Source organism: Variovorax pasteuri, assembly GCF_051216435.1.
Lineage (GTDB): Bacteria > Pseudomonadota > Gammaproteobacteria > Burkholderiales > Burkholderiaceae_C > Variovorax.
On record NZ_JBPJZS010000001.1, the window covers coordinates 282,576 to 337,644 of the forward strand.

The following is a 55,069-nucleotide window of genomic DNA, read 5'->3' on the forward strand; positions in this document are numbered from 1 at the left end:
TGGCCGAGCTCATCAAGAAGGTCGAGCCGCAGGGCAACGCCAAGTTCGTCGAGTTCGTGACGCTGGCCGACCCCAAGACCATGCCCTTCGTGGGCTCGCGCGTGCTCGACTGGCCCTACACCGAGGGCCTGCGCATGGACGAGGCGATGCACCCCCTCACGCTGCTGTCCTTCGGCATGTACGGCGAGGTGCTGCCCAACCAGAACGGCGCGCCGGTGCGCCTGGTGGTGCCATGGAAGTACGGCTTCAAGTCGGCCAAGTCGATCGTGAAGATCCGCTTCGTCGAGAAGGAGCCGAGCACCGCATGGAACAAGGCGGCGGCCAACGAGTACGGCTTCTATTCGAACGTGAACCCCAACGTGGACCATCCGCGCTGGAGCCAGGCCACCGAGCGGCGCATCGGCGACGGCGGCGGCCTGTTCGCCAAGCGGCGCAAGACCGAGATGTTCAACGGCTACGAAGCCCAGGTCGGCCAGCTGTATGCGGGCATGGACCTGAAGAAGAACTTCTGAACCCGCGCGCCACGCGCTCGCCGCTCCCATGAACAAGCTGCTCATGCATCCGGCGACCAAGCCGGTCATCTTCCTGCTGTGCCTGCTGCCGTTCGCACGGCTGGCCTACGGCGCGTTCACCGACGGGCTCGGCGCCAACCCGGCCGAGTTCCTGATTCGCGCCACCGGTGACTGGACGCTGCGCTTCATCTGCATCGTGCTGGCGGTGACGCCGCTGCGCGTGATGAGCAAATGGAACGCGCTCGCGCGCTACCGCCGCATGCTGGGCCTGTTCGCGTACTTCTACGTGGTGCTGCACCTGCTGTGCTACAGCTGGTTCGACATGGGTTTCGAGTGGGGCGACATCGCCAAGGACATCGCGAAGCGGCCGTTCATCCTGGTGGGCTTCTCGGCCTTCCTGCTGCTGACGCCGCTGGCCGCCACGTCGTTCAATCGCGCGATCAAGGCGATGGGCGCCAGGCGCTGGCAGATGCTGCACAAGCTTGTCTACGTGATCGCGGGGCTCGGCCTGCTGCATTTCTTCTGGATGCGTGCGGGCAAGAACAACTTCGCGGAAGTTTTCATCTACGCCGGGATCATCGGGGTGCTGCTGGCCTGGCGCGTGTGGAATTTCGCGAGCAAGCGCAGCAAGGCCAGGCAGTCTGCGGCCGGCGTGGCGCGCAGCAGCGAGAAGCCGCTGCGCACCGGCTGACGGCGCTCAGCCGTCGATTTCTGCGCGCAGCTGGTCTTCCATCGTCTCGCGACGGCGGATCAGCGTGGCGGTGGCGCCGCTCACCAGCACCTCGGCGGCACGGCCGCGCGTGTTGTAGTTGCTGGACATGCTCATGCAGTACGCGCCTGCCGACAGCACGGCCAGCATGTCGCCGGCCACCACATTGAGCGCGCGGTCGCGGCCGATCCAGTCGCCGCTTTCGCAGACCGGGCCGACCACGTCGTAGGTCGGTGCATCGCCGGCGCGCGTGCGCAGCGGCACGATGCGCTGGAAGGCCTGGTACATCGCGGGGCGCGGCAGGTCGTTCATGGCCGCATCGACGATGCAGAAGTTCTTGTCTTCGCCCGGCTTGGTGTACAGCACCTCGGTCACGCACACGCCGGCGTTGCCGACCAGCGAACGGCCGGGCTCGATGACGAGCTTGCGCTGGCCGAAGCCGCGCGCGTCGAGCTTGGCGAGCAGTTGCAGCCAGAGGTCATCGGCCTTGGGCGGCACTTCGCCGTTGTAGTCGATGCCCAGGCCGCCGCCGAAGTCCAGGTGATGGATCGGCACACCGGCCGCTTCAATGGCCTCGACCAGGTCCAGCATCCGGTCGCAGGTGTCGAGGTAGGGCGACGCTTCGGTGATCTGCGAGCCGATGTGGCAGTCGATGCCGACCACTTCCAGGCCGGGCAGCTTCGCGGCGTGGCGGTACGCCTCGACCGCGCGGTCGTGCGCAATGCCGAACTTGTTGCCTTTCAGGCCGGTGGAGATGTACGGGTGCGTCTTCGGATCGACGTTCGGGTTGATGCGAATGCTGATGGGCGCGCGGCGGCCTTCAGCCAGCGCCACTTCGTTGAGCACGTCGAGCTCGGCTTCGCTCTCGACGTTGAAGCAGGCGATGCCGGCCGCGAGGGCCTGGCGCATTTCTGCGCGGGTCTTGCCGACGCCGGAGAAGATGATCTTCTTCGGATCGGCGCCCACGGCCAGCACGCGCGACAGTTCACCGCCCGAGACGATGTCGAAGCCGCAGCCGGCCTGCGCAAACACGCGCAGCACGCCGAGCGACGAGTTGGCCTTCATCGCATAGCAGATGAGTGCGTCTCGGCCTTCGAAGCCGCGCTGATAGGCCGCCAGGGCGTCCAGCATCCATTGCTTGGAGTAGACGAAAAGAGGGGTGCCGTGCTCGCGGGCCAGTGCGTCGAGCGCAAGACCCTCGATGTGCAGCGCGCCGTCGCGCTGGGCGATGTGCGGGTGACCGGGGAGGGCGGCAGAGGTGACGGTGCCGGTCATTTCCGGGTCCCCGTGTTGCTGCTGCTGCCGGCCGGCGCGCTGGCACCGGCGGCCGGTGCACTGGCGGCTGCAGCCGGTGCGGGCGCCGCCTCGGTGGAGGACGAGGACCTCAGGCTCTCGGGCGTCATGAGCTGCGGCAAGGTGGCCCGCTGGGCGGCCGCGGGATCGGTCGGCAGGTACAGCGCACCGCGCTGTCCGCAGGCGACCAGCCCGGTGGCGGCTGCGACGAGGCAGACCATGAGCGCAGCGCGGGGGCGGGTGCTCACTAGAATTTGGCGAACATTCAACATAGCGAAATTGTAATGACCGACATTGAGTACATGGACCGCGCCGAAGCTGCGCTCGCCGCCATCGAGCGCGGTTGCGACAGCATCAACGACGCGAGCGACGTCGACCTCGACAACCAGCGGGTCGGCGGGATGATCACGATTTCATTCCAGAACGGCAGCCAGCTGATCGTGAACCTGCAGAAACCCCTGCAGGAAATCTGGCTGGCCGCGCGTTCGGGCGGCTACCACTATCGCCATGACGGCCAGGCCTGGGTCGACACCAAGACCGGCGAGGAGTTCTTCGGCAACCTGTCGCGCGAAGCGACCCTGCAAGCCGGACAGCCGCTGGTGTTCGCGGCTGCCTGATTCATCCTCATCAGTTCCTGAACAGGTCGAGGATGCGGTTGCGCTCCTCGGGCGGAGGCTGCGGGCTTAACGGCGCGCCCGTGAGGCTCTCTACCGGCGCCACAGGCGCAGAGGATTCCACGCCCAGGCTGGCCACGCCACGGCCCGGTGCGTAGTCGTCGTAGTACCACTCGCCGCCGACGCTCACGATGCCTGACGGCGGGTTGGCCGACAGCTCGGTCACCGGCACGCCCTTGATGGCGGTTTCCATGTAGTTGATCCAGATCGGCAGGCTCAGGCCGCCGCCGGTTTCGCGGTCGCCCAGGTTGCGCGGCGTGTCGTAGCCGATCCACGAGATGGCCGTCATGGTCGGCTGGAAGCCGGCGAACCACGCATCGAGCGAGTCGTTGGTGGTGCCGGTCTTGCCGTACAGGTCGGGGCGCTTGAGCATGGCCTGCGCCTTGGCGGCGGTGCCGGCACGGGCCACGGAGTTCAGCAGCGTGTCCATGATGAAGGCATTGCGCTGCGGAATGGCACGCGCCGCCTCGTTGAGCAGCGTCGGCTGCTTGTCGACCAGCAGCTTGTCCTTGTGGTCGGTGATGCGGGTCACGAGGTACGGATTGACGCGGTAGCCGCCGTTGGCGAACACCGAGTAGCCCACGGCCATCTGCATCGGCGTGACCGCGCCCGCACCGAGCGCCATCGGCAGGTACGCCGGGTGCTTGTCCTTGTCGAAGCCGAAGTTGGTGATCCAGTCTTGCGCATAGCGCGTGCCGATGGACTGCAGGATGCGGATCGACACGAGGTTCTTCGACTTCATCAGCGCGGTGCGCATCGACATCGGGCCGTCGTAGCCGCCGCCGTAGTTCTTCGGTTCCCAGGGCTGGCCGCCGGTGGTGGCGGCATCGAAGAAGAGCGGGCCATCGTTGATGACGGTGGCGGGCGTGAAGCCCTTTTCGAGCGCTGCGGAGTAGATGAAGGGCTTGAAGCTCGACCCCGGCTGGCGCCAGGCCTGCGTCACGTGGTTGAACTTGTTCTTGCCGAAGTCGAAGCCGCCGACCAGCGCCTTGATGGCACCGTCGCGCGGGTCCATTGCGACGAATGCGCCCTCGACCTCGGGCAACTGCGTGATTTCCCAGGTGTTCTTGGGCGTCTTGACCACGCGGATCACCGCGCCGCGACGGATCTTGATGTTGGGCGGGGCCTTGTCGGACAGGCCCGACTGCGCGGGCTTGAGGCCTTCGCCCGTGATCTGCACCGCGTCGCCGTTGGCGCGCACGGCGTCAATCTGCTTGGCCGTGGCCTTGAGCACCACGGCAGCCATCACGTCACCGTTGTCGGGGTGGTCGCTCAATGCATCGTCCACCGCTTCGTCGACTTCCTTGGCGTCGGCGGGCAGGTCGACGAACTTCTCGGGGCCGCGATAGATCTGGCGGCGCTCGTAGTCCATGATGCCCTTGCGCAGTGCCTTGTAGGCTGCGGCCTGGTCGGCCGCTACCAGCGAGGTGTAGACCTTCAGGCCGCGCGTGTAGGTGCTGTCGCCGTACTGCGTGTACATGAGTTGGCGCACGGTTTCGGCCACGTACTCGGCGTGCAGCCGGTTCGGGTCGGCGGCGTCGCGCAGGTGCAGTTCCTCCTTCTTCGCTTCGCCCGCCTGCTCGGCAGTGATGAAGCCGGCTTCCTGCATGCGGTCGATCACGTAGAACTGGCGACCGCGCGCGCGCTGCGGGTTGTTCACCGGGTTGTTCGCGCCGGGCGCCTTCGGCAGCCCCGCGAGCATCGCGGCCTGCGCGATCGTGAGTTCCTGCAGCGGCTTGCCGAAATAGGCCTCCGAGGCGGCGGCAAAACCGTAGGCCCGGTTGCCCAGGTAGATCTGGTTCAGGTAGATCTCGAAGATCTGGTCCTTGCTGAGCAGGTGCTCCAGCTTGAAGGTCAGCAGCACCTCGTAGATCTTGCGGGTCAGCGTCTTTTCGGAACTGAGGTAGACGTTGCGCGCCACCTGCATCGTGATGGTCGAGGCGCCCTGGCTCTTCACGCGGTTCAAGTTCGCCAGGCCCGCGCGAACCATGCCCTTGTAGTCCACGCCGCCGTGGTCGTAGAAGCGCGAGTCTTCGGCGGCGAGCACTGCGTCCTTGACCACCTTGGGAATCGCCGAGATCGGCGTGAGGTTGCGGCGCTCCTCGCCGAACTCGCCGATCAGAACGCCCTCGGACGAGAACACCCGCAACGGCAGCTTGGGCCGGTAGTCGGAGAGCTCGGAGATGTCCGGCAGGTTCGGATACGCGACCGCCAGGGCCACCGCCACCACGCACAGCACCGACAGCACGCCGGCTGCAGCAATGCCGAATCCCCAGAAGAAAAGGCGCAAAAGCCATTTCAGCCAGGTCGGGCGTCGAGGGGGAGGGGTCTTGGCTGGCCCTTTGGGGCTGGATGTTTCTTGCATGGGGGGCCGGAGAGTCACCGAACATTATAAAAAGCCGCCTCCTTCCCACCATCCGTTCTTTGCCGACCTTGCATCGGCCTAATTCAAAAGTTACAAAATGCGCATTTGCCGTCAGGTTTTGACAACGATTATGGGTTTTGCTCCCCGGCGTTGCTTGGTAGGTGGTACGCCTGCTGCTAGCATGCAACCGAACGCAATTTTTTCTATTGGTTACAAATACAGGGGATAGAGGGACCTACCTTGGCTGCTCTTGGATCATTGTTTCGTCGTCAGAATGCTCCCTTGCTTGGGCTGGATGTCAGTTCGTCCAGTGTCAAGCTGGTCGAGCTGGGCCGTGAGGCCAGCGGCAAGCTGGTTCTGGAACGCTGTGCCATCGAACCCCTGGAGCGTGGCTGGATCACGGACGGCAACGTCGAGAAGTTCGACGAAGTCGCGGAAGCGGTCCGGCGTGTGGTTCGCAAGAGCGGTACGCGCACCCGCAATGTCGCGCTCGCGCTGCCGCCTTCGGCGGTGATCACCAAGAAGATCATTCTTCCGGGCGGCATGAGCGAACAGGAACTCGAGATTCAGGTCGAGTCCGAGGCCAACCAGTACATCCCTTTCTCGCTGGACGAAGTCAGCCTCGACTTCTGCGTCACGGGCCCGAGCAGCAGTTCGCCCGGCGATGTGGAGGTGCTGATTGCCGCTTCCCGCAAGGAAAAGGTCCAGGACCGTGAAGGCTTGGCGGAAGCTGCCGGCCTGAAGGCGATGATCCTCGACGTCGAGTCCTATGCGTCGCGCCTGGCAACGGCCCGCCTGATCGAACAACTGCCCGGCAAGGGGACCGACGCCATCGTGGCGCTGTTCGAAGTGGGTGCTTTCACCACCAGCATGCAGGTGCTGCGCAACCAGGAGGTGCTGTACGACCGCGACCAGGCCTTCGGTGGCGCGCAACTGACGCAACTCATCGTGCGCCAGTACGGTTTTTCCGCCGAAGAGGCCGAGGCCAAGAAGCGCAGCGGCGACCTGCCGGACGACTACGGTTCCGGCGTGCTCAAGCCCTTCGTGGAAAGCATCGCGCAGGAAATTGCGCGTGCGCTCCAGTTCTTCTTCACCAGCACACCGCACAACCGCGTGGACTACGTGTTGCTCGCAGGCGGCTCGGCATCGCTGCCGGGCTTGACCAATGCCGTGACCCGGCAGACCTCGTTCGCCTGCTCGCTGCTCAATCCCTTCGACGGCATGGACTTCAGTTCGAACATTCGCGAAAAGAAGGTCCGGCGCGAGGCGCCTTCCTATCTGACCTCCTGTGGTCTGGCCATGCGGAGGTTCCTGCAGTGATCCTCATCAACCTGCTTCCGCACCGCGAAGCTGCGCGCAAGAAGCGCCGCGAGGCGTTCTACGGCACCCTGGGCGCCTCGGCCGTGCTCGGCCTGCTGATCGCCGGGCTGGGTTACCTTTGGTTCGAGGCGCAAATTTCCGGGCAGCAATCGAAGAACAGCTTTCTTCAGGCCGAGATCAAGAAGCTCGAGGTCGAGATCAAGGAAATTTCGACGCTGCAGGAAGAAATCGCAGCCCTGCGCGCGCGCCAACTGGCGGTCGAAGACCTGCAAGGCGACCGCAACCTGCCGGTTCACCTGCTCAATGAACTGGTGCGGCAATTGCCCGACGGCGTCTACCTGACGAGCATGAAGCAGGACAACCAGACCATCACGCTGCAAGGCATGGCGCAGTCGAACGAGCGGGTCTCGGAACTGCTGCGCAACCTGGGCAACAACAGTCCCTGGCTGGTGAAGCCGGAGCTGGTCGAAATCACCTCGGCCAACGTCAACCTGACCCAGCGTGACCAGCGTCGCGTGGCCAACTTCACCATGCGCATCGGTCTGAAGCGACCCACCGACGCGCAGAAGGCTGCTGCCGACAAGGCATTGGCTGCAACCGCGCAGTCCAAGGGGTAATCGATCATGGCAAGCAATCGCCCCTCCCAGAAAGTAGATGTCGCCGCGGCGCTGCGCCGTTTCGGCGACCAGTTCCGCGGACTCAATCCGAACGATCCGTCGATGTGGCCAACGGTGCCGCGCTATGCGCTGTGCCTGGCTGTGACGGCACTGGTGCTGGTCGCCCTGTGGTTTGTCTGGCTGACCAATTCGAATGACGAGCTGGAAAGCGAGCGCGCCAAGGAAGTCACGCTCAAGGCCGACTACGCGAAGAAAGTGGCGCAGGCCGCCAACCTCGAGCTCCTGAAGAAGCAGCGCGAGCAGGTGCAGCAGTACGTGACCCTGCTCGAGAAGCAACTGCCCAGCAAGGCGGAAATGGACGCGCTGCTGTCGGACATCAACCAGGCGGGCCTCGGCCGCAGCCTGCAGTTCGAGTTGTTCCGTCCGGGCCAGGTGTCGGTCAAGGACTACTACGCCGAGCTGCCGATCGCCGTGCGCGTCACCGGGCGCTACCACGACATGGGCGCCTTCGTGGCCGATGTGGCGGCCCTGTCGCGCATCGTGACGCTGAACAACATCACCGTCACGCCGCAAAAGGACAAGGACACGCTGACGATGGACACCACCGCACGCACCTTCCGTTACCTTGACGACGACGAGCGGGCTGCACAGAAGCGCGCCGCCGCGCCGAAGGGGAAAAAGTGAAGGCCGTTGCCAAGATTCTCTGCCTGACGCTGGCTGCCGCGGCGCTGAGCGCCTGCGAGTCCGACCAGGAAGACATGCAACGCTGGATGGCCGAGCAGCGCGCGCAGGTGAAGCCCTCCGTGCCGCCGATCACGGCACCCAAGAAATTCACGCCGCAGGCCTACACGGAGGCTTCCTCGTTCGAGCCGTTCAACGTGCTCAAGCTGACGCAGGCGCTGCGCCGCGAGTCGAACCAGCCGAGCACCTCGGAGCTGATTGCGCCTGAACTCGCACGCCGCAAGGAGCCGCTCGAAGCCTTCCCGCTCGACGCCATGGCGATGGTCGGCAGCATGAACCGCAACGGGCAGCCCGTGGCGCTGGTCCGCGTCGACAAGCTGCTCTACAAGCTGCGCGTCGGCGAGTACCTGGGACTCAACTACGGGCGTATCACCCGTATCAACGAAACCGAAGTCAGCCTGCGCGAAATCGTGCAGGACGCGGCCGGTGAATGGATCGAACGCGTCGCGACGCTGCAGTTGCAAGAGAGTGCGAAATGAACCAAGAAAAATCAACGATGGCACAGTGGCTGCGCGCTGCCGGCCTGGGTCTGCTGGCTTTCGGTGCATTGGCCGTGGCCCATGCGCAAAACGCCATCGAGGCGGTGACCAGCTCGACCCAGTCGGGTGCGGAAGTGATCCGTATCGACCTTGCACAGCCGCTCACGGCCGTGCCGGCCGGATTTTCCGTGCAGACGCCGGCGCGCATCGCGCTTGATTTCCCCGGCGTCACGAATGGCATCGGCCGTTCCGCCATCGATGTGAACCAGGGCAACCTGCGTTCCGTGAACGTGGTCCAGGCCGGTGAACGCAGCCGCGTGGTGCTCAACCTGAAGCAAGCCACGGCGTACAAGGCCGAGATCCAGGGCAAGTCGCTGCTGGTCATTCTCGAGCCGGTGGCCGGGACGGCGCTTGTCGCCTCCACCGCGTCGGCGTTTGCGGAAAACCGCAACCGCGACACCCTGCCGCTGCGCGATGTGGACTTCCGCCTTGGCAAAGACAGCACCGGCCGCGTGATCGTCGATCTTCCGAACAACCAGGTCGGCGTCGATGTGAAGCAGCAGGGCAAGAACCTCATCGTGGAGTTCACCAAGTCGACGCTGCCAGAAGGCCTGCGCCGCCGTCTTGACGTGTCCGATTTCGGCACCCCGGTCCAGCTGATCACCTCGCAACAGTCGGGCGACCGCGTCCGCATGACGATCGAGGGCAAGGGCGACTGGGAACACAGCGCTTACCAGAGCGAGAACCAGTTCGTGGTGGAGATGCGGGCTCGCAAGGTCGACCCGACGAAGCTGACGCAAGGCACGGGCTACAACGGCGAGAAGCTGTCGCTCAACTTCCAGAACATCGAAATCCGTTCGCTGCTGCAGGTGATCGCCGACTTCACGAACTTCAACATCGTGACCTCGGATTCGGTGACGGGCGCGCTGACGCTGCGGCTGAAAGACGTGCCGTGGGACCAGGCGCTCGACATCATCATGCAGGCCAAGAACCTGGGCATGCGCAAGAACGGCAGCGTGCTGTGGATCGCGCCCAAGGACGAAATCAACGCCAAGGAAAAGCTCGAGTTCGAGGCCAAGGCCACGATCGAGAATCTGGAGCCGGTGCGCACGCAGTCCTTCCAGCTGAACTACACCAAGGCCCTGTCCATTGCGCAAGGCCTGACCGGCACGGGCGCATCGGCGGGCGGCGGCGGTGGTGGCGGTACCACGACGCGCATCCTGAGCCCCCGCGGCAGCGTGATCGCCGAGTCGCGCACCAACCAGCTCTTCGTGTCCGACATCCCGTCACGCCTCGCCCAGGTTGCGGAGCTGATCCAGAAGCTGGACATTCCGGTGCGCCAGGTGTTGATCGAAGCGCGCATCGTCGAGGCCTCCGACACCTTCGGCAAGTCGCTGGGCGTGAAGCTCGGTGGCGGCATTGCTGGCGAACGCTTTGCGTCGTCGGCGGGCAACCGTGCCTACGGCAACGTCGGCGCGATGCCGATCGTGACGGCTGGCACTGCTGGCGGCGCCAGCACCGCCACCACCACCTTCACCAACTCCAACTTCATCAACCTTCCCGCTGGCGATGCAGGCGGCACGGGCAATGCGGCGGGTACCTTCGCGATCTCGCTCTTCAATTCGAGCTTCTCGCGCATGCTGAACCTCGAAATCTCGGCGCTCGAGGCCGATGGCAAGGGCAAGCTGGTCTCCAGCCCCCGCGTGATCACCGCCGACCAGACCAAGGCGCTGATCGAGCAGGGCGAGGAAATTCCCTACCAGCAGGCGACGTCCAGCGGTGCGACCTCCATCTCGTTCCGCAAGGCGGTGCTGAAGCTCGAAGTGACGCCGCAGATCACGCCTGAAGGCAACATCATCCTGACGCTGGACGTGAGCAAGGACGCACGCGGCGTGAACACGTCGGCAGGTCCCGCCATCAACACCAAGCACGTGCAAACCGAGGTGCTGGTCGAGAACGGCGGCACGGTCGTCATCGGTGGTATCTTCGAACTCACCGAAACCAATGACGAATCGCGCGTGCCGGTGCTGGGTGAAGTGCCCTACCTGGGGGCACTGTTCCGCAAGCGCGAACGCGTTGCAAACAAGACCGAAATGCTCGTCTTTATCACTCCGAAGATGATTACCGACCGCAACGCCGCGCGCTGACGCGCGGGCGTAGCAGCTACCGCGTGGTGGTCGCACTCGTCGGGTTGCCCGGCGCCGGAAAATCTGCAGTGGGCCGGCGCCTGGGGATGCGGCTGGACCTTCCTTTCATCGACACCGATCACGTGATCGAGCAGCGCATCGGCTGTTCGATCCGTGATTTTTTCGACCGTGAAGGCGAGGTTGCCTTCCGCGACCTTGAGCAAAACGTCATCGCCGACCTGGCGGCCAACGCCCAGGGCGTGCTGGCCACCGGCGGCGGGGCAGTGCTGCGCGATGCCAACCGCAACCAGCTGCGCGATCACTTCCACGTGATCTACCTGCGCTCCTCCCCCGAAGACCTGTTCCGGCGCCTGCGTCACGACGTCAAGCGTCCCTTGCTGCAGGTGGCCGATCCGCTGGGCCGCCTGCGGGAGCTGCATGACGCGCGCGACCCGTTCTACCGGGAAACAGCGCACGACGTGGTCGACACAGGCCGGCCGTCCATCGCCATGCTGGTGAACATCATCGTCATGCAGCTCGAACTGGCCGGCATCGTCGAGCCCGGGGCCCATCCGGAAGAGCCCGCCGCCTGAGCCGGCCCTGGCCGCAGCGCCTAAACTCGCCGCCATGTCCCTGTCCGTACTTTCCGCCCCGCCAGAACGCGTCGACATCCAGCTCGGCGACCGCAGCTATCCCATCCTGATCGGTGCCGGCCTGCTGGACGACCCCGAGAGCTTCGCGGTCGCGCCTGCGGCCGCTTCCGCCCTGATCGTCAGCAACACCACGGTGGCGCCGCTCTACGCGAAGGCGCTGCAAGCAGCCCTTGCGGGCCGTTTCCGCACGGTTCACCTGCTTGAGCTGCCCGACGGCGAAGTGCACAAGAACCTGCAGACGCTGAACCTGATCTTCGACGCCCTGCTGGGCCACGGCAGCGACCGCAAGACGGTGATGTTCGCGCTCGGCGGCGGCGTGGTGGGCGACATGACCGGCTTCGCCGCTGCCAGCTACATGCGCGGCGTGCCGTTCATCCAGGTGCCGACCACGCTGCTGGCGCAGGTCGACTCTTCGGTGGGCGGCAAGACGGCCATCAACCACCCGCTGGGCAAGAACATGATCGGCGCGTTCTACCAGCCGCAGCTCGTGGTGTGCGACCTGGGCACGCTGCAGACCCTGCCGCCGCGCGAACTGAGCGCCGGCCTGGCCGAGGTCATCAAGTACGGCCCGATCCACGACATGGCCTTCTTCGACTGGATCGAGGCGAACATCGACGCGCTGGTGGCGCGCGACCCCGCCGCGCTGGCCTACGCCGTCAAGCGCAGCTGCGAGATCAAGGCGCTGGTGGTCGGCCAGGACGAGCGCGAGACCGGCCTGCGCGCCATTCTCAATTTCGGCCACACCTTCGGCCATGCGATCGAGTCGGGCCTGGGCTACGGCGAATGGCTGCACGGCGAGGGCGTCGGCTGCGGCATGGTCATGGCAGCGCACCTGTCGCAGCGGCTCGGCGGCGTGGACGCGGCCTTCGTCGAGCGGCTCACGCGCCTGATCCGGCGTGCCGGCCTGCCGACCGTCGGCCCGGCGCTGGGGGCCGAGCGCTACCTGCAGCTGATGCGCGTCGACAAGAAGTCCGAAGCCGGCGAAATTCGCTTCGTGGTGATCGACAAGCCCGGCTCCGCCGTGGTCCGCAGCGCGCCGGACGCGCTGGTGCGCGAAGTGCTCGCGCAGTGCTGCGAGGGATGAGTCTCGCGGCCTATGCCTGCCACCCCGCGCAGTCGCGCGGCCGTCGGCATGCCGAGCCGCCCGCGCCCACGCGCGATGTGTTCCAGCGCGACCGCGACCGCATCGTGCATTCGACGGCCTTCCGCCGGCTGGTCTACAAGACGCAGGTCTTCCTGAACCACGAAGGCGACCTGTTTCGCACCCGGCTCACCCATTCGCTGGAAGTCGCCCAACTGGGCCGCTCCATTGCGCGCGCCCTGCACATCAATGAAGACCTGGTCGAGGCGATCGCGCTGGCGCACGACCTGGGCCACACGCCGTTCGGACACGCGGGGCAGGACGCGCTCAATGCCTGCATGGCCGGTCACGGCGGCTTCGAGCACAACCTGCAGAGCCTGCGCGTGGTCGATGCGCTCGAGCACCGCTACCCGCAGTACGACGGCCTGAACCTCAGCTTCGAGACCCGCGAGGGCATCCTCAAGCATTGCTCGCGCGCGAACGCCGAGAAGCTCGAAGCCGTGGAGCCTCACGGCGTGGCCCGGCGCTTTCTGGACCGCACGCAGCCGGGCCTCGAAGCCCAGCTGTGCAACCTGGCCGATGCCATCGCCTACAACGCCCACGACATCGACGATGGCGTGCGCTCGGGCCTCATCAGCGTCGAGCAGCTGTCCGACGTGGCGCTGTTCGAGCGCTACCGCCGCGAGGCGCTCGCCGAGCACCCGCAATTGAAGGGCCGCCGCGTGCTCTACGAGACCATCCGTCGCATGCTGAGCGCGCAGGTCTACGACGTGATCGACGCAACCCGCGCTGCGCTCGAGGCGCTCGGACCGGCCGATGCCGATGCGGTGCGCCAGGCAGCACCCGTCGTTGCATTCAGCGAGGCCATGCAGGCGCAATCGGAAGACCTGAAGCGCTTTCTCTTTCGCAACCTCTACCGCCATCCCCAGGTCACGCAGAACACCGACCAGGCGCAGGCCGTGGTGCGGGAGCTGTTCGACGCCTACCTTGCGCGCAGCGCCGAAATGCCCGACGGCTACGCCGAGCGCGACGACCGGCACCGCGCGGTGGCCGACTACATCGCCGGCATGACCGACCGGTTCGCCATGCGCGAGCACGAACGGCTCACGGGCCGCCGGGGGATCGCGTGAGCCCTGCCGCGCCTGCGTCCGTGCGACCGCGCGTGCCGGTCGCCGCCTTTGCCGTGCTCCTGGGCGGCGTCAGCGGCGCTTTGCACCTGGGCAAGCTGCCGCCGGCCGTGCCCGCGCTGCAGGCGTCGCTGGGCATCGGCCTGGTGGAGGCCGGATTCCTGCTGTCGCTCGTGCAGGTGGCGAGCATGACGCTCGGCCTGGCCGCAGGCCTGGCGGCCGACACCATCGGCCTGCGCCGCAGCATGCTCACTGGGCTGGGCGTGCTGACGGTGGCCAGCCTGCTGGGCGGCGGGGTCGGCGTCGGCGCGCTGGGCGGCACGCACGCCGTGGCGTGGTTGCTGGCGCTGCGGGCGGTCGAGGGCATCGGTTTCCTGCTGGCCGTGATGCCGGGGCCCGGACTCATCCGCGTGCTCACGCCGCCGGGTGCCGACAAGGCCGCGCTGGGCCTGTGGGGCGCCTACATGCCGCTGGGCGTGGCGCTCGCGCTGCTGCTCGGGCCGGCCCTGATCGCGTGGGGCGGCTGGGCCGACTGGTGGTGGGCGCTGTCGCTGGTCTCGGCGTTGGCCGCGCTGTGGGTGTGGCTGGCGGTGCCGGCCGACCGGCTGAGGCCGGTGGCCCCCGGCAACGCGTCGATCGGCTGGAAGTCGCGCCTGCACGCCACGGTCGGCGCCCGCGCGCCCTGGCTGGTCGGCCTGACCTTTGCCGTGTACTCGGCCCAGTGGATGGCGGTGATCGGCTTCCTGCCCGCCATCTATGCGGGCGCCGGCGTGCCCGCCGCCTGGAACGCGGTGCTGACCGCGCTGGCCGCCGCCATGAACATCGTCGGCAACATCGCCGGCGGCCGTTGGCTGCAGCGCGGTGTGGCACCGCCGCGGCTGCTGCAGCTCGGTTTCCTGACGATGGCGCTGGGCGGCGTGGCGGCCTTCGCGCAACTGGGGCAGGGCACCGACGCCCTGAGCCTGCCGCCGGTGCTGCGCTACATCGCCGTCTGCGCGTTCTCGCTGGGCGGCGGCATGGTGCCGGCCACGCTGTTCTTTCTTGGGGTGCGGCTGGCGCCGGGGCCCTCCACCGTCTCGACGACGATCGGCCTCATGCAGCAGGCGTCCTCGCTCGGCCAGTTCCTGGCGCCGCCGGCGGTGGCGTGGGTGGCGCACCGCGTCGGCGGCTGGCACTGGACGTGGACGGCCACGCTGGCCTGCTCGCTGGCCGGCATGGCGCTCGCGCGGCGCCTGGGGCGGATTCGCCCTGCGGCGGAGATGGCATGAGCGGCCCGGCGACAATCGACGCCCTTCAGGCTGAGGCCGACATGCGGCGCTGGCTCGAGCGCGCGGTGATCGGCCTGAACCTGTGCCCGTTCGCGAAAGCCGTTCACGTGAAGGGGCAGATCCACTACGCCGTGTACGAGAGCGCCGAGCAGGCCGACCTGATGGACGCGCTCCTGTCCGAAGCCCAAGACCTCGCGGCACTCGACGCCGCCCAGCGCGACACCACCCTTTTGATAGCACCGAACACCTTGGCCGACTTCCTGGACTTCAACGATTTCACGGCGCGTGCCGAACGCCAACTGGCGCGTGCCGGCTACGACGGCGTGTTCCAGCTGGCGAGCTTTCATCCGCAGTTCCAGTTCGCCGGCACCGAAGCCGACGACATCGGCAACGCCACCAACCGCGCGCCGTACCCCACGCTGCACCTGCTGCGCGAAGACAGCGTGGACCGCGCGGTCGAAGCCTTCCCCGATGCGGAAGCGATCTTCGAACGCAACATAGACACCCTGCAGGCGCTGGGCCCGCAAGGCTGGGCCGCGCTAGACGTCGGCCCCGGGAGTGCCAAGGCATGAACACCAAACTCGCAGCGCAGGCACCCCGGACGAACAAGGCCGCCAAGGCCGACGCGGAACTGGCCGAAGTGCTCAAGCCGGGCCAGTCCGTCGAGCTGCTCAAGGAGCTGCACATCCTCACCCGCGAGGGCCGGCTCAACCAGGACTCGCGTCGCAAGCTCAAGCAGGTCTACCACCTGTTCCAGTTCATCGAGCAGTTGCTGCGCGAACTGCCGGAAGAGGGCGCGGGCGCCACGCTGGCCGACCACGGCGCGGGCAAGTCGTACCTGGGTTTCATCATCTATGACCTGTTCTTCCGCGCGCGGCAGGGCGGGGGGCATGTCTACGGCATCGAGACGCGCAGCGAGCTGGTCGAGCGCTCGCGCGCATTGGCGCAGCGCCTGGGCTTCGAGCGCATGTCCTTCCTCAACCTGACGGTGGCCGAGTCGGCCCAGGCGAGCGAGCTGCCCGCGCAGATCGACGTGGTCACCGCGCTGCACGCCTGCGACACCGCCACCGACGACGCCATTGCCTTCGGCCTCGCGAAGAAAGCCCGCTGCATGGTGCTGGTGCCTTGCTGCCAGGCCGAAGTGGCGGCCTGCCTGCGCGAAACCAAGGCGCTTGCCTTGTCGCGCACGCCGCTGGCCGAGCTGTGGCGCCATCCGCTGCACACGCGCGAGATCGGCAGCCAGCTGACCAACGTGCTGCGTTGCCTGTACCTCGAAGCCAATGGCTACAGCGTCACGGTCACCGAGCTGGTGGGCTGGGAGCACAGCATGAAGAACGAACTGATCCTGGCGCGCTACACGGGCCAGCGCAAGGCCAGCGCGGCCACGCGGCTGCGCGAGCTGCTGGCGCAGTTCGGGCTCGACACGCTGGGCGACACGCGTTTTCGCCTGGCCTGAGCGCCGGCGCAGCCCCGCAGGCCGGTCCGCCCACGCCATGGCACGCCTTCCCCGCCTCACGCTGGCCGGCATGCCGCACCATGTGATCCAGCGCGGCAACAACCGCCAGCCGATCTTCGTGGACCGCGCCGACCACGAGAAGCTGCTCGCCCTGCTGGCCGAGAACGCGGCGCGCTTCGGCGTCGCGCTGCATGCCTACGTGCTGATGGACAACCACTTCCACCTGCTGGCCACGCCCGACAGCACCACCGGCCTGCCGCAGCTCATGCAGTCGGTGGGACGCAGCTACGTGCGCTACTTCAACGACCGCCACGGCCGCAGCGGCACGCTGTGGGAGGGACGCTACCGGTCGACGCTGATCCAGACCGACCGCTACCTGCTCACCTGCATGGCCTACATCGACCTCAACCCGGTGCGCGCGGGCATGGCCGCCGATGCGCGCGACTTCCCCTGGTCCAGCCATGGCCACTACGCCGGGCTGCGGCACGACCGGATGCTCACGCCGCATCCGTTGTACTGGGAACTCGGCAACACGCCGTTCGCGCGGGAGGCGGCCTATGTCGAGTTGGTGCGCAGCGGGGTGCGAACAGCCGATCAGGCGGCGCTGACCGAGGCCACCTTGCGCGGCTGGGCGGCGGGCGACGAGGATTTTCTGGACACATTGCAGAAGTCGACCGAGCGGCGCGTGGTCAAGGCCAAGGCCGGCCGGCCGCCTTCTAGCCCTCGTTCTTGAGATCAAATCCCGCCTGAGCCGTCACCAATGCTGGAGCTTCTGCTCCTCATTTTGATGTGTCCCCATTTAAATTCTGACAAGAAAACTCAAGATTTAATAAGAATCTGACCCCCATTAAAGTGTTTGGCATTCTTTGTGCATCGCAATATGCTCCCTTTCCCTGCGAAAAACTGAAGGAGCGCGCCCATGACGACGGCTGCCGAGATTCAACATCTCCAAGAACACGGTCTGTATTCCGGTGCCGACGAGCACGATGCCTGCGGCGTCGGCTTCGTTGCACACATCAAGGGCGAGAAAAGCCATGCCATCGTGCTGCAGGGCCTGAAGATCCTTGAAAACCTCGACCACCGCGGCGCCGTGGGCGCCGACAAGCTCATGGGGGACGGCGCGGGCATCCTGATCCAGCTGCCCGACCACCTGTACCGCGAAGAGATGGCCAGCCAGGGCGTCACGCTGCCCCCGCCGGGCGAATACGGCGTCGGCATGATCTTCCTGCCCAAGGAACATGCCTCCCGCGAAGCCTGCGAGCAGGAAATGGAACGCGCCATCAAGGCCGAAGGACAGGTGCTGCTCGGCTGGCGCGACGTGCCAGTCAACCGCGACATGCCCATGTCGCCCACCGTGCGCGCCAAGGAGCCGCTGCTGCGCCAGGTGTTCATCGGCCGCGGCAACGACGTGATCGTGCAGGACGCGCTGGAACGCAAGCTCTACGTGATCCGCAAGACCGCCAGCGCCAACATCCAGCGCCTGAAGCTCAAGCACAGCAAGGAGTACTACGTACCCAGCATGTCGAGCCGCACCGTGGTCTACAAGGGGCTGCTGCTGGCCGACCAGGTCGGCACCTACTTCATGGACCTGCAGGACAAGCGCTGCGTCTCGGCCCTGGGCCTGGTGCACCAGCGCTTCTCGACCAACACCTTCCCCGAGTGGCCGCTGGCCCACCCGTACCGTTACGTCGCCCACAACGGCGAAATCAACACGGTCAAGGGCAACTACAACTGGATGAAGGCGCGCGAAGGCGTGATGTCCTCGCCCGTGCTGGGTGCCGACCTGCAGAAGCTCTACCCGATCAGCTTCGCCGGCCAGTCCGACACCGCCACCTTCGACAACTGCCTCGAGCTGCTGACGATGGCCGGCTACCCCATCAGCCAGGCCGTGATGATGATGATTCCCGAGCCCTGGGAGCAGCACGCCACCATGGACCCGCGCCGCCGCGCGTTCTACGAGTACCACGCCGCCATGCTCGAGCCGTGGGACGGCCCGGCCTCCATCGTCTTCACCGACGGCCGCCAGATCGGCGCCACGCTCGACCGCAACGGCCTGCGCCCCTCGCGCTACTGCGTGACCGACGACGACCTGGTCATCATGGCCTCCGAATCGGGCGTGCTGCCCGTGCCCGAGCAGAAGATCGTGCGCAAGTGGCGCCTGCAGCCCGGAAAGATGTTCCTGATCGACCTGGAACAGGGCCGCATGATCGACGACGAGGAGGTCAAGTCCACCCTCGCCAACAGCAAGCCCTACAAGCAGTGGATCGAGAACCTGCGCATCAAGCTCGACAGCGTCAAGGCCGAGCCGTTCTCCGCGCCCCTGAGCCAGGTGGCGCTGCTCGACCGCCAGCAGGCCTTCGGCTACACCCAGGAAGACATCAAGTTCCTGATGAGCCCGATGGCGCAGGCCGGCGAGGAAGGCATCGGCTCCATGGGCAACGACAGCCCGCTGGCCGTGCTCTCCAGCAAGAACAAGCCGCTCTACAACTACTTCAAGCAGTTGTTCGCGCAAGTGACGAACCCGCCGATCGACCCGATCCGCGAAGCCATCGTGATGTCGCTGGTGTCCTTCATCGGCCCCAAGCCCAACCTGCTGGACATCAACCAGGTCAACCCGCCGATGCGGCTCGAGGTGAGTCAGCCGATCCTCGACTTCTCCGACATGGCGAAACTGCGCGACATCGGCAAGTACACGCAGGGCAAGTTCAAGAGCTACGTGCTCGACATCACCTACCCCCTGGCCTGGGGCGACGAAGGCGTCGAAGCCAAGCTGGCCTCGCTGTGCGCCGAAGCGGTGGACGCCATCAAGGGCGGCCACAACATCCTGATCGTGAGCGACCGCGGCGTGAGCCCCACGCAGGTGGCCATCCCCGCCGTGCTGGCGCTGTCGGCCGTGCACCAGTACCTGGTGCGTGAAGGCCTGCGCACCACCGCCGGCCTGGTGGTGGAAACCGGCTCGGCGCGCGAAGTGCATCACTTCGGCGTGCTGGCCGGCTACGGCGCGGAAGCCGTGCACCCGTACCTCGCCATGGAAACGCTGGCGGCCATGCATGCCGACCTGCCGGGCGACCTGAGCGCCGACAAGGCGGTCTACAACTACGTCAAGGCCATCGGCAAGGGCCTGTCGAAGATCATGTCGAAGATGGGTGTCAGCACCTACATGAGCTACTGCGGCGCGCAGCTGTTCGAGGCCATCGGCCTGAACACCGTCACCGTCAACAAGTACTTCACCGGCACCGCGAGCCGCGTGGAAGGCATCGGCGTCTTCGAGATCGCCGAGGAAGCCATCCGCATGCACAAGGCCGCGTTCAGCGACGACCCGGTGCTCGCCAGCATGCTGGACGCCGGCGGCGAGTACGCCTGGCGCGCACGCGGCGAAGAGCACATGTGGACGCCCGACGCCATCGCCAAGCTGCAGCACAGCACGCGCTCCAACAACTGGAACACGTACAAGGAATACGCCCAGCTCATCAACGACCAGAACCGCCGCCACCTCACGCTGCGCGGCCTGTTCGAGTTCAAGATCGACCCGGCCAAGGCCGTGCCGGTCGACGAGGTCGAGTCCGCCGCCGACATCGTCAAGCGCTTCGCCACGGGCGCCATGTCGCTCGGCTCGATCAGCACCGAAGCCCACGCCACGCTCGCCGTGGCCATGAACCGCATCGGCGGCAAGAGCAACACGGGCGAGGGCGGCGAAGACCCCGCGCGCTACCGCAACGAGCTCAAGGGCATTCCGATCAAGCAGGGCGACACGCTCAAGAGCGTGATCGGTGCGGCCAACGTCGAGGTCGACCTGCCGCTGAAGGACGGCGACTCGCTGCGTTCGCGCATCAAGCAGGTGGCCTCCGGCCGCTTCGGCGTCACCGCCGAGTACCTGCATTCGGCCGACCAGATCCAGATCAAGATGGCGCAGGGCGCCAAGCCGGGCGAGGGCGGCCAGCTGCCCGGCGGCAAGGTCACCGAGTACATCGGCAAGCAGCGCTATGCCGTGCCGGGCGTGGGCCTCATCTCGCCCCCGCCGCACCACGACATCTACTCGATCGAAGACCTGGCGCAGCTCATTCACGACCTCAAGAACACCGCGCCGCACGCCAGCATCAGCGTGAAGCTGGTGAGCGAAATCGGCGTCGGCACCATCGCCGCGGGCGTGGCCAAGTGCAAGAGCGACCACGTCGTGATCGCCGGCCATGACGGCGGCACGGGCGCCTCGCCCTGGTCGTCGATCAAGCATGCAGGCAGCCCGTGGGAAATCGGCCTGGCCGAGACGCAGCAGACGCTGGTGCTCAACCGCCTGCGCAGCCGCATCCGCGTGCAGGCCGACGGCCAGATGAAGACCGGCCGCGACGTCGCCATCGGCGCGCTGCTGGGTGCCGACGAGTTCGGCTTCGCGACCGCCCCGCTGGTGGTCGAGGGCTGCATCATGATGCGCAAGTGCCACCTGAACACCTGCCCGGTGGGCGTGGCCACGCAAGACCCGATCCTGCGCAAGAAGTTCTCGGGCAAGCCCGAGCACGTCGTCAACTACTTCTTCTTCGTGGCCGAAGAAGTGCGCCAGATCATGGCCCAGCTGGGCATCCGCAAGTTCGACGACCTGATCGGCCGCGCCGACCTGCTCGACATGCGCAAGGGCATCGAACACTGGAAGGCTTCGGGCCTCGATTTCAGCCGCTTGTTCGCGCTGCCCAACGTGCCGGCCGACGTGCCGCGCTTCCATGTCGAGAACCAGGAGCACGGCCTGGAGCGCGCGCTGGACGTCAAGCTCATCGAGAAGTCACGTCCCGCCATCGACAAGGGCGAGAAGGTGCAGTTCATCGAGGTGGTGCGCAACGTCAACCGCTCGGTGGGCGCCATGCTCTCGGGCGCGCTGACCAAGGTGCATCCGCAAGGCCTGCCCGACGACTCGATCCGCATCCAGCTCGAAGGCACGGGTGGCCAGTCGTTCGGCGCCTTCCTGGCACGCGGCATCACGCTGTACCTGATCGGCGACGCCAACGACTACACCGGCAAGGGCCTCTCCGGCGGCCGCGTGGTGGTTCGCCCCAGCCTGGACTTCCGCGGCGAAGCGGTGCGCAACACCATCGTGGGCAACACCGCGCTGTACGGCGCGACCACCGGCGAGGCCTACCTGTGCGGCGTGGCCGGCGAGCGTTTCGCGGTGCGTCTTTCGGGCGCCACGGCGGTCATCGAAGGCACGGGCGACCACGGTTGCGAATACATGACCGGCGGCACGGTGGCCGTGCTCGGCAAGACGGGTCGCAACTTCGCAGCCGGCATGAGCGGCGGCGTGGCCTTCGTCTACGACGAAGACGGCCAGTTCGCTACGCGTTGCAACCTCGCGATGGTGTCGCTCGACAAGGTGCTGACCTCGGCCGAGCAGACCGCCAGCGTGCATCGCAAGATCTGGCACGGCGGCGAGACCGACGAAGCGCAGCTCAAGAAGCTGCTCGAGGAGCACCACCGCTGGACCGGCAGCAAGCGCGCGCGCGAGCTGCTCGACAGCTGGGCCGTGTCGCGCACCAAGTTCGTGAAGGTGTTCCCGAACGAATACAAGCGCGCGCTGGCCGAGCTGCACGACCGCAAGGTCGAGCTGGCGAGCAGCGGCAACAACGCGCACGCCGGTCTCGAGCCGCATGCGCTGGTGGCGCCGTCCGCAACCGCCGCGGTCTGAGCGGCAACGAATACGAAGAACAGAGGAAAGCACGATGGGAAAGATCACCGGCTTCATGGAGCATGAGCGCATCGAAGAGGGCTACAAGCCCATCGACGAGCGCGTCAAGCACTACAAGGAATTCGTCGTCGGCCTGACGCCCGAGCAGGCCAAGGTGCAGGGCGCACGCTGCATGGACTGCGGCACGCCGTTCTGCAACAGCGGTTGCCCGGTCAACAACATCATTCCGGACTTCAACGACCTCGTGTACCGCGACGACTGGCAGAACGCCTTCGCGGTGCTCGACTCGACCAACAACTTCCCCGAGTTCACCGGCCGCATCTGCCCCGCACCCTGCGAAGCAGCCTGCGTGCTCAACGTGAACGACGACGCGATCGGCATCAAGTCGATCGAGCACGCCATCATCGACCGCGCCTGGGACGAAGGCTGGGTGGCGCCGCGCGCCGCCAAGCACAAGACCGGCAAGAAGGTGGCCGTCGTGGGTTCGGGCCCGGCCGGCATGGCGGCTGCGCAGCAGTTGGCACGCGTGGGCCACGACGTGACGCTGTTCGAGAAGAACGACCGCATCGGCGGCCTGCTGCGCTATGGCATCCCCGACTTCAAGATGGAGAAGACCCACATCGACCGCCGTGTCGAGCAGATGAAGGCCGAGGGCGTGACCTTCCGCACCGGCGTGATGGTCGGCGCCGCGAAGGACCCGCTGGGCAAGGGCTCCAAGGTGACCAACCTCGCCAAGGAAACCGTCACGCCCGAACAACTGCAGAAAGAATTCGACGCGGTGGTGCTCACCGGCGGCGCCGAGCAGTCGCGCGACCTGCCGGTGCCCGGCCGCGACCTCGACGGCATTCACTACGCCATGGAGTTCCTGCCGCAGCAGAACCGCGTCAACGCGGGCGACAAGGTCAAGGGCCAGTTGCGCGCCGACGGCAAGCACGTGATCGTGATCGGCGGCGGCGACACCGGCTCCGACTGCGTGGGTACAAGCAACCGCCACGGCGCGGCGAGCGTCACGCAATTCGAGCTGATGCCGCAGCCGCCTGAGGAAGAGAACCGCCCCTTGACCTGGCCGTACTGGCCGATCAAGCTGCGCACCAGCTCCAGCCACGAAGAGGGCTGCGAGCGGGAGTTCGCCATCTCCACCAAGGAATTCATCGGCGAAAAGGGCAAGGTCACCGGCCTGAAGACCGTTCGCGTCGAATGGAAGGACGGCAAGATGCAGGAAGTGGCCGGCAGCGAGCAGGTGCTGAAGGCCGACCTGGTGTTGCTCGCAATGGGCTTCATCAGTCCCGTGGCCACCGTGCTGGACGCTTTCGGTGTCGAGAAGGACGCGCGCGGCAACGCCCGCGCGACGGTCGACTTTATCGGCGGCTATGCCACCAACGTGCCGAAGGTGTTTGCCGCGGGCGATATCCGCCGTGGCCAGTCGCTGGTGGTGTGGGCCATTCGCGAAGGCCGTCAAGCGGCACGGTCGGTCGATGAATTTCTGATGGGATTCAGCGACTTGCCGCGATGAATTTTGTTTCAATTTAGCGGGGCCGGTCGCGGCCCCGTTATCATCCGCGTGAAACCGCATGCCGGGATGCTTTAAAAAGCGCCCGGCTTTTTTATTGAGATGGACCCAGCCGCACCGCAACATCCCTTCGTAGAGTTCCGCAACGTCACGTTCGGCTACGGCGCGCGCGCCATTCTCGACGGCGTGTCCTTCACCGTGCCGCGCGGCAAGGTGACGGCCCTGATGGGCGCATCGGGCGGCGGCAAGACCACGGTCCTGCGCCTGATCGGCGGACAACAGAAGGCACAGCGCGGCGAGGTTCTTTTCGATGGTCAGGACGTCGTCAGGTTCGACGCCTCGGCGCTCTACGCGGCGCGGCGCCGCATGGGCATGCTGTTCCAGTTCGGCGCCTTGTTCACTGACATGAGCGTGTTCGACAACGTGGCGTTTCCGCTGCGCGAGCACACGCAGTTGTCCGAAGCGCTGGTGCGCGACATCGTGCTCATGAAGCTCGACGCCGTCGGCCTGCGCGGCGCGCGCGACCTGATGCCCAGCGAGGTGTCGGGCGGCATGGCACGGCGCGTGGCGCTGGCGCGCGCAATTGCGCTCGACCCCGACCTCGTGATGTACGACGAACCCTTCGCCGGACTCGACCCCATTTCGCTTGGCACCGCGGCGCGGCTGATTCGCCAGCTCAACGACACGCTCGGCCTCACCAGCATCATCGTGTCGCACGACCTGGAAGAAACCTTCCGCATCGCCGACCACGTGATCATCCTGGCCAACGGCGGCATCGCCGCGCAGGGCGCGCCCGACGACGTGCGCAACAGCGTCGATCCATTGGTCCATCAGTTCGTGAACGCATTGCCTGACGGGCCCGTGCGGTTTCATTACCCGGGCGTTAGCATCGAAGACGACTTCGGCAATGTCGAAGGAGGGCGGTCATGAGCTGGTGGAAGCCCGCCGACATCGGCTTCGGCGTGCGCAGCCGTCTCGCGAATCTCGGGTATGGCGCGAAGCTCTTCTTGCGCCTGCTCGGGCCGGGCGCGCAGATCATGCGCCGCTTCAGCCTCGTGCGCGACCAGATCCACTTCCTGGGCAACTACTCGCTCGCCATCATCGGCGTGTCGGGGTTGTTCGTGGGCTTCGTGCTGGGCCTGCAGATGTACTACGCGCTGCAGCGCTATGGCTCTGCCGAAGCACTCGGCCTGCTGGTCACGCTGAGCCTGGTGCGCGAGCTCGGGCCGGTCGTGGCGGCGTTGCTGTTCACCGGGCGCGCGGGCACGTCGCTCACTGCGGAAATCGGCCTCATGAAGGCCGACGAGCAACTGAGCGCCATGGAAATGATGGCCGTCGACCCGGTGCAGCGCATCCTCGCGCCGCGCTTCTGGGCCGGCGTCATCACCATGCCGTTGCTGGCCGCCGTGTTCAGCGCGGTCGGCATCATGGGCGGCTATGTGGTGGGCGTGCTGATGCTGGGGGTGGACCCGGGCGCGTTCTGGGGGCAGATGCAGGGCGGCGTCGATGTGTGGCGCGACGTCGGCAACGGCGTCATCAAGAGCATCGTCTTCGGTTTCACCGTGACCTTCATCGCGCTGCTGCAGGGGTATGAAGCCCAGCCGACGCCCGAAGGCGTGTCGCGCGCGACCACGCGCACGGTGGTGACGGCATCGCTGGCGGTGCTGGGGCTGGACTTCCTCCTGACCGCCATGATGTTCAGCATATGAACGAGTACACCCCCAGGCTGGCCCACTTCGTGTGGCCTCCAACCCCCTTGCAGGGGGCAACACCAGCAGCCCGGCAAAGCCGGTGTGCGGTGTTTCCCGAATGAGTCAATCCGTAGGAATCTAGGAAGAGTCGATATGCAACGTTCCAACAATGACATCTGGGTCGGCCTGTTCGTGCTGATCGGCGCCGCCGCATTGCTGTTTCTCGCGCTGCAGTCGGCCAACCTGCTGAGCCTGAACTTCCAGAAGACCTATTCGGTGACCGCGCGCTTCGACAACATCGGTGGGCTCAAGCCGCAGACGGCGATTCGCAGCGCGGGCGTGGTGGTCGGCCGTGTGGAGTCCATATCCTTCAACGACAAGACCTTTCAGGCCGACGTCACACTGGCTTTGCAAAACCGTTACAGTTTTCCCAAGGACAGTTCGCTCAAGATCCTGACCAGTGGCCTGCTTGGCGAGCAGTACATCGGGATCGAGGCGGGCGCCGAGGAGAAGAACCTGCAGGCCGGCGACACCATCACAGCCACGCAATCCGCGGTGGTGCTGGAAAACCTGATCAGCCAGTTCCTCTACAGCAAGGCCGCCGATGGGAGCTCCAACTCCGGCACGGCGCAGGGCACCCCCAATAAAAAATGAAAACACGATCCTTTTTGCATGTCGTCTCGACTGCCATGAACAAAACAGCCAAATACGCGCGCTGGACCAGCGCGGCCGCGGTCTTCGCACTCGTGGCCGGTTGCGCCACCGGTCCCAATGCCAATCCGGCTGATCCTTTCGAGCCGTTCAACCGCGGCGTGTTCACGTTCAACGACAAGCTCGACCAGGCGGTGCTCGTGCCGGTGTCCACGGTCTACGTCAACGTGCTGCCTTCGATGGTGCGTACCGGGGTGAACAACTTCTTCGGCAACCTCGGCGACGTCTGGAGTTTTGCCAACAGCGTGGCCCAGCTCAAGCTGCAGAACAGCGCGGAGACCTTCATGCGGGTCAACGTCAACACCTTCTTCGGTCTCGGCGGTCTGCTCGACGTGGCCACCGAAGCCGGCATCGACCGCCACGACGAAGACTTCGGCCAGACGCTCGGTCGCTGGGGTGTGGGCGCAGGCCCGTACATCGTGCTGCCGGTGCTCGGCCCCTCGACCCTTCGCGACACGGTCGCCAAGCCGGTCGACTTCTACGGTGACCCGCTCAATGCCATGAACGACGTGGCGTGGCGCAATTCGCTGACCGTTCTGCACGCGGTCGACACGCGCTCGCAGTACCTGCGCGCCGGCCGCCTGATCGACGACGCCGCGCTCGACAAGTATTCGTTCACGCGCGACGCCTTCCTGCAACGCCGGCTCAGCCTGGTCCACGACGGCAAGGGCCCCGACGAAGACGCAGGCAAGTAGCCAGCCAGGCGCGGCCGGCGCAGGTGGCTCGCTTGCATTCCGTTGCAAGGCTTCACCTGCGCGACAGGAACCCGGTAGGCCTGGGGCCTGTCGAACCCGTTCTATCGTGACACGCCGTTCTGGTGCGTGTTGCGCGAAATCCGAAACCTGAGGGACCTCTCCATGAACAACAAGATGATCCTGCAACGACGCGGCTTCGGCCACCTGGTGCTCGCCGGCGCGATGCTGTTCAGCGTCGCCGCCACCTTCGTGAGCCCCGCACGCGCTGCCGACGAAACCCCGGATGCGCTGGTCAAGCGAATCTCGACCGATGTGCTCGACACCATCAAGTCGGACAAGTCCATCAAGTCGGGCGACGTCAACAAGATCATGCTGCTGGTCGACAGCAAGATCATGCCCAACGTGAATTTCCAGCGCATGACGTCCTCGGCCGTCGGCCCGGCCTGGCGCACGGCCACGCCGGAGCAGCAAAAGCGCCTGCAGGAAGAGTTCAAGACCTTGCTGGTGCGCACCTATGCGGGCGCGCTCGACCAGGTCAGCGACCAGACCGTCACCGTGCGTCCGTTCCGCGGCTCGCCCGACGATACCGACGTGCTGGTGCGCACCGAGGTCAAGGGCCGCGGCGACCCGGTCCAGCTGGACTACCGCCTCGAGAAGACCCCCGGCCAGGGCGCCGGATGGAAGGTCTACAACCTCAATGTGCTGGGCGTCTGGCTGGTCGACACCTACCGCACCCAGTTTTCGCAGGAAATCAACAAGAGCGGCATCGATGGCCTGATTGCGGCGCTCGCGGCGCGCAACAAGGGCAACAGCAAGGGCTGATCGATGCTGGTCCTGCCCACTCGCCTGACCCATGACGAGGCCCCCGCCTGCATGCGCATGCTGCAGCAGGGGCTGAAGGGCCAGGTCGATTCGTCGTCCACCGTGGTGGACGCCACCGCGCTGGCCCAGTTCGACTCGTCGGCGCTGGCGGTGCTGCTCGAATGCCGGCGCGAATCCAGCGCGCTGGGTCGCGGCTTCTCGGTGAAGGGCCTGTCGCCCCGGCTGCGCGAGCTGGCGGCGCTGTATGGTGTTGCGGGCCTTTTGCCCGCCGTGCCCTGAAAAAAGTAACAGCCCCGTAAAATCGCGGGTTCCCATGCCCGCGATCTCATTCCAATCGGTCTCCAAGACCTACCCTCCCTCCAGACAACAAAAAGCCCAAGGCAAGCAAGGGCTGAAAGCGGTCGACGAGGTCACATTCCAGATCGAGCCGGGCGAATTCTTCGGCCTGCTCGGGCCCAACGGGGCGGGCAAGACCACCCTGATCAGCATGCTCGCGGGCCTGTCGCGCCCCACGGCCGGCGCCATCAGCGTGCACGGCTTCGATGTCCAGCGCGACTTCGCCGAGGCGCGCCGCCAGCTCGGCATCGTGCCGCAGGAGCTGGTGTTCGACCCCTTCTTCAACGTGCGCGAGTCGCTGCGCATCCAGTCGGGCTACTTCGGCATCAAGAACAACGAAGCCTGGATCGACGAGCTGCTGCAAAGCCTGGGCCTCGCAGACAAGGCGACGGCCAACATGCGCCAGCTATCGGGCGGCATGAAGCGCCGGGTGCTGGTGGCGCAGGCGCTGGTGCACAAGCCGCCGGTGATCGTGCTGGACGAGCCCACGGCCGGCGTGGACGTCGAGCTGCGCCAGACGCTCTGGCAGTTCGTCGCCAGGCTCAACAAGCAGGGCAGCACCGTGCTGCTGACCACCCACTATCTCGAAGAGGCGGAGGCGCTGTGCAACCGCATCGCAATGCTCAAGCAGGGCCGCGTGATCGCGCTCGACCGCACCAGCGAGCTGCTGAAGTCGGCCGCGAGCAACGTGCTGCGCTTCAAGACCGACGCCATGCTGCCCTGGGCCATTGCCCAGCATGCGCGCATCACCGGGCGCATCGTGCAGCTGCCCGCGCAGAACGCCCATGAAGTCGAACAACTGCTGGCCGCGATCCGCGAAGCCGGCGTCGCGGTGGAAGACGTGGAAATGCGCAAGGCCGACCTGGAAGACGTGTTCATCGACCTGATGGCGGGCGAGCAGACACCGCTGGAGGTCGCGCGATGATGGCCGTAACTGGGTGGCGCGCGCTGCTCTATAAGGAGACGCTGCGCTTCTGGAAGGTCGGTTTCCAGACCGTCGGCGCGCCGGTGCTCACCGCGCTGCTGTACCTCATGGTGTTCGGCCACGTGCTCGAAGGCCGCGTCACGGTCTACGGCACCGTGCCCTACACCGCGTTTCTGGTGCCCGGCCTGGTGATGATGAGCGTGTTGCAGAACGCGTTCGCCAACAGCTCGTCGTCGATCATCCAGAGCAAGATCATGGGCAACCTGGTGTTCGTGCTGCTCACGCCGCTGTCGCACTGGGGCTGGTTCTTCGCGTATGTGGGCTCGTCGATCATTCGCGGGCTGGCCGTGGGGCTTGGCGTGTTCCTGGTCACCATGTTCTTTGCCATGCCCAGCTTCGTGGCGCCGCTCTGGATCATCGTGTTCGCGTTCCTGGGCGCCGCCATGCTGGGCACATTGGGCCTCATCGCCGGCCTCTGGGCCGAGAAGTTCGACCAGATGGCCGTGTTCCAGAACTTCCTGATCATGCCCATGACCTTCCTGTCGGGCGTGTTCTATTCGATCGGTTCGCTGCCGCCTTTCTGGCAGAAGGTGAGCCACCTGAACCCGTTCTTCTACATGATCGACGGCTTCCGCTACGGCTTCTTCGGCGTGAGCGACGCCTCGCCCTGGCTGAGCCTGGGCATCGTCGGCACCGCCTGGCTGGTGGTGAGCGCCATTGCCGTCCACCTCCTGCGCATCGGTTACAAGATCCGCAGCTGAACGTTTTTCCACACCCTATGACCGCCGAACAACTCCAGGCCCTGATCCAGTCCCATCTTCCGTGCGAGCACATCACGCTCGAGGGGGACGGCCGGCATTGGTACGCCACCATCGTCTCGGCCGAGTTCGAGGGCAAGCGCGCCATTCAGCGCCATCAGCGGGTCTACGCCACCCTCGGTGCGAAAATGCACACCGACGAGGTGCATGCGCTTTCGATGAAGACCTACACGCCGGCTGAATGGGCCGCAGTGGAAAAATAACGTTCCGGCCCCGCGGGGCCCTGATTTCGCTGGAATTTCGATGGACAAACTTCTGATTCGCGGCGGGCGAGAGCTCCGCGGCGAAGTACTCATTTCCGGCGCCAAGAACGCCGCGCTGCCCGAGCTGTGCGCGGCGTTGCTGACCGATCAGCCCGTGACGCTGCACAACGTGCCGCGCCTGCAGGACGTGTCGACCATGCTCAAGCTCGTGCGCAACATGGGCGTGACAGCCGAGCGCGACGACAACGGCACCGTGCAACTCAACGCAGGCGACCTGGGCAACCCCGAGGCGCCCTACGAACTGGTCAAGACCATGCGCGCCTCCGTGCTGGCGCTGGGCCCGCTGCTGGCGCGCTTCGGCCATGCCAAGGTGTCGCTGCCCGGCGGCTGCGCGATCGGCTCGCGGCCGGTCGACCAGCACATCAAGGGCCTGCAGGCCATGGGCGCGGAAATCGTGGTCGACCACGGCTACATGCTCGCGCGGCTGCCCGAGGGCCGCACCCGCCTGAAGGGTGCGCGCATCCTGACCGATATGGTCACCGTCACCGGCACCGAGAACTTCCTGATGGCGGCCGCGCTGGCCGAGGGCGAAACCCTGCTCGAGAACGCCGCGCAGGAGCCCGAGATCGTCGACCTGGCCGAGATGCTGATCCGCATGGGCGCGAAGATCGAAGGCCACGGCACCAGCCACATCCGCATCCAGGGCGTGGAAAAGCTGCATGGCTGCGAGCACGCCGTGGTGGCCGACCGCATCGAGGCCGGCACCTTCCTGTGCGCCGTCGCGGCCACGGGCGGCGAGGCCTTCCTGCGCCATGCGCGCGGCGACCACATGGACGCCGTGATCGACAAGCTGCGCGATGCGGGCTGCACCGTCGCCTGCGAAAAGGACGGCGTGCGCATCGCCTCCAAGGGCCCGGCGCACCAGACCCTGAAGGCGCAGAGCTTCAGCACCACCGAATACCCGGGCTTTCCGACCGACATGCAGGCCCAGTTCATGGCCCTGAACGTCATTGCGCGCGGCGCCTCGATGGTCACCGAGACCATCTTCGAGAACCGCTTCATGCACGTGAACGAGATGGTGCGCCTGGGCGCGCGCATCCACGTGGAGGGCAAGGTGGCGATGGTCGAGGGCGTGCAGCAGCTCTCCGGCGCCACCGTGATGGCCACCGACCTGCGCGCGTCCGCCAGCCTCGTCATCGCCGGCCTCGTGGCCGAGGGCGAGACGCTGGTCGACCGCATCTACCACCTGGACCGGGGCTACGACCGCATGGAAGCCAAGCTGCGCGGGCTGGGCGCCGACATCGAACGCGTGACAGGAGCCGCCGCATGATCACCCTGGCTCTTTCCAAAGGCCGCATCTTCGAAGAGACGATGCCCCTGCTGGCCGCCGCCGGCATCGAGGTCACGGAAGACCCCGAGAAATCGCGCAAGCTCATTCTCGACACCACCCGCCCCGACGTGCGCGTGGTGCTGGTGCGCGCCTCCGACGTGCCCACCTATGTGCAGTACGGCGGCGCCGACCTCGGCGTGACGGGTTCCGACGTGCTGCTCGAGCATGGCAACCAGGGCCTGTACCAGCCGCTGGACCTGCGCATCGCGGCCTGCCGCCTGAGCGTGGCCGTGCGCAATGACTACGACTACGCCTCGGCCGTGAAGCAGGGCTCGCGCCTGCGCGTGGCGACCAAGTACGTGGGCCTGGCGCGCGACTTCTTCGCCAGCAAGGGCGTGCACGTCGACCTGATCAAGCTCTACGGCAGCATGGAGCTGGCGCCGCTCACGGGCCTGGCCGACGCCATCGTCGACCTGGTCTCGACCGGCAACACGCTCAAGGCCAACCACCTCGTCGAGGTGGAGCGCATCATGGACATCAGCGCGCGCCTGGTGGTGAACCAGGCAGCGCTCAAGCTCAAGCGCGAGCCCATCCGCCGCATCATCGACGCGTTCGCGTCCGCCATTCCCTCCGTCTGACTTCCGCCTGAACCTCATGACTCTGAAAGCAGCCCCCGCCCGACTCTCCACGACTTCAGCCAGCTTCGATGCTGAATTCAAGGCGCGGCTGCATTGGTCCGCGGACGCGGACGCGGCCATCGAGAAGGTGGTGGCGGACATCCTGGCCGACGTGCAAAAGCGCGGCGACGAGGCGGTGCTGGAGTACACACGCCGCTTCGACGGGCTCGGCGCCACAGCCGTGTCGGAACTCGAACTGACGCAGGCCGATTTCAAGGAGGCCTTCGATTCGCTGCCTGAAGACCAGCGCGCTGCGCTGCAAGCCGCGGCCGACCGTGTGCGCAGCTATCACGAGGCGCAGAAGAAGGCCAGTGGCGAAAGCTGGAGCTACCGTGACGCGGACGGCACGCTGCTCGGCCAGAAAGTCACGCCGCTGGACCGTGTGGGCATCTACGTGCCAGGCGGCAAGGCGGCCTATCCGTCCAGCTTGCTGATGAACGCGATCCCGGCGCATGTGGCCGGCGTTGGTGAAATCATCATGGTCGTGCCGACGCCTGCGAAGGGCAGCGTTGCGACGGGCGGCGCCGGTGGCCAATCGTCGACGAAGGGCGAACGCAACGTGCTCGTGCTGGCCGCCGCCTATGTGGCGGGCGTCACCCGTGCCTTCACCATCGGCGGCGCGCAAGCCGTGGCAGCCCTGGCGTACGGCACCGCCACCATCCCCGCCGTCGACAAGATCACCGGCCCCGGCAACGCCTACGTGGCGGCCGCCAAGCGCCGCGTGTTCGGCACCGTGGGCATCGACATGATCGCGGGGCCTAGCGAAATCCTGGTGCTGGCCGACGGCAGCACGCCGCCTGACTGGGTGGCCATGGACCTGTTCAGCCAGGCCGAGCACGACGAGCTGGCCCAGAGCATCCTGCTGTGCCCCGACGCCGCCTACATCGAGCGCGTGCAGGCCGAGATCGACCGCCTGCTGCCCACCATGCCGCGCGCGGAAATCATCGCCGCCTCGCTCAACGGCCGCGGCGCGCTGATCCACACGAAGAGCATGGAAGAGGCCTGCGAGATCAGCAACCGCATCGCCCCCGAACACCTGGAAGTGAGCAGCAGCGAACCCAACCGGTGGGAGCCGCTGCTGCGCCACGCCGGCGCGATCTTCCTGGGTGCCTTCACCAGCGAGAGCCTGGGCGACTACTGCGCCGGCCCGAACCACGTGCTGCCCACCAGCGGCACGGCGCGCTTTTCGAGCCCGCTGGGCGTGTACGACTTCCAGAAGCGCTCCAGCCTGATCGAGGTCAGCGAGACCGGCGCCCAGGTGTTGGGCCCCATCGCCGTCACGCTCGCCGAAGGTGAGGGCCTGCAGGCGCACGCCGAAGCCGCCCGCATGCGGCTGCGTAAGATCTGAGCCCCCATGACAAGCCTCCGGGAGGAGCAAGCAAGATGATTGACCGTCTCTGTCGTTCGCGTCTGTTCAGATTCGCCGCGGGGCTCGTCGCGGGCGCCGCCTTGCTGGCTGCGTGCAGCCAGATGCCGCGGCAAGTGATCAGCGACTCGCCGGCCACCAACGCAACACCCAGCGCTGCACCTGCGCCGCAGCTCGGCACGCAGTGGGGCGAGGGCCGCGAGTCGAAGACGCAGGCGGTCGTCACCAGGCGCCTGTCCGCCCAGCCGGACGACGTGGCTTCGCTCGGCTACAACGAAGCATCGGCCGTGCGCCGCGCGGTGGGCAACAACCCGGAACGCCGACTGAGCCTGATGCTGGCCGACGGCGACATCGAATGGTCGGTGCTCGACGAAGACGGCCAGCCCCTGCCGCTGCAGCGCGCGCGACGTGGCGCAGGCGCAGAAGACATGTTCCGCCTGGCCGGCGTCCAGGGCTCGCGCTACACCTTGCGCTTTCGCAACCTCGGCGAGCGCAGCTACGAGGTCATCGCCACGGTCGACGGGCTCGACGTGCTGAACGGCAAGCCCGGCAGCCTGCGCAACGGCGGCTACGTGCTGCGCCCGTTGCAGGCCTTGACCATCGAGGGTTTCCGCAAGAGCCAGAACGAAGTCGCAGCCTTCCGCTTTGCCGCGCCGGGCCGTGCCTATGCCGCGAACACCGACGCCGGCGACGTGCGCAACATCGGCGTGATCGGCGCCGCGCTGTTCGAGCTCGAAGAAAAAGACGCTCCCCGCCGCCAGCGCCGTGACGCCACGCCGTCGCAGCCCAGCGCCTTTCCGGCCGACGGCGCCTATGCGCCGGCGCCGCGCTACCGCAAATGATGCCGATGAAGCGGGCCGCTTTCCTGCTTTTCGCGCTGGTGGCCGCCGCCGGCGCGCAGGCCATGAGCATCCGCGAACTGCGCACGCTCGAAGCCAGCGAGAAGGACGGCAAGGCCTACGCCAGCTACTACCTGGTCGGCGTGCTCGAAGGCCTGCGCGAAGGCGTCGAGGCTTCGCAGCGCAACGGGCAGGCGCCCGTGTTCTGCGTCGAGGGCCGCCGCCTCGAACCCGCCATGGCCCGTTCGCTCTACCAGACCGAGCTGAGCCGCAACGCCGACAGCTATGAAGCCGACATGCCCGTTCAACTGGTCATGGCCGGCGCCCTGAAAAACAGCTACCGCTGCACCCGATGACCGTTCCAGAATCCGCCCGCTCCCCGCTCGACCGTATCCGCAACGACGTGCGGGCCATGCATGCCTATGCGGTCCAGGACGCCAGCGGCTTCATCAAGCTCGACGCGATGGAAAACCCCTTCGGCCTGCCGCCCGCGCTGCAGGCCGAGCTGGGCGCGCGGCTCGGCGCGCTGGCGCTCAACCGGTATCCGGGCGAACGCGGCGCCCACCTGCAGCGTGCGCTTGCCGCCCATGCGCAGATGCCCGAAGGCTTCTCCCTGATGCTGGGCAACGGCTCCGACGAGCTGATTTCGCTGCTCGACATCGCCTGCGACCAGCCCGGCGCCACGGTGCTGGCGCCGCTGCCCGGCTTCGTGATGTATGCCATGAGCGCGCAGCTGCAGGGCCTGAGGTTCGTCGGCGTGCCGCTCACGGCCGATTTCGAGCTCGACGAGGCCGCCATGCTGGCCGCCGTCGCGCGCGAGAAGCCCGCCATCGTCTACCTGGCCTACCCGAACAACCCGACCGCCAACCTCTGGGACGACGCCGTCATCGAGAAGATCGTCCAGGCCCAGGGCGCGCAGCGCGGCCTGGTGGTGATCGATGAGGCCTACCAGCCGTTCGCCGCCAAAAGCTACATCGACCGGCTCGCGGCGCACGGCCATGTGCTGCTGATGCGCACGCTCAGCAAGTTCGGCCTGGCCGGCATCCGCCTGGGCTACCTGATGGGGCCGGCCGCGCTGATCGCCGAGATCGACAAGGTGCGCCCGCCCTACAACATCAGCGTGCTCAACTGCGAGTGCGCGCTGTTCGCGCTGGAACACGCCGAGGTGTTCGAGGCCCAGGCCCGGCAGATCCGCGAGGAGCGCGAGCGACTGATGACCGGGCTCGGCCGCCTGCCCGGCGTGAAGACCTGGCCCAGCGACGCCAACATGATCCTTTTGCGCGTGCCCGATGCCACCAGGACCTTCGAGGGCATGAAGGCGCGCGGGGTGCTGGTGAAGAACGTTTCTAAAATGCACGAACTGCTCGCCAACTGCCTGCGCCTCACCGTCGGAACCGCCGACGAGAATGCGCGCATGCTCGCGGCACTCGAAGCCTCACTATGACCACCCCCACCTCCCAGGACAGCGGCGAGCGCATCGCGTCTGTCACCCGCAACACCGCGGAAACCAAGATCACCGTCAGCGTCAACCTCGACGGCACCGGCAAGTCCAAGCTCTCGACCGGCATCGGTTTCTTCGACCACATGCTCGACCAGATCGCCCGGCACGGGCTGATCGACCTCGACATCGATTGCCAGGGCGACCTGCACATCGACGGCCACCACACGGTGGAGGACGTGGGCATCACCTTCGGCCAGGCCGTGGCCAAGGCCATCGGCGACAAGAAGGGCATCCGCCGCTACGGCCATGCCTACGTGCCGCTGGACGAAGCGCTGAGCCGCGTGGTCATCGACTTCTCGGGCCGCCCGGGCCTCGTGATGCACGTGCCGTTCACCAGCGGGATGATCGGCACCTTCGACAGCCAGCTCACCTACGAGTTCTTCCAGGGCTTCGTGAACCACGCCTTCGTCACGCTGCACATCGACAACCTCAAGGGCGTCAATGCGCACCACCAGTGCGAGACCGTGTTCAAGGCCTTCGCGCGCGCCATGCGCGGCGCGCTCGAGCTCGATCCGCGTTCCGTCGGCGTCATTCCCTCGACCAAGGGCTCGCTCTGAACGCGTTCGTCCATCAGCTATGAAATCTGTAGCAAATACCGTTGCCGTCGTCGACTACGGCATGGGCAACCTGCATTCCGTGTCGCAGGCCGTGCGCCATGCGGCCGACCAGGTGGGCGTGGAAGTGTTCGTCACCTCCGACCCCGACGTGGTCCGAAAGGCCACCCGCGTGGTGCTGCCGGGGCAGGGCGCCATGCCCGACTGCATGCGCGAACTGCGCGAGTCCGGCCTTCAGGAGTCGGTGCTCGAAGCGGCCGCCAGCAAGCCGCTGTTCGGCGTGTGCGTGGGCATGCAGATGATGCTGTCGCGCAGCCACGAAGGCCCGACCGACGGCCTGGGCCTCATTCCGGGCGAGGTCGTCAAGTTCGACCTGGCCGGTCGCCTGCAGCCCGACGGCAGCCGCTTCAAGGTGCCGCAGATGGGCTGGAACCAGGTGCGCCAGGCCCAGCCGCACGCCGTGTGGGCGGGCGTGCCCGACGACAGCTACTTCTACTTCGTGCACAGCTTCTACGCCTGCCCGGTCGACCCCAGGCACAGCGTGGGCGAAGCGGATTACGGCACGAGCTTTACCGCAGCCATTGCACGCGATAATATTTTTGCCACCCAGTTCCACCCGGAGAAGAGTGCGGACCATGGGTTGCAGCTCTATCGCAACTTCCTCCACTGGAACCCCTGAACGTTTTTTTCCTGTCCGGGCCGAACCTCCCACAGCCCGGACTCCGCACACTCGCGTCACTTCCATGCTCCTCATTCCCGCCATTGATCTCAAGGACGGCCACTGCGTTCGCCTCAAGCAGGGCGACATGGACCAGTCCACCGTCTTCAGCGAAGACCCCGCCGCCATGGCCCGTAAGTGGGTCACGGCCGGCGCGCGCCGGCTGCACCTGGTCGACCTGAACGGAGCCTTCGCCGGCAAGCCGCAGAACCACGCAGCCATCAAGGCGATCCTGCAGGAAGTCGGCGACGACATTCCGGTGCAGCTGGGCGGCGGCATTCGCGACCTCGACACCATCGAGCGCTACATCGACGACGGCCTGCGCTACGTGATCATCGGCACCGCCGCGGTCAAGAACCCGGGCTTCCTGAAGGATGCCTGCAGCGCCTTCGGCGGCCACATCATCGTGGGCCTGGACGCCAAGGACGGCAAGGTTGCCACCGACGGCTGGAGCAAGCTCACGGGCCACGAGGTGGCCGACCTGGGCAAGAAATTCGAGGACTACGGCGTCGAGTCGATCATCTACACCGACATCGGCCGCGACGGCATGCTCTCGGGCATCAACATCGAAGCCACCGTCAAGCTGGCGCGGGCGCTGACCATTCCGGTGATCGCCTCGGGCGGCCTGTCGAACATGCTGGACATCGACAACCTCTGCGCCGTCGAGTCCGATGGCATCGAGGGCGTCATCTGCGGCCGCGCCATCTATTCGGGCGACCTCGATTTCGCCGCGGCGCAAGCCCGCGCGGACGAACTGGCGGCCTGACGCCTTAACCGCGCAGCGCGTGCTCTCCGCGCTCGCCATTGCCAACTACCGCTCGCTGCGCCAGCTGACGGTGCCGCTGGGCCGGCTCACGGTGGTGACCGGGGCCAACGGCAGCGGCAAATCGAGCGTATACCGGGCGATGCGGCTGCTGGCCGACATTGCCAATGGCGGCGTGATCCGCTCGCTGGTGCGCGAAGGCGGCCTGTCTTCCACGCTGTGGGCCGGGCCCGAGCGGTTCTCGGCGGCCATGCTGCGTGGCGAGGTGCCCGTGCAAGGCACCACGCGCAGCGAGCCGGTGGCGCTGAAGCTGGGCTTCGCCGGTGTCCAGAGTGAAGATTTCGGCTACGCCATCGACATCGGCCTGCCGGCGCCGATTCCGTCGACGGCTTTTTCGCGCGACCCGCAGATCAAGCACGAGGCCATCTGGAGCGGCCCGCTGCTGCGCCCCTCCACACAACTGGTCGACCGCAAGGGCGGCGCGCTGCGCCTGCGCGACGGCAAGGGTTGGCAGGCCGTTGGCCGGCCGATGCCCGCCTTCGCCAGCATGATGACCGAGCACGCCGACCCGCGCGACGCGCCCGAGATGCTCACGCTGCGCGAGCAGATGCGCTCCTGGCGCTTCTACGACCATTTCCGTTCCGATGCCGAGGCGCCCGCGCGCCAGCCGCAGCTGGGAACCTACACGCCCGTGCTGGCCGACGACGGCGCCGACCTGGCCGCGGCGCTGCAGACCATCCGCGAGATCGGCGACGGCGAAGCGCTGGACCGTGCCGTGGACGACGCCTTTCCGGGAGCCCGCGTCGAAGTGCAGGTGGCTGGCGACCGCTTCGAGACGCTGATGCACCAGCACGGCCTGCTGCGGCCCCTGACCGCCGCCGAGCTGTCCGACGGCACCCTGCGCTACCTGTTGTGGATCGCGGCCCTGCTCACGCCCCGCGCGCCCGCGCTGCTGGTGCTCAACGAGCCCGAGACCAGCCTGCACCCCGACCTGCTGCCCGCGCTCGGCCGCCTCATCGCGCAGGCGGCGCGCCAGTCGCAGGTGATCGTGGTGTCGCATGCCGCGCGGCTGATCGCGGCGCTGGAAGACAGCGACGACCTGAAATCGGTGGTGCTCGACAAGCAGTTCGGCGAAACGCGTATCGCCAACCTGGACATGAGCGAGATCCCGCGCTGGGAGTGGCCCGCGCGCTAGGGCGTGTCCGTCTCAGGCGCGCGCCAGCGCCCGGAAGGCCGCGCTGGCGATCACGCCTTCGGTCTTGCGGTGCGAGGCCGCGAAGCGCGTGCGGTCCGGCATGGTGGCCGGCACGGCGCGCCAGTCCGCCAGGTCGGGGTGGCCGCTCCACGCCATGTTCAGCACCAGGGTGCGATGCAGCGCAGGCAGGTCGTTGCCGTGGTCGTCGCACACCGCCTGCGTCTTCATGCGGTGCAGCACCGGCAGCAGCTCGGGTTCGGTCACCAGAAAGTCGAGCAGGCCGCCGCCGCGTGCGAGCGCAAAGCCCGCGAAGGCCTGGAAGAACCAGTTGATGCCCGGGTTGTAGTTGTCGTAGCTGTGCAGCGCGTAGCGCGCCAGCACCGTGGCCAGCAGCCGCCGGAACTTCGGATGCCGGGCGCCGAAGTCGATCAGCCGACAGACGTCGGCCGGGCTCTTGCGCGCACAAGGCGTGAGCGCCAGTTCGAACAGCGCCGGCAGTTCGGGCAGGCCCAGGTGGGCGGCCGCGCGAGCCCGGATGTCGGGAGCATCGAAGCACATCAGCAACAGCGCCATGTGCGCAGGCAATGTGGGCAGGCGGTGCACGATGGCGTCGAGGTGGCCGCATTGCACCAGCGCATGCAGCAGGTTGACGAACTCACCGCCGGTGCCCCGGTGCAGTTCGTGCAGCGGCGGCTCTGCAATGAGCGCCAGCGTGGCGTCGAGGTCGAAGCTGTCCAGCGTGCGCCAGAAGGCATGGACGCGCGGATGCGCATAGCCGACCTTGAACGCATGCGCTTGCAGGGTGTAGCTGCGGGCCTGGTAGTTCTGGCGGTTGGCCGTGGCGGCGGGGTCGTTGTCGAAGGCTTCGACGTCGGCCACGACGAACTCGGTGGGAATGTCGAAGGAGCCGTTGAAGAACCTGAACCTGTAGACCGGCGCACCCTTGTGCAGCAGCGTGTTGCCGATGGCGCAGCGCGCCTTGGTGAGCGTGAGCGGGCCCTGCTCGAACCAGCAGAAGGGTGTGCGCCGCGGGTCCATGCCCCAGTCGCCCACGGTGCCGTCGAACACCGAGTCGACCCAGGCCTGGAGCTGCGCGTCGGCATGCAGCGGGCGCTTGAGGGCGCTGCTTTCGTCTTCCGGCACCCGGTGGGCGGCAAAGTCCCAGAAGGCGCGGTAGCCGTGCCGGTACGCGTTCTGCACGTGGGCCAGTGCCGCGGGCGTGTCGCCAGCCGTGGCTTCGGCGATAGCGGCCCAGAACAGGAACGTGTGGTCCCGGCAGGCCAGCGCAGCGTCGTCGGGCGGAACGGCACGCGCCAGCGCAAGGGCTTCCTCGAGGCGCCCGGTGCGCAGGTGCCCCTCAAGGGTGTCGCTCAGCGCCTGCCAGGTGGCCTCGCATCGGCGGTCGAGGGCGAGCAGGTCGGCGAGGGGTGGCGTGTCGGGGCTGGGTGGCATCGGGCCGCAGTGTTGCACACGGCCCGGGGCGGCAGCCCCTGTCGCGCTCTGGGCTACTCGGCCTTCACCGACATCGTCTGGATGATCGTTTCCAGCTGCGCGCTCATCGGCAGGTTGAGGCTTTCCCCCGAGGGCAGCTTGCGCAGGAACCAGCGCTTGTACTGCCGCTCGATCTCGCCGTCTTCCGCCAGCACCTGGAAGGCGTCGACGACCAGCTTGTTGAGCTGCGCGTCGTCCTTGCGGTACATGATCCCGTAGGGGTCGTAGGAGAGAAAGTCGCCGACCACCTCGTAGTTCGCCTTGGCAGCGTCCTGGGCGATCAGGCCGTAGAGCAGCACGTCGTCGGTGGCGAAGGCGTCGGCCTGGCCGCTCTTCACCAGCCCGAAGGACTCCGCATGGTCGGGCGTCACGATCAGGTTGATGCCGAGCTTGAACTTTTCCGACAGCTCGCGCAGCGTCTTCTCGTTGGTGGTGCCGGCCGTCACGGCCACCTTCTTGCCGGCCAGGTCGCGGAACGACTTGATCGGCGAGCCCTTCTTCACCAGCACCTTGGTGCCCGAGACGAACATGGTGGGCGAGAAGCTCACGCGCTTCTGCCGCTCGAGGTTGTTGGTGGTGGAGCCGCACTCCAGGTCGACCTTGCCGCTGGCGACCGCGTCGATGCGCGAGTCCGAGGTCACGGGCACCCACTTGATGGTGAGGCTCTTGTTCACCGCGTCCTCGATGGAGCTCACCAGCGAGCGGCAGAGCTCGATGGAGTAGCCGATGGGTTCCTTGCGCGCATTGAGGTACGAGAAGGGCACCGACGACTCGCGGTAGCCGAGGGTGATGGCGCCTGTGGAGCGCGCCTTGGCCAGCGTGCCGGTGAGCTCCTGCGCCTGAGCGGGAACCGCCAGCACCAGGGCCGCGAGCAACGCGGCGCCGGCGGATGCAAGCGTGCCGATGCGCTTCATGGCGTGCCTGCTCACGCGTGCGCCGGGTGGGCGAGGGTGGCGTTGGCTTCCTCGTCGATGGCCCGGGCGTTGACCTCGGCGTCGCTTTCGGAGAGCAGCTCGCCTTCCCACTTGGCGACCACCGCGGTGGCGATGGAGTTGCCCACCGCGTTGGTGGCCGAGCGGCCCATGTCGAGGAAGGTGTCCACACCCAGGATCAGCAGCAGGCCGGCCTCGGGAATGTCGAAGTGGTTCAGCGTGGCGGCAATCACCACCAGCGAGGCGCGCGGCACGCCGGCCATGCCCTTGGAGGTGAGCATCAGGATCAGCAGCATCGTGACCTGCGTGCTGATCGGCATGTGGATGTTGTAGGCCTGCGCGATGAACAGCACGGCGAAGGTGCAATACATCATGGAGCCGTCCAGATTGAACGAATAGCCCATGGGCATCACGAAGCTGGAGATCTTGCGCTTCACGCCGAAACGGTCGAGCGCCTGCAGGATCTTCGGATACGCGGCTTCCGAACTGGCGGTGGCAAAGGACAGCAGGAAGGCCTCCTTGATGAGCACCAGCAGCTTGAACACGCGCGGCCCCAGGAACAGGAAGCCCGCCAGCACCAGCACGCTCCACAGCACGAACAGGCCGAGGTAGAAGTCGCCCATGAACACCGCGAACTTCAGCAGGATGCCCAGCCCGTTGACGGCCACCGTGGCGGCCATGGCGGCCAGCACCGCGAGCGGCGCGAGCTTCATCACGTAGCCCGTGATCTTGAGCATGGCGTGCGAAAGCTCCTCGATGGCCGCCACCAGCGTCTTGGCCTTGTCGCCCAGCGAGGCGAGCGCCACGCCGAAGAACATCGAGAACACCACGATCTGCAGGATCTCGTTGTTGGCCATGGCTTCCACGAACGACTTGGGCACCGTGTGGCTCACGAAGTCTTTCAGCGTGAACTTGGAGGTGGCCAGGTTGGCCGAGGCGCCGATGTCGGGCAGCGGCAGGCCCAGGTTCTCGCCGGGCTTGAGCAGGTTGGCCATGATCAGGCCGATGACCAGCGAGATCAGCGAGGCGGTCAGGAACCAGCCGATGGCCTTGCCGAACACCCGGCCGACCGACTTGGCGTCGCCCATGTGCGCGATGCCCACCACCAGGGTGGAGAACACCAGCGGGCCGATCAGCATCTTGATCAGGCGCAGGAACACGTCCGAGACGATGGAGACGTAGTCGGCGATCTCCTTGGCGGCTTTCTTGTCCGGGAAGCTCGTGAAGATCATGTAGCCCACGATGATGCCGAGCACCATGGCGATCAGGATCCAGGCGGCCATCGGCAGCTTTTTCTTCATGCGTATCCCCTTTTGTCGTGTGAGAGTGATTTTTTCGAGCACGGGACTGAAGCGGTCACAGGGTATCCAAGAAGGCCCCGTGCGCGCAATGGCCCGAGATGCCAGTTCCGTGCCACGGCGCGGGCGCTGCCTACAATTCTCGCCATGGAAATCACCCCGATCGAGTTTCGCGGCCAGCCCGCACTGCGCGCCACAGGCCCCGATGAAAGCACCCTCACCGTCGCCTTGCATGGCGCGCAAGTGCTCTCCTGGACGGCGGGCGACGGGGTGGAAAGGCTTTACCTGAGCCCTTCGGCGGTGTTCGACGGGCACACCGCCATCCGCGGCGGCGTGCCCGTTTGCTGCCCCCAGTTCAACCAGCGCGGCATGTTGCCCAAGCATGGATTCATGCGCAATTTGCCTTGGAAGCACGAGCCGTCGGACGCGCCCGACACGCTGCGGCTGACGCTGCGCGACGCCGAAGCCACCCGCAAGCTCTGGCCGCACGCTTTCGAGGCACGGCTCGAGGCCACCCTGTCGCGCGGCCAGCTGCGCACGGCGCTCACGCTGGTCAACATCGACCGCGCGCCCTGGACCTTTGCTGCGGCACTGCACACCTACCTGCGTGTGGACGACATCGCCAATGTGCGGCTGGAAGGCCTGCAGGGTGCCAACCGCTGGGATTCGCTGCGCGACGACCGCCACGTGGAAACCGCGGCGGCGTTGCATTTCGATGCAGAGTTCGACAGCGTGTATGCCGCACCCGCCCAGCCGCTGCGGCTGGTGCAGCCGGGCGGCAAGCTCGAAATCTCGCAAAGCGCGAGCTGCAGCGAAACGGTGGTGTGGAACCCCGGCGCGGTGCTCGGTGCGAAACTCGCCGACATGCCCGCGGACGGGTTCCGCCATATGCTGTGCGTGGAGGCCGCCCGCATCGACGAGCCCGTGCTGCTCGCGCCCGGCGCCCAATGGCAGGGCTGGCAACAGCTGCGCGTTCTCTGATTCTTTCTCTGCTTCCTTCCTGGTCCACCCCATGCTTGCCAAACGCATCATTCCCTGCCTCGACGTCACCGGCGGCCGTGTCGTCAAGGGTGTCAACTTCCTCGAACTGCGCGACGCGGGCGATCCGGTCGAGATCGCCGCACGCTACAACGCGCAGGGCGCCGACGAGCTCACCTTCCTCGACATCACCGCCACCAGCGACGGCCGCGACCTGATCCTGCCGATCATCGAAGCGGTGGCTTCGCAGGTCTTCATTCCGCTGACCGTGGGCGGCGGCGTACGCACCGTGGCCGACGTGCGCCGGCTGCTCAACGCGGGCGCCGACAAGACCAGCTTCAACTCCGCCGCCATCGCCGACCCGAACGTGATCGACGACGCCTCGCAGAAGTACGGCTCGCAGTGCATCGTGGTCGCCATCGACGCCAAGCGCCGCAGCCCCGAAGAGGCCGCCACGCGCGGCGCGGGCTGGGACGTGTACAGCCACGGCGGGCGCAAGAACACCGGCCTGGATGCCGTCGAGTGGGCCACCGAGATGGCGCGCCGCGGCGCCGGCGAGATCCTGCTGACCAGCATGGACCGCGACGGCACCAAGAGCGGCTTCGACCTGGAGCTGACCCGCGCGGTGAGCAATGCCGTCAGCGTGCCGGTGATCGCCTCGGGCGGCGTGGGCAGCCTGGACGACCTGGCCGACGGCATCCAGACCGGCGGCGCCGACGCGGTGCTGGCGGCCAGCATCTTCCACTACGGCGAGCACACGGTGGGCGAGGCCAAGGCCCGCATGGCCGCGCGGGGCATACCCGTGCGGATCGACCGCTGAGCGCCCCCCCGGGGGGCCGTTCGAACGCCCCTCAAGGGTCTTTTTCTATCCCTGACAATACCGCGATGAAATGGCTCGATGAAGTGAAGTGGGACGCGAACGGCCTGGTGCCGGTCATCGCGCAGGAACAGGGCAGCAACGACGTGCTGATGTTCGCCTGGATGAACCGCGAGGCGCTCGAAAAGACCGCCGAGCTGGGCCGTGCGGTGTATTTCAGCCGCTCGCGCAACAAGCTGTGGTTCAAGGGCGAGGAGTCGGGCCATGTGCAGACCGTGCACGAGATCCGGCTGGACTGCGACAACGACGTGGTTCTGCTCAAGGTCACCCAGCTCGGCCACGAGCCCGGCATCGCCTGCCACACCGGGCGCCACAGCTGCTTCTTCAGCAAGTACGACAAGGGCCAGTGGACGGTGGTCGAACCCGTCTTGAAAGACCCGGAATCGATCTACAAATGACGGCCACGGTGAACACCCCCAGCCCCTCCTCGTCCGTCGACGCCCTGGCACGCCTGGCCGCCGTCATCGAAAGCCGCCTGCCCGCGAACGGCGGCGACCCCGAAAAAAGCTACGCCGCCCGGCTGCTGCACAAGGGCCCCGACGCTTTCCTCAAGAAGATCGGCGAGGAAGCCACCGAGGTCGTGATGGCCGCCAAGGACGCCGACCACGGCGGCGACCGCTCGAAAATAGTGAACGAAGTGGCCGACCTGTGGTTCCACACCATGGTGGCGCTGGCGCACTACGGTTTTTCGCCTGCCGACGTCACCGCGGAGCTCGAGCGCCGCGAGGGCACCAGCGGCATCGAGGAAAAGGCGCTGCGCAAGGTGCAGGCCCGCGAAGCTGGCAACGGTTAACGGTTGAAAGGACATCCCTCATGGCCAACGACATCGTGAACGTGGAACCCGACGACTCCCTCAAGACCTGGGGCTGGGTCAGCTACATCCTGCACCTGATCGTGGCCATCGGCGCCGTCGTGCCGGGGGCGCAGGCGTCGGTGCTGCTCCTGCTGATCGCGCTGGTGATCGATTTCGTCAAGCGCGACGACGCCGCAGGCACCTGGCAGGCGTCGCATTTCAGCTGGCGCATCCGCTCGGTGCTGTGGGCCGGGTTGCTCTACATCGTGACCTCGTGGCTCTGGCTGCTCTTTTTCGTTCCGGGCTGGATCGCCTGGAGCCTGATTTCGCTGTGGTTCCTGTACCGGATCGTGAAAGGCATGATCCGAATGAACGACAGCCGCCCCATGGAACCCAAAGATGTCATCTGACCCGAACTGCGTCTTCTGCAAGATCGTCGAAGGCAAGATCCCCTCGCGCAAGGTCTACGAAGACGACGACCTGTTCGCCTTTCACGACATCGCGCCGTGGGCGCCGGTGCATTTCATGGTGGTGCCCAAGAAGCACATCGCGTCGATGGCGCAGCTCACGCCCGACGACGCGGCGCTCATGGGCAAGATCATGACCCTGGCGCCCCGGCTGGCGCTGGAGCAGGGCTGCAAGCCCTATCCGGATGGCGGTTTCCGGGTGGTCGTCAACACCGGCAACGAGGGCGGGCAGGAGGTTCACCATCTCCATGTCCATGTCATGGGCGGTCCCCGGCCATGGCTTCGCGGCTGAGTACGCTTAAGCCAAACTGTCACATTTCGCCCGACTAAAATCGGACACATTCTTAGGAGTTCTCCATGGGTTCTTTTTCCATCTGGCACTGGCTGATCGTGCTGCTCGTCGTGGTCATGATCTTCGGCACCAAGAAGCTGCGCAACATGGGCTCCGACCTTGGCGGCGCCGTCAAGGGCTTCAAGGACGGCATGAAGGACGGCAGCGCCGATGCGCCCGCCGGCACTTCGGCACCCGCCCAGCAAGTGACCGGCCAGCCGGTCAACGACAAGTCGACCATCGACGTCGAAGCGCGTCAGAAGTCCTGAGCGCGGACCGCACGTGTTCGACCTCGGTATCGAGAAGCTGGCGCTGATCGGCGTCGTGGCGCTGATCGTCATCGGTCCGGAAAAGCTGCCGCGCGTGGCACGCACCGTGGGCACCCTGCTCGGCAAGGCGCAGCGCTACGTGAACGACGTCAAGTCCGAAGTCAACCGCTCGATGGAGCTCGACGAGCTCCGCAAGATGAAGACCACCGTGGAGGATGCGGCGCGCGACGTCGAGCACAGCATCCACACCGGTGCGAGCGACTTCGAAAAGCAGTTCAGCGGTTCGGGTGAAACACTCTCGGCGCTGGCCGAACCCGAGCCGCCACCGCCGCCGGAGTACCGGCACCCGCGCAAGAACTGGCGCCTGAAGCAGGGCGCCACACCGCAGTGGTACAAGTCGCGCAACGGCGTGCGCACCAAGGCGCTGTCGGGTGCGGCACGGGTCGCCCGCTTCCGCCCGCACACGATCAACAAGATCAACTAGCGCACCCCCACCACCGCGTTCCCCGAGCGCCGCACGCCGGCCGACGTCACGCTATCTTCTTTTCCAATGGCCGATTCCGACAACAAGAACAACGACAAAGAAGACGAGCTGGCGGGCACCGAACAGCCGTTCGTGGCTCACCTGGTCGAGCTTCGCGACCGCCTGCTCTATTGCGTCTACGGCCTGGTCATCGCGGGCATCCTGCTGTCCATCTGGCCGGGGCCCGGCGGGCTGATCGACATCATCGCGATGCCGATCAAGGCGCACATGCCGCACGACGCCAAGCTGATCGCCATCGGCGTGTTCTCGCCGTTCTTCGTGCCGCTGAAGGTGCTGATGATGGCCGCCGTGCTGCTGGCACTGCCCTGGCTCATGTACCAGGCGTGGATGTTCGTGGCGCCCGGGCTCTACAGCCATGAGCGCAAGTTCGCGCTGCCGCTGATCTTCTTCGGCAGCCTGCTGGCCTACGGCGGCATCGCCTTCGTGCAGCTGTTCGTGCTGGACAAGATGTTCAGCTTCATCCAGCGCTTTGCGCCAGCCGCGGTGCAGGCGACGCCCGACATTTCCTCGTACGTCGAGGCCATCCTGTCGCTGTACATCGCCTTCGGCGTGGCCTTCCAGGTGCCGATCGTGGTGATGCTGCTGGTGCGCTTCGAGATGGTGACCATCGAGAAGCTGAAGTCCTTCCGCGGCTACTTCATCGTGGTCGCGTTCGTCGTGGCCGCCGTGCTGACGCCGCCCGACGTGGTGTCGCAGCTGGCGTTGGCGGTGCCGATGTGCCTGCTGTACGAGGTGGGCATCCTCGGTGCCAAGTACTTCGCCAGCTCGGGCAAGAAACCGGAAGAAGAGGAAAGCGCCGACTCGGCGTCCAGCTGAGTTCCGGCGCGCAAGGCCCGAGGGCTGGCCTTATTCGGGCTGGTTGGGCACTTGCCTGACGGGGCTCTTCGGTCGCAGCCCCGGCGTCACATCCAGCTCCATCTTGTCGCTGCCGCGCTGCAACGCGAACCGTGAGCTGCTGCCGGGCTTCAGGCCCGCCACCGCGGTCAGCAGCGCCTGAACGCTGTCCGTCTTCTTCTCGCCCACCGCGATGATCACGTCGCCGGGGCGAATGCCGGCCTTGGCGGCCGGGCCGTTCTGCAGCACGCCGGTGATGATCACCCCCGTATCCGCCTTCACGCCGAAGGTCTCGGCCAGTTCGGGCGAAAGTTCGTTCGGCTCCACGCCGATCCAGCCGCGGCGCACCTGGCCTTCCTTGACGATTCCCTCGAGCACGATCTTGGCCATCGACACCGGAATGGCGAAGCCGATGCCCATGCTGCCGCCCGAGCGCGAATAGATCGCGGTGTTGATGCCCTGCAGGTTGCCGTTGACGTCGATCAGCGCACCGCCCGAGTTGCCGGGGTTGATGGCCGCGTCGGTCTGGATGAAGTTCTCGAAGTTGTTGATGCCGAGCTGGTTGCGCCCCAGCGCCGAGACGATGCCGCTGGTCACGGTCTGGCCCACGCCGAAGGGGTTGCCGATGGCCAGCACCTGGTCGCCCACCTGCAGCGCGTCGGAGTCGCCCAGCACGATCACGGGCAGCTTGTCGAGCTCGATCTTCAATACGGCCAGGTCGGTGTCGGGGTCGGTGCCGATCACCTTGCCGCGCGCGTGGCGGCTGTCGTTCAGCGTCACCTCGATCTCGTCGGCGCCCTCGACCACGTGGTTGTTGGTGAGGATGTAGCCGTCGGGGCTGACGATCACGCCGCTGCCCAGGCCCACCTGGGGCTGGTCGTCCTGGTCACCGAAGAAGAAGCGGAACCAGGGGTCGTTGCTGCGCGGGTGGCGCTGAGCGGCCTTGCTGGTGTTGATGCTCACCACCGCGGGCGAGGCCTTCTTGGCCGGCACGCTCAGGCTGCCGGGTGCCGAGATGGCCGCGCCGCCCGCCGGCGCTTCCACGATGGACACCACGCCGCCCAGCGATGTCGAGCGCTTGTTGATCCACTCGGGCTTGAGCGTCGCAACGACGAAGTAGGCCGCCAGCAGGACGGTCACGGCTTGGGCAAAGAGCAGCCAGGTGCGTTTCATGAAAGCTTGGAGAGAAAGACGGTGGAAGGCTGCCTGGGGATGCAGCAATGTTGTCAATTGTCCACCAATCGCATGGGACAGAGACCGCGCTGCCCGGTCGAGATTCGGGCGGCTCGGCTGCGGAAACAAGGGTTAACACTTAGCATCGCCCATCGGCCCGAACCGGGCCGCGCTTTCAGGCCTCCCGTGGCGCCCACCCGGCGAACGCGGCCAGGCATTTCGTCCACGCGCCATTGTTCCGTTTCTCATCCGCTCTACGGGCGGGCGCGCGGCCACGACCTCCTTGCCAGCCATGACTTCACAAGCAACCCTCCCGGACGGCGCCCAGCCGCAACCGGCCCGCACGCTCGGCGCGAGCGACTACAAGACCCTGGCCCTGTCCGCCCTCGGCGGCACGCTGGAGTTCTACGACTTCGTCATCTACGTGTTCTTTGCCACCGTGCTGGGCGCGCTGTTCTTCCCGGTGGACATGCCCGACTGGCTGCGCCAGCTGCAGACCTTCGGCATCTTCGCGGCCGGCTACCTGGCGCGCCCGGTGGGCGGCATCGTCATTGCGCATTTCGGCGACGTGTTCGGGCGCAAGCGCATGTTCACGCTGTCGATCTTCCTGATGGCGGCGCCCACGCTGGTCATCGGCCTGCTGCCCATCTACGCGAGCATCGGTATCGCGGCGCCGTTGCTGCTGCTGGCCATGCGCGTGCTTCAGGGCGCGGCCATCGGCGGCGAAATGCCCGGCGCCTGGGTGTTCGTGGGCGAGCACGTGCCCGCACGCCGCTACGGCTTCGGCATCGGCATGCTGACCTCGGGCATCACCGGCGGCATCCTGCTGGGTTCGCTGATTGCCGTGGCCATCAACCGCCACTACTCGCCGGAGCAGGTGAGCGACTTTGCCTGGCGCATTCCGTTCATCCTGGGCGGCGTGTTCGGGCTGGTGTCGGTCTACCTGCGCCGCTTTCTGCATGAAACGCCAGTGTTCAAGGAGCTGGCCGGCCGCCGCACCGTGGCGCGCGAGCTGCCGCTGCGCACCGTGCTGCGCGAACACCGCCTGGCCTGCGTGTATGTCGCGCTGCTGACCTGGGTGCTGTCGGCCGCCATCGTGGTGGTGGTGCTGTACACGCCCACCTACCTGCAGAAGGTGCACCACATTCCCGCCGCGTTGGCGCTGGAAGCCAACGCGCTGGCCACGCTGACCCTCACGCTGGGCTGCATGCTTACCGGCTGGGCCAGCGACCGCCTCGGCACGCGCGCGGTGATGCTGGTCGGCTGGGGCGGCCTGTTCGCCACGGCGTACCTGTTCTACAGCGGACTGCCCGGCACGCCGGCCACGCTGTTCTGGCACTACGGCCTGGTGGGCCTGTTCGTGGGCACCATCGCCACGGTGCCGATCGCCGGGGTGCGCGCCTTTCCGGCGCCGGTGCGCTTCACGGGGCTTTCGTTCGCCTACAACATGTCGTACGCGGTGTTCGGCGGGCTGACGCCGGTGATCCTCACGCTCTGGCTGCAGCACGACACGATGGCGCCCGCCCACTACGTGGCGGTGCTTGCGGGCCTGGGCTTCCTGCTGGCGTTCCTGCCGCTGGCCGCGCGCGGCCATGCCATGCGCGACGGCACGGCAGTTAAGGGCGGCGCGACAATGTCGCGATGAGCACCACCCGCCACGAACTGCTTCACGCATTCGACCTGCTGCTGGCCCCCGGCCGCTTCAAGGACTACGGACCCAACGGCCTGCAGGTCGAGGGCCGCACCGTGGTCCGCAAGATCGTCTCGGGCGTCACCGCCAGCCGCGCGCTGATCGAGGCCGCGATCCACGCCGAGGCCGACGCCATCTTTGTTCACCACGGCCTGTTCTGGCGCGGCCAGGACGGCTGCGTCACCGGCTGGATGAAGCAGCGCCTGGGCCTGCTGTTGGGCGCCGACGTCAACCTGTTCGCCTACCACCTGCCACTGGACGCGCACCCCGAGCTCGGCAACAACGCACAGCTGGGGCTGCAGCTGGGGCTTGTGGCGCATGCCGGCGCCGGCGGGCGCTTCGGCGAGCAGGAGCTCGGCTTTCTCGGCGCGCAGGAAAGCGGCGCCAGCTTTGCCGATGCCCGAACGCTCGCTACGCACGTCGAATCGGTGCTGAAAAGGCCGGTAACGCTGGTGGATACTGCGCATCGCGCTATTAAAAACATAGCGTGGTGCACGGGCGGCGCGCAAGGCTACTTCGAGGCCGCCATCGCAGCCGGGGCCGACGCCTTCATCACCGGCGAGATATCCGAGCCGCAGGCCCATTACGCGCGCGAGATGGGCGTTGCCTACCTGGCCTGCGGGCACCACGCCACGGAGCGCTACGGCGCGCAGGCGGTGGCCGGGCACGTGGCGGCGCAGCTCGGCCTGGTGCACGAATTCATCGACATCGACAACCCCGCATGAACCACGCCATTGCCATCACCCTGGGGGACCCGGCGGGCATCGGCCCCGAGATCATCGTCAAGGCCTTCCGCGACGCGCCGGAGGCCACGCGCGGCGCCTTCGTCGCGGGTGACGTGGGCACCGTGCGCCACGCCTCGCAGGCGCTGGCCGCGCCGGGGCACCCGGCCTGGCCGGTGCTGGAGATCGAATCGGTCGCCGAGGCCGCCACCGTGCCGCCGCGCTGCATTCCCGTGCTGCAGGTGATTGCTGCGCCGTCGCACATCGAACAGGGCCGCATCAGCGCCGAGGCCGGCCGCGTGGCGGGCGAATGCGTGGTGTGGGCCGCGCGGGCCGCGCTGCGCGGCGAGATCGGCGCCATCGTCACCGCGCCGCTGCACAAGGAGGCGCTGTCGGCCGCCGGCTTTCCGTACCCCGGCCATACCGAGCTGCTGCAGGCCGAGGCGGCCGCGCACCTGGGGCGCACCGTGGCCGAGGTGCCGGTGCGCATGATGCTGGCCAACGACGAGCTGCGCACCGTGCTCGTGAGCATCCACATGTCGCTGCGCAACGCCATCGATGCCGTGCGCTTCGAGGGCGTGCTCGACACGCTGCGCATCACGCACCGGGCGCTGACCCAAGCGCTGGGCCGCGCGCCGCGCATCGGCGTGGCGGGCCTGAACCCGCATGCGGGGGAGGGCGGCCTGTTCGGCTCGGAAGAGCGCGAGATCATTGCGCCGGCCATCGAGGCCGCGCGCGCCGAAGGCATCGACGCCCGCGGGCCCTACGCGCCCGACACGGTCTTCATGCGCGCGCGCGCCAAGGCGGGTGTGCCGGCCAGCGGCGAGTTCGATGTGGTGGTGGCGATGTACCACGACCAGGGCCTGATCCCGGTCAAGTACCTGGGCGTGGAGAAGGGCGTGAACGTGACGCTGGGCCTGCCGCTGGTGCGCACCAGCCCCGATCACGGCACCGCGTTCGACATTGCGGGCACGGGGCGGGCCGATGCGGCCAGCCTTGTGGAGGCGCTGCGCATGGCCAGGGTGCTCAAGGGCGCCTGAACGGCCCCCGGCTTGCTTGAAGGGAAGGTGCCTGAGCGGCACCCGGCTTGCTTGAGGGGAAGGTGCCTGAACGGCACCCGGCTTGCTTGAATGAAGGTGCCTGAACGGCACCTTCGTGCTCAAGGGCGTTGCTTGAGGCTGTCGCGAATCTCGCGCAGCAGCACCACGTCTTCGGGCGTGGCGGGTGCCGGCACCGGTGCCGGCTCGTCGTTGCGCTTCATGCGGTTGATCTGCTTGACCATCATGAAGATGATGAAAGCCAGGATCACGAAGTTGACCGCGATGGTGATGAAGTTGCCATACGCCAGCACCGGCACGCCGGCCTTCTTCAGGTCTGCCAGCGTGTGCGCCACGCCGGGCGGTGCGGTGCCAAGCACCACGAAGAGGTTCGAGAAATCGAGCTTGCCGAACACCAGGCCGGCGATCGGCATGATGATGTCGGCCACGAGCGAGTCGACGATCTTGCCGAATGCGGCCCCGATGATCACGCCCACCGCGAGGTCGATCACATTGCCCTTGACGGCAAATTCCTTGAATTCACTGAGGATGCTCATGATTCAAATGGCTGCTTGAGCTTTGCTTGTTGAGGGAGGCGCTAGTATGCCTGCGGAACCCTCGCGCGCATGCGCGTCTCACTGTGTGGGTTGCCTCTCCCGCCCCCGTTCTCCCCCGTCTCCTGACCTCACCCATGCACAGTTTCTGGCAGGCCTTCACCTGGTTCGGTGACAGCGGCTTCTTGCTGCCCACGGCGCTGCTCATTGCGCTCTGGCTTTTCGTGGACACCGGCTCGCGCGCAGCCGCTGCGCAATGGGTGCTGCTGTTTGGCGCCTGCGGCCTTGTCGTCATGGTGTCAAAGATTGCCTTTATGGGATGGGGCATTGGCAGCGCCACCCTCAACTTCACCGGCTTCAGTGGCCACACCGCGCTGGCGACCAGCGTGTGGCCGGTGTTGCTGTGGGCGACCGCGTCGCGCTTTTCCGTGCGCGTGCGGCTCATTGCCGCAGCCTTCGGGTGGTGCCTGGCCATGGCCATTGGGGTGTCGCGGCTGGCGCTCGAAGTGCACTCGAACTCCGAAGTCGTGGCTGGCGCACTGCTGGGCACGCTCGCGAGCGCGGTGTTCCTGGCGCTGCAGCGGCACGCGCCTGCGCGGCCGTGGGGCGCACGCTGGATGCTGCTTGGTGTGGCGGCGCTCATGGCCGTTCTCATGCATGGCCGCGCGGCGCCGACCCAGGGGGCGCTCGAGATCATCGCCGCCCGGCTCGCCAATCTGGAGCGACCTTTCACCCGGGCCGACCTCCTGCGAAGACGTTGATTAACAGTTGAAATGTGAAGAAGTAGGATTCTGTAACATTTCAAAATGTATCAATCTGGGGCATTTTGACGTCAGGTTGTAGCCCGCTTGCGACAGCGGAATCACCGGAATCGGTGATTGACCGTGGGGTACCCCACGTTGCCTACTAAAGCCATCGTTCAACACCAGAAGGCTTCTACAGGGCATATGCCCAATGAAACCGGGTCAACCAGCCCTGTTTCGCCTCATCGCTCTCATACAGGTTGTCCATCGATAGCCTTGTATGGATACATATCTTGCAACTAGCAACAACAAAGTAGTCAACCGCCGTCCGGTGACAATTGGACTCGTCCATTGTTTACAAAAAGATGCGTGTGTCTCCGACATGTAAGTTGGAGAACTCACGGCCGTCCCCCCGACCGCAGTCGGGCCTGGACTGGCAGGGAGAGAGGACGCCGAGTGGAACTACCAACTTCTAGAGCGATGAGGATCGATTTGAGACGCTACTTTTACCCGTTGGGTTGGGGGGCTACCCTGGCCTGCGCGCTGCTGTTGCAGGGTTGTGCGCCGGGCTTCGGCTCGATGTCGGCTTACGAGCCGGACCAATCTCTGCCGCCAGACTTCCAGTACCTGCCCGAAGACGGTGCGCCCGAAGGCGTCATCACGTCCATCTCGCCTGCCCTGGTGCGCGCGATGGCGGAGTCGCAGTCGACGGCCATTCCCGGCGACGTGAAGGCGCTGTTCGGCGAAGCCCCGGCCTACACCATCGGGCCGGGAGACGTCATTGGCGTGATCGTTTACGACCACCCCGAGCTGCTGCCCAACGCCGGCGCGGTGATCACCCAGCAGACCGACCCGACCGGCGTGGCCGTAGCGCCCGGCTTCATCGTCGGCGCTACGGGGCTCATCAGCTTTCCGTACGTGGGCCGCGTCAAGCTGCAGGGCCTGACCGAGATCGAGGCGTCCGACCTGCTTGCCCAGAAGCTCGCGCTCTACATCAAAGAGCCGCAGGTCACCGTGCGTATCCAGTCGTTCAGAAGCCGACGCGCCTTCGTCGAAGGCGAGGTGCGTACGCCGGGGCTGCAGATCTTCACCGACATGCCCATGACGCTGTCCGAGGCGATCAGCCGGGCCGGCGGCATTACTGCCAACGGCGACCGCTCGTTCGTGACGCTCACGCGCGGCGACCGCACCACCGTCATCAACCTGCCCCTGCTGCAGGAGCGTGGCGGCGACGGCAGCCGCATTCCGCTGCAGAACGGCGACACCGTGCTCGTGCGAAACCGCGACGAGAGCAAGGTGTACGTGATGGGCGAGGTAGCGCGGCCCACCGGGCTGCTGATGCACAACGGCAGGCTCACGCTGAACGAAGCGCTGGGCGAAGCCGGCGGACCGAGCCTGACCACGGCACACACCGGGCAGATCTACGTCATTCGCAACAACGCGAGGGGCTTGCCCGCCATCTTCCACCTGAACGCGCGCAACCCGGCGTCCCTGGCCCTGGCCGAGCGCTTTCAGCTGCAACCGAGGGACGTGGTCTACATCGACCCCGTGCCGCTCGTGACCTGGAACCGCCTGGTCAGCCTGATCCTGCCG

At 66.6% G+C, this 55,069-nt stretch carries 58 protein-coding genes (2 of these 58 only partly in view); 50 read left to right on the forward strand and 8 right to left on the reverse strand.

Annotated elements, in window-relative coordinates; genetic code table 11:
- Together msrP and ACSFBM_RS01270 are read left to right on the forward strand one after the other, a co-directional pair.
- On the forward strand, window positions 1-512 hold the 3' portion of the coding sequence (gene msrP, locus ACSFBM_RS01265) for a protein-methionine-sulfoxide reductase catalytic subunit MsrP (RefSeq protein ID WP_435441408.1). Its footprint begins 508 nt before the window's first position; only the last 512 of its 1,020 coding nucleotides appear in the window; its start codon lies off the left edge, out of view; it ends in the stop codon at window positions 510-512.
- Window positions 513-540: 28 nt separating this feature from the next.
- Window positions 541-1,203: a protein-methionine-sulfoxide reductase heme-binding subunit MsrQ gene (locus ACSFBM_RS01270; protein ID WP_435482775.1), complete on the forward strand. Its 663-nt coding sequence runs from the start codon at window positions 541-543 to the stop codon at window positions 1,201-1,203.
- Window positions 1,204-1,209: 6 nt separating this feature from the next.
- On the opposite strand, the gene lysA is transcribed toward ACSFBM_RS01270, so the two are convergent.
- Window positions 1,210-2,496 (reverse strand): diaminopimelate decarboxylase, encoded by a 1,287-nt coding sequence (gene lysA, locus ACSFBM_RS01275; protein ID WP_435482776.1) that lies wholly within the window; start codon window positions 2,494-2,496, stop codon window positions 1,210-1,212.
- Window positions 2,493-2,762 carry an LPS translocon maturation chaperone LptM gene (gene lptM / locus ACSFBM_RS01280; protein WP_435482777.1) on the reverse strand — a complete coding sequence of 90 codons (270 nt, stop codon included), beginning with the start codon at window positions 2,760-2,762 and terminating at the stop codon, window positions 2,493-2,495. Before lptM ends, lysA begins: the two co-directional genes overlap by 4 nt.
- Before the next feature lie 36 nt (window positions 2,763-2,798).
- Here lptM and cyaY point away from each other — a divergent pair, with 36 nt between their 5' ends.
- On the forward strand, window positions 2,799-3,131 hold the full coding sequence (cyaY, locus tag ACSFBM_RS01285) for an iron donor protein CyaY (protein WP_435482778.1): 333 nt from the start codon (window positions 2,799-2,801) through the stop codon (window positions 3,129-3,131).
- Window positions 3,132-3,141: 10 nt separating this feature from the next.
- Here the strand turns inward: cyaY and ACSFBM_RS01290 are convergent, their stop codons facing one another.
- Window positions 3,142-5,553 carry a penicillin-binding protein 1A gene (locus ACSFBM_RS01290; RefSeq protein WP_435482779.1) on the reverse strand — a complete coding sequence of 804 codons (2,412 nt, stop codon included), beginning with the start codon at window positions 5,551-5,553 and terminating at the stop codon, window positions 3,142-3,144.
- Window positions 5,554-5,793: 240 nt separating this feature from the next.
- Here ACSFBM_RS01290 and ACSFBM_RS01295 point away from each other — a divergent pair, with 240 nt between their 5' ends.
- From ACSFBM_RS01295 to ACSFBM_RS01455, 33 genes are all read left to right on the forward strand, one after another.
- Window positions 5,794-6,873, forward strand: coding sequence for a pilus assembly protein PilM (locus ACSFBM_RS01295; protein ID WP_435441402.1), 1,080 nt, complete (start codon window positions 5,794-5,796; stop codon window positions 6,871-6,873).
- Window positions 6,870-7,490, forward strand: coding sequence for a PilN domain-containing protein (locus ACSFBM_RS01300; RefSeq protein ID WP_435482780.1), 621 nt, complete (start codon window positions 6,870-6,872; stop codon window positions 7,488-7,490). The genes ACSFBM_RS01295 and ACSFBM_RS01300 overlap by 4 nt, the downstream gene beginning before the upstream one ends.
- A gap of 6 nt (window positions 7,491-7,496) precedes the next feature.
- Window positions 7,497-8,174, forward strand: a complete 678-nt coding sequence (locus ACSFBM_RS01305; RefSeq protein WP_435482781.1) for a type IV pilus inner membrane component PilO — start codon at window positions 7,497-7,499, stop codon at window positions 8,172-8,174.
- Complete coding sequence (locus ACSFBM_RS01310) at window positions 8,171-8,710, forward strand: pilus assembly protein PilP (protein WP_435482782.1); 540 nt, start codon at window positions 8,171-8,173, stop codon at window positions 8,708-8,710. The genes ACSFBM_RS01305 and ACSFBM_RS01310 overlap by 4 nt, the downstream gene beginning before the upstream one ends.
- Complete coding sequence (locus ACSFBM_RS01315) at window positions 8,707-10,857, forward strand: type IV pilus secretin PilQ (RefSeq protein ID WP_435482783.1); 2,151 nt, start codon at window positions 8,707-8,709, stop codon at window positions 10,855-10,857. Before ACSFBM_RS01310 ends, ACSFBM_RS01315 begins: the two co-directional genes overlap by 4 nt.
- Window positions 10,858-10,880: 23 nt before the next feature.
- Entirely contained in the window at window positions 10,881-11,429 is a 549-nt protein-coding gene (locus ACSFBM_RS01320) for a shikimate kinase (protein WP_435482784.1), read from the forward strand.
- A gap of 34 nt (window positions 11,430-11,463) precedes the next feature.
- Complete coding sequence (gene aroB, locus ACSFBM_RS01325) at window positions 11,464-12,573, forward strand: 3-dehydroquinate synthase (RefSeq protein ID WP_435482785.1); 1,110 nt, start codon at window positions 11,464-11,466, stop codon at window positions 12,571-12,573.
- Entirely contained in the window at window positions 12,570-13,700 is a 1,131-nt protein-coding gene (locus ACSFBM_RS01330) for a deoxyguanosinetriphosphate triphosphohydrolase (protein ID WP_435482786.1), read from the forward strand. Before aroB ends, ACSFBM_RS01330 begins: the two co-directional genes overlap by 4 nt.
- Window positions 13,697-14,965, forward strand: coding sequence for an MFS transporter (locus tag ACSFBM_RS01335; RefSeq protein WP_435482787.1), 1,269 nt, complete (start codon window positions 13,697-13,699; stop codon window positions 14,963-14,965). Before ACSFBM_RS01330 ends, ACSFBM_RS01335 begins: the two co-directional genes overlap by 4 nt.
- Window positions 14,962-15,537 (forward strand): DUF1415 domain-containing protein, encoded by a 576-nt coding sequence (locus ACSFBM_RS01340; protein ID WP_435482788.1) that lies wholly within the window; start codon window positions 14,962-14,964, stop codon window positions 15,535-15,537. Before ACSFBM_RS01335 ends, ACSFBM_RS01340 begins: the two co-directional genes overlap by 4 nt.
- Window positions 15,534-16,421, forward strand: coding sequence for a class I SAM-dependent methyltransferase (locus tag ACSFBM_RS01345; RefSeq protein ID WP_435482789.1), 888 nt, complete (start codon window positions 15,534-15,536; stop codon window positions 16,419-16,421). Before ACSFBM_RS01340 ends, ACSFBM_RS01345 begins: the two co-directional genes overlap by 4 nt.
- A gap of 37 nt (window positions 16,422-16,458) precedes the next feature.
- Window positions 16,459-17,154 (forward strand): transposase, encoded by a 696-nt coding sequence (locus ACSFBM_RS01350; RefSeq protein WP_435482790.1) that lies wholly within the window; start codon window positions 16,459-16,461, stop codon window positions 17,152-17,154.
- Between the two features lie 186 nt (window positions 17,155-17,340).
- Window positions 17,341-22,089 carry a glutamate synthase-related protein gene (locus ACSFBM_RS01355; protein ID WP_435482791.1) on the forward strand — a complete coding sequence of 1,583 codons (4,749 nt, stop codon included), beginning with the start codon at window positions 17,341-17,343 and terminating at the stop codon, window positions 22,087-22,089.
- A gap of 34 nt (window positions 22,090-22,123) precedes the next feature.
- Window positions 22,124-23,602, forward strand: coding sequence for a glutamate synthase subunit beta (locus ACSFBM_RS01360; protein WP_435482792.1), 1,479 nt, complete (start codon window positions 22,124-22,126; stop codon window positions 23,600-23,602).
- Window positions 23,603-23,701: 99 nt separating this feature from the next.
- The gene (locus tag ACSFBM_RS01365) at window positions 23,702-24,529 is read left to right on the forward strand and encodes an ABC transporter ATP-binding protein (RefSeq protein ID WP_435482793.1); all 828 of its coding nucleotides are present in this window, start codon (window positions 23,702-23,704) and stop codon (window positions 24,527-24,529) included.
- Window positions 24,526-25,308 (forward strand): lipid asymmetry maintenance ABC transporter permease subunit MlaE, encoded by a 783-nt coding sequence (gene mlaE, locus ACSFBM_RS01370; RefSeq protein ID WP_435482794.1) that lies wholly within the window; start codon window positions 24,526-24,528, stop codon window positions 25,306-25,308. The genes ACSFBM_RS01365 and mlaE overlap by 4 nt, the downstream gene beginning before the upstream one ends.
- Window positions 25,309-25,443: 135 nt before the next feature.
- On the forward strand, window positions 25,444-25,944 hold the full coding sequence (mlaD, locus tag ACSFBM_RS01375) for an outer membrane lipid asymmetry maintenance protein MlaD (protein ID WP_435441384.1): 501 nt from the start codon (window positions 25,444-25,446) through the stop codon (window positions 25,942-25,944).
- 35 nt (window positions 25,945-25,979) lie between these two features.
- Window positions 25,980-26,696, forward strand: a complete 717-nt coding sequence (locus tag ACSFBM_RS01380) for an MlaA family lipoprotein (RefSeq protein ID WP_435482795.1) — start codon at window positions 25,980-25,982, stop codon at window positions 26,694-26,696.
- A gap of 162 nt (window positions 26,697-26,858) precedes the next feature.
- Window positions 26,859-27,518, forward strand: coding sequence for an MlaC/ttg2D family ABC transporter substrate-binding protein (locus ACSFBM_RS01385; protein WP_435482796.1), 660 nt, complete (start codon window positions 26,859-26,861; stop codon window positions 27,516-27,518).
- 3 nt (window positions 27,519-27,521) lie between these two features.
- On the forward strand, window positions 27,522-27,797 hold the full coding sequence (locus ACSFBM_RS01390; RefSeq protein WP_435482797.1) for an STAS domain-containing protein: 276 nt from the start codon (window positions 27,522-27,524) through the stop codon (window positions 27,795-27,797).
- A 34-nt stretch (window positions 27,798-27,831) separates the two neighbouring features.
- Complete coding sequence (locus ACSFBM_RS01395; protein WP_435482798.1) at window positions 27,832-28,779, forward strand: ABC transporter ATP-binding protein; 948 nt, start codon at window positions 27,832-27,834, stop codon at window positions 28,777-28,779.
- A complete protein-coding gene (locus tag ACSFBM_RS01400) occupies window positions 28,776-29,540 on the forward strand; it encodes an ABC transporter permease (RefSeq protein ID WP_435482799.1) in 765 nt (254 codons plus the stop codon). Before ACSFBM_RS01395 ends, ACSFBM_RS01400 begins: the two co-directional genes overlap by 4 nt.
- A gap of 17 nt (window positions 29,541-29,557) precedes the next feature.
- Window positions 29,558-29,800: a BolA family protein gene (locus ACSFBM_RS01405; protein ID WP_007835251.1), complete on the forward strand. Its 243-nt coding sequence runs from the start codon at window positions 29,558-29,560 to the stop codon at window positions 29,798-29,800.
- Between the two features lie 40 nt (window positions 29,801-29,840).
- Window positions 29,841-31,130, forward strand: a complete 1,290-nt coding sequence (murA, locus tag ACSFBM_RS01410; protein ID WP_435482800.1) for a UDP-N-acetylglucosamine 1-carboxyvinyltransferase — start codon at window positions 29,841-29,843, stop codon at window positions 31,128-31,130.
- On the forward strand, window positions 31,127-31,768 hold the full coding sequence (gene hisG / locus ACSFBM_RS01415; RefSeq protein WP_435441378.1) for an ATP phosphoribosyltransferase: 642 nt from the start codon (window positions 31,127-31,129) through the stop codon (window positions 31,766-31,768). Before murA ends, hisG begins: the two co-directional genes overlap by 4 nt.
- Window positions 31,769-31,784: 16 nt before the next feature.
- Window positions 31,785-33,155: a histidinol dehydrogenase gene (hisD, locus tag ACSFBM_RS01420; RefSeq protein WP_435482801.1), complete on the forward strand. Its 1,371-nt coding sequence runs from the start codon at window positions 31,785-31,787 to the stop codon at window positions 33,153-33,155.
- A 35-nt stretch (window positions 33,156-33,190) separates the two neighbouring features.
- A complete protein-coding gene (locus ACSFBM_RS01425) occupies window positions 33,191-34,015 on the forward strand; it encodes a hypothetical protein (protein ID WP_435482802.1) in 825 nt (274 codons plus the stop codon).
- Between the two features lie 5 nt (window positions 34,016-34,020).
- Window positions 34,021-34,368 (forward strand): hypothetical protein, encoded by a 348-nt coding sequence (locus tag ACSFBM_RS01430; protein ID WP_435441375.1) that lies wholly within the window; start codon window positions 34,021-34,023, stop codon window positions 34,366-34,368.
- On the forward strand, window positions 34,365-35,456 hold the full coding sequence (gene hisC, locus ACSFBM_RS01435; protein WP_435482803.1) for a histidinol-phosphate transaminase: 1,092 nt from the start codon (window positions 34,365-34,367) through the stop codon (window positions 35,454-35,456). Before ACSFBM_RS01430 ends, hisC begins: the two co-directional genes overlap by 4 nt.
- Entirely contained in the window at window positions 35,453-36,070 is a 618-nt protein-coding gene (gene hisB, locus ACSFBM_RS01440) for an imidazoleglycerol-phosphate dehydratase HisB (protein ID WP_435482804.1), read from the forward strand. Before hisC ends, hisB begins: the two co-directional genes overlap by 4 nt.
- 19 nt (window positions 36,071-36,089) lie before the next feature.
- Window positions 36,090-36,746, forward strand: coding sequence for an imidazole glycerol phosphate synthase subunit HisH (gene hisH / locus ACSFBM_RS01445; protein ID WP_435482805.1), 657 nt, complete (start codon window positions 36,090-36,092; stop codon window positions 36,744-36,746).
- A gap of 64 nt (window positions 36,747-36,810) precedes the next feature.
- Entirely contained in the window at window positions 36,811-37,551 is a 741-nt protein-coding gene (gene hisA / locus ACSFBM_RS01450; protein ID WP_435482806.1) for a 1-(5-phosphoribosyl)-5-[(5-phosphoribosylamino)methylideneamino]imidazole-4-carboxamide isomerase, read from the forward strand.
- Window positions 37,552-37,570: 19 nt separating this feature from the next.
- On the forward strand, window positions 37,571-38,743 hold the full coding sequence (locus tag ACSFBM_RS01455) for an AAA family ATPase (RefSeq protein WP_435482807.1): 1,173 nt from the start codon (window positions 37,571-37,573) through the stop codon (window positions 38,741-38,743).
- A gap of 12 nt (window positions 38,744-38,755) precedes the next feature.
- On the opposite strand, the gene ACSFBM_RS01460 is transcribed toward ACSFBM_RS01455, so the two are convergent.
- The 3 genes from ACSFBM_RS01460 to ACSFBM_RS01470 are packed head-to-tail and all read right to left on the reverse strand — an operon-like array spanning window position 38,756 to window position 42,467.
- Window positions 38,756-40,195 carry a hypothetical protein gene (locus ACSFBM_RS01460; protein ID WP_435482808.1) on the reverse strand — a complete coding sequence of 480 codons (1,440 nt, stop codon included), beginning with the start codon at window positions 40,193-40,195 and terminating at the stop codon, window positions 38,756-38,758.
- A gap of 53 nt (window positions 40,196-40,248) precedes the next feature.
- Complete coding sequence (locus tag ACSFBM_RS01465; protein WP_435482809.1) at window positions 40,249-41,148, reverse strand: amino acid ABC transporter substrate-binding protein; 900 nt, start codon at window positions 41,146-41,148, stop codon at window positions 40,249-40,251.
- Window positions 41,149-41,159: 11 nt separating this feature from the next.
- Window positions 41,160-42,467 (reverse strand): dicarboxylate/amino acid:cation symporter, encoded by a 1,308-nt coding sequence (locus ACSFBM_RS01470; protein WP_435441367.1) that lies wholly within the window; start codon window positions 42,465-42,467, stop codon window positions 41,160-41,162.
- Between the two features lie 144 nt (window positions 42,468-42,611).
- Here ACSFBM_RS01470 and ACSFBM_RS01475 point away from each other — a divergent pair, with 144 nt between their 5' ends.
- The 9 genes from ACSFBM_RS01475 (at window position 42,612) to tatC (ending at window position 47,539) form a co-directional block, all read left to right on the forward strand.
- The gene (locus tag ACSFBM_RS01475; protein WP_435482810.1) at window positions 42,612-43,445 is read left to right on the forward strand and encodes a D-hexose-6-phosphate mutarotase; all 834 of its coding nucleotides are present in this window, start codon (window positions 42,612-42,614) and stop codon (window positions 43,443-43,445) included.
- A 31-nt stretch (window positions 43,446-43,476) separates the two neighbouring features.
- Complete coding sequence (gene hisF / locus ACSFBM_RS01480) at window positions 43,477-44,262, forward strand: imidazole glycerol phosphate synthase subunit HisF (protein WP_435482811.1); 786 nt, start codon at window positions 43,477-43,479, stop codon at window positions 44,260-44,262.
- A 65-nt stretch (window positions 44,263-44,327) separates the two neighbouring features.
- Window positions 44,328-44,717 (forward strand): phosphoribosyl-AMP cyclohydrolase, encoded by a 390-nt coding sequence (gene hisI / locus ACSFBM_RS01485; protein ID WP_435441364.1) that lies wholly within the window; start codon window positions 44,328-44,330, stop codon window positions 44,715-44,717.
- Window positions 44,714-45,112 (forward strand): phosphoribosyl-ATP diphosphatase, encoded by a 399-nt coding sequence (locus ACSFBM_RS01490; RefSeq protein WP_435482812.1) that lies wholly within the window; start codon window positions 44,714-44,716, stop codon window positions 45,110-45,112. Before hisI ends, ACSFBM_RS01490 begins: the two co-directional genes overlap by 4 nt.
- Window positions 45,113-45,132: 20 nt before the next feature.
- The gene (locus ACSFBM_RS01495; protein WP_435482813.1) at window positions 45,133-45,522 is read left to right on the forward strand and encodes a DUF4870 family protein; all 390 of its coding nucleotides are present in this window, start codon (window positions 45,133-45,135) and stop codon (window positions 45,520-45,522) included.
- The gene (locus ACSFBM_RS01500) at window positions 45,512-45,871 is read left to right on the forward strand and encodes a histidine triad nucleotide-binding protein (RefSeq protein ID WP_435482814.1); all 360 of its coding nucleotides are present in this window, start codon (window positions 45,512-45,514) and stop codon (window positions 45,869-45,871) included. Before ACSFBM_RS01495 ends, ACSFBM_RS01500 begins: the two co-directional genes overlap by 11 nt.
- Before the next feature lie 65 nt (window positions 45,872-45,936).
- A complete protein-coding gene (tatA, locus tag ACSFBM_RS01505) occupies window positions 45,937-46,179 on the forward strand; it encodes a Sec-independent protein translocase subunit TatA (RefSeq protein ID WP_116912174.1) in 243 nt (80 codons plus the stop codon).
- 13 nt (window positions 46,180-46,192) lie between these two features.
- Window positions 46,193-46,663 carry a Sec-independent protein translocase protein TatB gene (gene tatB / locus ACSFBM_RS01510; RefSeq protein WP_435441360.1) on the forward strand — a complete coding sequence of 157 codons (471 nt, stop codon included), beginning with the start codon at window positions 46,193-46,195 and terminating at the stop codon, window positions 46,661-46,663.
- Between the two features lie 66 nt (window positions 46,664-46,729).
- Window positions 46,730-47,539 (forward strand): twin-arginine translocase subunit TatC, encoded by an 810-nt coding sequence (gene tatC / locus ACSFBM_RS01515; protein WP_435441359.1) that lies wholly within the window; start codon window positions 46,730-46,732, stop codon window positions 47,537-47,539.
- Window positions 47,540-47,569: 30 nt separating this feature from the next.
- On the opposite strand, the gene ACSFBM_RS01520 is transcribed toward tatC, so the two are convergent.
- A complete protein-coding gene (locus ACSFBM_RS01520) occupies window positions 47,570-48,730 on the reverse strand; it encodes a trypsin-like peptidase domain-containing protein (protein WP_435482815.1) in 1,161 nt (386 codons plus the stop codon).
- A 292-nt stretch (window positions 48,731-49,022) separates the two neighbouring features.
- Between ACSFBM_RS01520 and ACSFBM_RS01525 the strand changes: the two genes are divergently transcribed.
- The 3 genes from ACSFBM_RS01525 to pdxA are packed head-to-tail and all read left to right on the forward strand — an operon-like array spanning window position 49,023 to window position 52,182.
- Window positions 49,023-50,375 (forward strand): MFS transporter, encoded by a 1,353-nt coding sequence (locus ACSFBM_RS01525; protein WP_435482816.1) that lies wholly within the window; start codon window positions 49,023-49,025, stop codon window positions 50,373-50,375.
- Window positions 50,372-51,145 carry a Nif3-like dinuclear metal center hexameric protein gene (locus tag ACSFBM_RS01530; RefSeq protein WP_435482817.1) on the forward strand — a complete coding sequence of 258 codons (774 nt, stop codon included), beginning with the start codon at window positions 50,372-50,374 and terminating at the stop codon, window positions 51,143-51,145. The genes ACSFBM_RS01525 and ACSFBM_RS01530 overlap by 4 nt, the downstream gene beginning before the upstream one ends.
- Complete coding sequence (gene pdxA / locus ACSFBM_RS01535) at window positions 51,142-52,182, forward strand: 4-hydroxythreonine-4-phosphate dehydrogenase PdxA (protein WP_435482818.1); 1,041 nt, start codon at window positions 51,142-51,144, stop codon at window positions 52,180-52,182. The genes ACSFBM_RS01530 and pdxA overlap by 4 nt, the downstream gene beginning before the upstream one ends.
- A gap of 119 nt (window positions 52,183-52,301) precedes the next feature.
- On the opposite strand, the gene mscL is transcribed toward pdxA, so the two are convergent.
- The gene (gene mscL, locus ACSFBM_RS01540) at window positions 52,302-52,736 is read right to left on the reverse strand and encodes a large conductance mechanosensitive channel protein MscL (RefSeq protein WP_435482819.1); all 435 of its coding nucleotides are present in this window, start codon (window positions 52,734-52,736) and stop codon (window positions 52,302-52,304) included.
- A 134-nt stretch (window positions 52,737-52,870) separates the two neighbouring features.
- Here mscL and ACSFBM_RS01545 point away from each other — a divergent pair, with 134 nt between their 5' ends.
- On the forward strand, window positions 52,871-53,494 hold the full coding sequence (locus ACSFBM_RS01545) for a phosphatase PAP2 family protein (RefSeq protein WP_435482820.1): 624 nt from the start codon (window positions 52,871-52,873) through the stop codon (window positions 53,492-53,494).
- Between the two features lie 462 nt (window positions 53,495-53,956).
- A protein-coding gene (locus ACSFBM_RS01550; protein ID WP_435482821.1) for a polysaccharide biosynthesis/export family protein crosses the window boundary here: on the forward strand, window positions 53,957-55,069 show its 5' portion. Its footprint extends 51 nt past the window's final position; the window shows 1,113 of its 1,164 coding nt (coding positions 1-1,113); its start codon is at window positions 53,957-53,959; the stop codon falls past the right edge of the window.

Bases quoted from the DNA above. Each gene is read 5' to 3' on its own strand.
- ACSFBM_RS01270 (WP_435482775.1), top strand. From the start codon at position 541: ATGAACAAGCTGCTCATGCATCCGGCGACCAAGCCGGTCATCTTCCTG.
- lysA (WP_435482776.1), bottom strand. From the start codon at position 2,496: ATGACCGGCACCGTCACCTCTGCCGCCCTCCCCGGTCACCCGCACATC.
- cyaY (WP_435482778.1), top strand. From the start codon at position 2,799: ATGACCGACATTGAGTACATGGACCGCGCCGAAGCTGCGCTCGCCGCC.
- ACSFBM_RS01290 (WP_435482779.1), bottom strand. From the start codon at position 5,553: ATGCAAGAAACATCCAGCCCCAAAGGGCCAGCCAAGACCCCTCCCCCT.
- ACSFBM_RS01305 (WP_435482781.1), top strand. From the start codon at position 7,497: ATGGCAAGCAATCGCCCCTCCCAGAAAGTAGATGTCGCCGCGGCGCTG.
- ACSFBM_RS01315 (WP_435482783.1), top strand. From the start codon at position 8,707: ATGAACCAAGAAAAATCAACGATGGCACAGTGGCTGCGCGCTGCCGGC.
- aroB (WP_435482785.1), top strand. From the start codon at position 11,464: ATGTCCCTGTCCGTACTTTCCGCCCCGCCAGAACGCGTCGACATCCAG.
- ACSFBM_RS01330 (WP_435482786.1), top strand. From the start codon at position 12,570: ATGAGTCTCGCGGCCTATGCCTGCCACCCCGCGCAGTCGCGCGGCCGT.
- ACSFBM_RS01340 (WP_435482788.1), top strand. From the start codon at position 14,962: ATGAGCGGCCCGGCGACAATCGACGCCCTTCAGGCTGAGGCCGACATG.
- ACSFBM_RS01345 (WP_435482789.1), top strand. From the start codon at position 15,534: ATGAACACCAAACTCGCAGCGCAGGCACCCCGGACGAACAAGGCCGCC.
- ACSFBM_RS01350 (WP_435482790.1), top strand. From the start codon at position 16,459: ATGGCACGCCTTCCCCGCCTCACGCTGGCCGGCATGCCGCACCATGTG.
- ACSFBM_RS01355 (WP_435482791.1), top strand. From the start codon at position 17,341: ATGACGACGGCTGCCGAGATTCAACATCTCCAAGAACACGGTCTGTAT.
- ACSFBM_RS01360 (WP_435482792.1), top strand. From the start codon at position 22,124: ATGGGAAAGATCACCGGCTTCATGGAGCATGAGCGCATCGAAGAGGGC.
- ACSFBM_RS01365 (WP_435482793.1), top strand. From the start codon at position 23,702: ATGGACCCAGCCGCACCGCAACATCCCTTCGTAGAGTTCCGCAACGTC.
- mlaE (WP_435482794.1), top strand. From the start codon at position 24,526: ATGAGCTGGTGGAAGCCCGCCGACATCGGCTTCGGCGTGCGCAGCCGT.
- mlaD (WP_435441384.1), top strand. From the start codon at position 25,444: ATGCAACGTTCCAACAATGACATCTGGGTCGGCCTGTTCGTGCTGATC.
- ACSFBM_RS01380 (WP_435482795.1), top strand. From the start codon at position 25,980: ATGAACAAAACAGCCAAATACGCGCGCTGGACCAGCGCGGCCGCGGTC.
- ACSFBM_RS01385 (WP_435482796.1), top strand. From the start codon at position 26,859: ATGAACAACAAGATGATCCTGCAACGACGCGGCTTCGGCCACCTGGTG.
- ACSFBM_RS01390 (WP_435482797.1), top strand. From the start codon at position 27,522: ATGCTGGTCCTGCCCACTCGCCTGACCCATGACGAGGCCCCCGCCTGC.
- ACSFBM_RS01395 (WP_435482798.1), top strand. From the start codon at position 27,832: ATGCCCGCGATCTCATTCCAATCGGTCTCCAAGACCTACCCTCCCTCC.
- ACSFBM_RS01400 (WP_435482799.1), top strand. From the start codon at position 28,776: ATGATGGCCGTAACTGGGTGGCGCGCGCTGCTCTATAAGGAGACGCTG.
- ACSFBM_RS01405 (WP_007835251.1), top strand. From the start codon at position 29,558: ATGACCGCCGAACAACTCCAGGCCCTGATCCAGTCCCATCTTCCGTGC.
- murA (WP_435482800.1), top strand. From the start codon at position 29,841: ATGGACAAACTTCTGATTCGCGGCGGGCGAGAGCTCCGCGGCGAAGTA.
- hisG (WP_435441378.1), top strand. From the start codon at position 31,127: ATGATCACCCTGGCTCTTTCCAAAGGCCGCATCTTCGAAGAGACGATG.
- hisD (WP_435482801.1), top strand. From the start codon at position 31,785: ATGACTCTGAAAGCAGCCCCCGCCCGACTCTCCACGACTTCAGCCAGC.
- ACSFBM_RS01425 (WP_435482802.1), top strand. From the start codon at position 33,191: ATGATTGACCGTCTCTGTCGTTCGCGTCTGTTCAGATTCGCCGCGGGG.
- ACSFBM_RS01430 (WP_435441375.1), top strand. From the start codon at position 34,021: ATGAAGCGGGCCGCTTTCCTGCTTTTCGCGCTGGTGGCCGCCGCCGGC.
- hisC (WP_435482803.1), top strand. From the start codon at position 34,365: ATGACCGTTCCAGAATCCGCCCGCTCCCCGCTCGACCGTATCCGCAAC.
- hisB (WP_435482804.1), top strand. From the start codon at position 35,453: ATGACCACCCCCACCTCCCAGGACAGCGGCGAGCGCATCGCGTCTGTC.
- hisH (WP_435482805.1), top strand. From the start codon at position 36,090: ATGAAATCTGTAGCAAATACCGTTGCCGTCGTCGACTACGGCATGGGC.
- hisA (WP_435482806.1), top strand. From the start codon at position 36,811: ATGCTCCTCATTCCCGCCATTGATCTCAAGGACGGCCACTGCGTTCGC.
- ACSFBM_RS01460 (WP_435482808.1), bottom strand. From the start codon at position 40,195: ATGCCACCCAGCCCCGACACGCCACCCCTCGCCGACCTGCTCGCCCTC.
- ACSFBM_RS01465 (WP_435482809.1), bottom strand. From the start codon at position 41,148: ATGAAGCGCATCGGCACGCTTGCATCCGCCGGCGCCGCGTTGCTCGCG.
- ACSFBM_RS01470 (WP_435441367.1), bottom strand. From the start codon at position 42,467: ATGAAGAAAAAGCTGCCGATGGCCGCCTGGATCCTGATCGCCATGGTG.
- ACSFBM_RS01475 (WP_435482810.1), top strand. From the start codon at position 42,612: ATGGAAATCACCCCGATCGAGTTTCGCGGCCAGCCCGCACTGCGCGCC.
- hisF (WP_435482811.1), top strand. From the start codon at position 43,477: ATGCTTGCCAAACGCATCATTCCCTGCCTCGACGTCACCGGCGGCCGT.
- hisI (WP_435441364.1), top strand. From the start codon at position 44,328: ATGAAATGGCTCGATGAAGTGAAGTGGGACGCGAACGGCCTGGTGCCG.
- ACSFBM_RS01490 (WP_435482812.1), top strand. From the start codon at position 44,714: ATGACGGCCACGGTGAACACCCCCAGCCCCTCCTCGTCCGTCGACGCC.
- ACSFBM_RS01495 (WP_435482813.1), top strand. From the start codon at position 45,133: ATGGCCAACGACATCGTGAACGTGGAACCCGACGACTCCCTCAAGACC.
- ACSFBM_RS01500 (WP_435482814.1), top strand. From the start codon at position 45,512: ATGTCATCTGACCCGAACTGCGTCTTCTGCAAGATCGTCGAAGGCAAG.
- tatA (WP_116912174.1), top strand. From the start codon at position 45,937: ATGGGTTCTTTTTCCATCTGGCACTGGCTGATCGTGCTGCTCGTCGTG.
- tatC (WP_435441359.1), top strand. From the start codon at position 46,730: ATGGCCGATTCCGACAACAAGAACAACGACAAAGAAGACGAGCTGGCG.
- ACSFBM_RS01520 (WP_435482815.1), bottom strand. From the start codon at position 48,730: ATGAAACGCACCTGGCTGCTCTTTGCCCAAGCCGTGACCGTCCTGCTG.
- ACSFBM_RS01525 (WP_435482816.1), top strand. From the start codon at position 49,023: ATGACTTCACAAGCAACCCTCCCGGACGGCGCCCAGCCGCAACCGGCC.
- ACSFBM_RS01530 (WP_435482817.1), top strand. From the start codon at position 50,372: ATGAGCACCACCCGCCACGAACTGCTTCACGCATTCGACCTGCTGCTG.
- pdxA (WP_435482818.1), top strand. From the start codon at position 51,142: ATGAACCACGCCATTGCCATCACCCTGGGGGACCCGGCGGGCATCGGC.
- mscL (WP_435482819.1), bottom strand. From the start codon at position 52,736: ATGAGCATCCTCAGTGAATTCAAGGAATTTGCCGTCAAGGGCAATGTG.
- ACSFBM_RS01545 (WP_435482820.1), top strand. From the start codon at position 52,871: ATGCACAGTTTCTGGCAGGCCTTCACCTGGTTCGGTGACAGCGGCTTC.